A 56842-nucleotide genomic window follows, 5' to 3' on the forward strand; every position below is an offset into this window, starting at 1 on the left:
TGACAACCAACCATTCCATCCAGGAATGGTTTTAATTTGTTTGAATGTTCTTGCAGAAAAGGAGGAAGCAACCTCATAGATCTCGAAATACGAAGGAGTAGGGTAAATCGGTGAAAAGGGGTGTCCTGGCATGCTCACGGGTGTTACGGTCGTCGATTTTTCACGCCAGCTTCCTGGGCCTATTTGCACGATGAGGCTCGCTGATTTAGGGGCGGAGGTCATTGAGGTAGAGACTTATCCTGACTATGACCAGGGAAGATCTGTCGATACCACGAATAGAGAGGCCAAAGGACAGGAAGGATTTTACCTGCGCTCGCATCGGAATCATAAAAGCATATCCTTGAATTTACGGACGGACGAAGGGAAAGCCCTCGCATTTGCTTTGGCCAAACAGGCTGATGTCGTCGTAGAGAGCTTTCGCCCTGGAGTCTTACGACATCTGGGGCTTGATTATGACAGCTTATGGGCTGTCCATCCTGCGCTTATTTATTGCTCGGTTACCGGTTATGGACAGAGTGGTGAGCTTTCTCAGCTAGGAGGACAGGACCTGAATGTTCAAGCAGTCAGCGGCTTTCTTTCCACGATAAGAGACGTAGCTGGCGTTCCTGTCATCACAGATGCGCCGATAACCGATTTCGCTCTCGGGCTATATGCGAGTGAACAAATATGTGCGGCACTCGTACAGCGATTACGGACTGGGCGAGGGGCCTACCTCGACGTCGCATCCGCTGATCTTTTTTCATCCTGGATGGGCCTGTTCGCGATCTTTTCTAAATATAAAGAAATGGTTTGGGATCAATCCAATAGGCAGGGAAGGTTAGCCTATCACGTATTCGAAACCTCGGACGGACACTACGTAGCTCTTGCTGCCCTCGAAGAGAAATTTTGGCTCAATTTCTGCCGGGCAGTCGGTCGAGAAGACTGGGAGCTGCACCATTTGGCGACAATCATTCAACAGCCTGAGATTTATGAGGAAATGAAAGCGTTGTTCTTATCACGAACCCAAGCGGAGTGGAGCGAGCTTGGAATCGAGGTCGACTGCTGCCTGACAGCAGTGGAAGAGCTGGATAGATGGGCGGACAGCTCGTATGTAACGAGTCGTGAAATTGCGTATACCCTGCCTCTCGTGGAGAAAAAGGAATTGCGTCTGGCGAGGCAAAAGCAGACTCATACGGAGGGAGATCGCAAATCACCTCCATGGTTTACTGATCATACACATGAGCTGTTAAAACGGAAGCTAAACCTGTCAGAAGACGGTTTACAGCGTCTGGTGAAGCTGGGCGTAATTCCTGGTGCATCTGCGAAAACGGGAAGATTATCCGTTGAGCAGGAATGAATTTTGTGATAGAGTATGTATATCAAGATCCTGCGATGTACGATAGGCCGTAAATGTTTCTAACCTTATACGTGTTTTTCGGGAGACGGAAATTCGCTGTAGATGTCAGGCCCACCTCCAAATGGATGCATGGGAAGGCTGAAGCACGAAAGGGTCACCCACCTGTGTGAGCGCAGGTTATAGAAACATGAGGTCAACGGCAGAGCGGGGACTTGGCTGTATTCAATAGATTCATGCCTTTTTGAACGTATAGGAATTTATAAGTGCTACGCTTATGAATTCCGGAGCGTATGGAAACCTTCCGCTAAAAGCGGTTGCTCTTCCTTGAGGAGGCATCGATAAAGGTTTTCTTATAGCATCGGACAAAACCACCTGGAGCCATTCCAGGTGGTTTTGTTGTGGGGCTGGTGAGTAATTAGTTTTGATTTCCAGAACCGTGACCCTGGCCCTGATTTTGTTTGCCATCCCGTCCGCCGGGGCTGTCCTGCTGATCACCCTGGCCTACGATCGTCAATGATTGCTCCAACGTTTGAGAATCCTTGGCGTCCTGAATGATTTGATACATTTGCAAGAAATTCGCTTTTTGTCCTTCCGGAATTCCTTTGATGCGGACCGTCATTTCTTGCGGGCCGTTTTGCTGGCCACCCTGCCCGCCTTGTCCGCCTTGGGCACTGTTACTAGTACCCTCATTGGAGCTAGGCTGCTCATCTAAAAAGCTGAGAAACATGGAGTCGCTGTCCGCAGAATCTTGTCCGCCTTGACTCTGGCTTTGATTCTGACTTTGCCCACCATTGCTTCCTTGTCCTCCCTGGTTACCGCCCTGATCTTGGTCGAACAACACGCTGAATTCATTTAAATCGGTCTGGATGATGCCGATGACGTTCATCCTGATCCCCCTTCCAAAATAGAAAATTGATCATTAACCCGGATGCTTGGAGTGATGCACCCCACGATGCTGCAGGTAGCTGTGGTAAAAGTATTCAACCACTGTAATGACGAACGCCGTCAACAACAAGCCAGATAATACATAGGACTGGGCAAAAGCAGAGCAGCTAGCCCAAAAGAATGCAAACACGAACAAGAAATCAGCTGTGCTAGCAAATGTATTGTTCGTTCTCGGCAGGATAAAGGCATCAACCAATGCGTAAGCGAGCAAGCTGCCGATGATGCTTGTCAGCAAGGCAAACGCAAAAGACGTTCCAGACCACAAAAGCCCCGGAACCGCTATGATTCCATTCACTAAGAGCTTGAGTAAGATGTGCAAGGAACGGACACCCCCTTTCATGCTCTTAGTATGAACTTAGGTAGTTTCGCTATGCGTGGATGGCGTATTCAATTTCAGCTGGCGAATGAGACCTTCCTCAGGGGTGACAAACAGTGTGCGCTGCTGCTCATATATGACATAACCGGGCTTTGCACCACTTGGTTTTTTTACATGCTTGATCAGCGTGTAGTCGACAGGAATCTGACTGCCTTGTTTGGCACGGCTGAAGTAAGCAGCAAGCGTAGCTGCTTCGAGCAATGTTTCTTCGGTAAATTCTCGGGCGCGGATGACGACGTGTGACCCGGGAATGTCTTTTGTATGGAGCCATGTGTCGTGAGCGGAAGCGAGCTTGTTGGTTAGATACTCGTTCTGCTTATTATTTTTTCCGACGAGAATTTCGGTACCATCATTTGAAAAATAAACCTCCAGCTCTGGTCTGGTCTCTTTTTTCTTGCGCGGGCCGCGTTTTTTACGGTCACGTACATAGCCCTGCTCGATGAGCTCCTCGCGAATTTCTTCGGCTTCTTTTAGGCTGGCGTGGGCGAGCTGAACCAGTAGGCCATCCAAATACAAAATTTCCATTTTCGCCTGCTCAATTTGTTCTCCAACGACTTGCAGACTGTTTTTAGCTTTGTTGTAACGCTTGTAGTACGACTGAAGATTTTCCGACGGTGTTTTTAATGGATCTAGCGGAATGGTTACGGTACCGCCTGTCTCGTCATACCAGTTGACTGTCACAAGCTCTTTGTCACCGCGCTTCATCTGATGCATATTTGCTGTAATCAGCTCACCATACAGGCGAAATAATTCGGCATCATGCGCGTATTGCAGCGTCTGTTTCAGTTTTTCAATCTTTTTCTCATTTTTGTTGCGTTCCCCAGTGACAAAACGGATCAGGTCATATGCTCGCTGCTTGACCGTATCGCGGAGTGCTTTTCCTTCATAGTAGGCCTGGAGAAGTGCTTGCGTGGTTGGGAAAGGCGTGGTGGACTCTGCTTGAAGATGGGTCAGCTCCACGACATGAAAATAAGCCTTGTCCTTCGTTTCAACGATGTTCGGTACATAAACTTGCTGTTTGAATGCATCCATGACCTCTGAAAAGGCTGCCCACAGCGTCTCGCGATTGGCCAGACCGGCTCGATGAAGAATTTCTTTGGCGAGGAGAGGGCTGATTCCTGTATAGGCATCGACTATCTGCTTGTCCAGTCGGCCACTATTCCAGTCAATTGAGGAAATGAAATCCTGCTGACTCGCAGCAAGTGGATCACTTTTGTCCTGGCTGGGAGGAGATACATAGGGACGCCCTGGTGTTACTTGTCGATACTGGCTAATGGCAAGCGTGACATGCATGGCACTATCCAGAATGATTCCAGTCGCCGGGTCAATTAATATAATGTTGCTGTGCTTGCCCATGATTTCGATAATAATACGTCTGACTGCTGTATCACCGAGCTCATCCCGCGTACGTACATCGATATGGATAATTCTCTCCATATCCACTTGTGAAATCGATTCAATCATTCCACCTTCACAATGCTTGCGCAACAGCATGCAAAACATAGGTGCCTCCAATGGATTGGAGAACTCCTCTGTTGTGATGTGGAGACGAGGGTAGGTAGGATTTGCGGAGAGCAGCAATTTCACTGTTTCTCCTTGTGTTCGTACTTGCATCACAATATCACTGTGGTGGGGTTGATGGATTTTGGAAATTCGTCCACCCACCAGCTTATGTAACTCCCGGGCTACAGCACGGGTTACTACGCCATCAAAAGCCACAATAGGTCACCTCAATCTAAAGAAGAATACATCGAAAAGCGAAATAATATCAGAATCGTTGCCAGTCACAGTGTAGCATAAAGCATAAGCAAGGAGGAATCTTGTTGTCCGGATACGGCTTCGGTTGACACTGCCAAGACTTGTCTCCTATAATTAATTAACGATTTTACGCCTGTGGAAGTGAAAAATTGTGATTCGAAGCATGACAGGTTATGGAAGAATAGATGAAGTAAAAGGCTCCACACGATTGACAGTCGAGATTCGGGCTGTTAATCATCGGTTTTCCGAGATCCTTGTTCGCCTCCCAAAAGCCTGGAGTATGCTGGAGGACCCTGTACGAAAGCTGGTCGCTCAGTTTGTCCGACGCGGTCGTCTCGAAGTAACCGTTTCTGTGGAATCGATTCAAGCCTCTTCAGCCGCTTCCATCAATTGGGATGTGGCAGAGCAGTTTGTTTCGCTGACACGTGAAATCGACCAGCGATTTTCGCTGGAGACAGTCCTGACAGCAAAAGACGTGTTACTCTTCCCAGGAGTGTTACATACCAAGGAATTAGAAGAAGCAAATGGCGATGAAATAATCGATTGGTTGCTTTCCCAAGTCCAAGCAGCAGCACAAGATTTGCTCTCCATGAAAATGGCAGAGGGGAAACAGCTTTATGCCGACCTGACAAAACGCCTTGCACAAGTGTGTGTGTGGAACCAGGAAATTCAGGCACTAGCTCCACTCGGTGTAGAGGAGTACCACAGCCGTCTGCATCAACGCTTGAACGACTGGGCCAATCAAGCTCCGTTCGAATTGGACATGGGGCGCTTAGCCCAGGAGGTTGCCTTTTTCGCAGACAAAAGTGATATCAGCGAAGAAATTACCCGCTTAAAAAGCCATTGTCATCAATTCATGGAGCAGCTTGAAAAGGACGAAGCGGTCGGACGGAAACTGGACTTTTTGCTGCAGGAAATGAATCGGGAGGCAAATACAATCGCATCCAAGGCGAATCATTTGCGCATCCAGCATCTAGCAGTTGAGATCAAGAGTGAGCTGGAGAAGATGAAAGAGCAAGTACAGAACGTTGAGTAGGATGAAAGGATGGGCTGGGCCGTCATGGCAATCAAGCTAATCAATATCGGATTTGGCAATATTGTAAACGCCAACCGCATTATTTCTATTGTAAGTCCGGAGTCAGCTCCTATCAAACGGATTATTCAGGAAGCGCGTGACCGTAACATGCTAGTTGACGCAACCTACGGGAGACGGACACGGGCCGTTATTATTACAGATAGCGATCACGTCATTTTGTCGGCTGTACAACCAGAGACGGTAGCACAGCGCCTGACTACAAAGGATGACGAATCGGACGAATAAAGTAGGAGTGTAAATAATGAGCATGGTTGATCGTGGTCTTCTTTTAGTTCTTTCCGGACCTGCCGGAGTGGGAAAGGGGACAGTATGCAAGGCGCTTCGAGAAAAAATGCCTGATCTTGTGTATTCTGTTTCAGCAACCACGCGTTCGCCACGTCCAGGAGAAGTAGAGGGAGTCAACTACTTTTTTAAATCAAAAGAACAGTTTAAACAAATGATCGAAGAGGACGCTCTGTTAGAGTGGGCTGAATATGTAGGCAATTTTTACGGAACTCCTCGCCAATTTGTGGATGAAATGCTGGATGAGGGTAAAGATGTTATACTAGAGATCGAAGTTCAGGGCGCATTGCAGGTAAAGGAAAGCTTTCCGCAGGGCACATTCCTGTTTCTTGCCCCGCCTGACCTCCACGAGCTGGAAAACAGAATTATTGGCCGCGGAACGGAGACGGAAGAGATTATCGCCAAGCGCATGGAAGTGGCGCGTGCAGAGATCGAGCTGATGGATCATTACGATTACGTTGTAGTGAATGACGTCATAGAGTCAGCTTGTGACCGCATTCAGGCGATTATCACCGCGGAGCATTTGAAAAAAGAACGTCAGGTTCACAAGTATCGTAAATGGCTGAAGGAGGTTGAATAAATTATGTTGTACCCATCTATCGATGAGTTGACAGAAAAAGCGGAAAGCAAATACATCCTGGTGACAATCGCATCCAAGAGAGCAAGACAATTGCGTGAGAACAGTGAAGTCCAGGTAGTGAGACCAAAATCCAAAAAATTTGTAGGGCTTTCTCTTGAAGAGTTTATCTCCGATGAACTCGTGCACGAATTTCTAGACGGACGCAAATAAGGATTTCCACCCAAAAACAACCTCCAAGCAGGTTGTTTTTTTCCGATATGGAGAGAGGGGAGTTTTAGGGATGCACTCGCTTGCTGGAAAACGAATCGTACTGGGGGTTTCGGGGGGGATTGCTGCGTACAAGGCAGCGGCGCTCACTAGCAAACTGACTCAGGCTGGTGCTCTTGTGCATGTTATTTTGACGCAAAGTGCCATGCAATTTGTACAACCATTGACGTTTCAGGCATTATCACATCTGCCTGTATATACAGATACATTTACCGAGCCGGACCCGCATGTGATCAGTCATATCGAGCTTGCGGACAAGGCTGATCTCGTGTTGGTCGCTCCGGCAACAGCAAATATCATTGGGAAAATGGCGAACGGAATTGCGGATGACATGCTGACGACGACGATCCTGGCGACAAAGGCACCGGTCATGGTTGCTCCTGCCATGAATGTAAACATGTATGGGCACCCAGCTGTAGCTGCCAACATGGACAAGCTTATAGACTATGGCTATCAGTTCGTCGAGCCCGGTGTAGGACTCCTGGCATGTGGGTGGATTGGCAAAGGGCGTTTGGCGGAGCCAGAGGAAATCGTCGAAGCAGTTGTTGCCTTTTTCGAGAAAAAGCAAGTACCTGAGCAAACGCAGGATTTGGCAGGGAAGCATGTCTTGGTAACAGCCGGTCCGACACGTGAAAAAATCGATCCGATCCGCTACATTACAAACCATGCTTCCGGCAAGATGGGCTATGCCATCGCAGAAGCGGCACGGGATAGAGGAGCGAAGGTGACGCTCGTAAGTGGTCCAACCTCGTTGGAGCGTCCTGCTGGAGTTGAGTTCGTCGCTGTGGAATCCGTGCAGGAAATGTTTGATGCTGTCATGCAGCATTTGCCCGAGAGTGATATTGTGATTAAATCTGCGGCTGTATCGGATTATCGTCCGAAAACAGTCCAAGAGCATAAAATGAAAAAAGGCGACGGACCACTCGTTTTAGAGCTGGACAAAGCGCCAGATATTTTAAAGACGGTCGGGGAGCGCAAGACCAAACAATTTGTGGTCGGTTTTGCTGCCGAAACGCAGGATGTTTTAAAGCACGCGCAGTCCAAAATTGAGCGAAAGAACCTCGATATGATCGTAGCCAACAACGTGCTGACTGAGGGTGCAGGTATGGGCAGCGATACGAATGTGGTTACGATTATGACTCGCGCAGGGGAGCAGTTGGCACTGGATAAACTAAGCAAGCGAGCTGTGGCCGAGAAAATTTTGGATACCGTTTTAGTGAAGCTTTCGCAGCGTGCGCTATCGGAGCTGTCATGATCGCCCAAATCATTGTGGACGTGCCAGTTAATCGGACGAATCGGCCCTTTGACTATCGCGTTCCGGACTGGCTGACCCCGATCATTCATGTAGGGAGCCGAGTCATTGTTCCATTCGGTCCACGCAAGCTTCAGGGCTATGTTATCAGCATCTTGGAGCAAACGGTTGATCAGGTAGAAAACTCGCGCCTAAAAGACGTGGAGCAGGTGCTCGATGATACGCCGCCACTCACTGCTGAACTGCTGAAAATGAGTGAATGGATGTCTAAGCAGTATTTATGTCCTTGGGTCACAGCCGTACAAGCCATGATTCCAGCCGTACTCAAAGGCAAATCGGAGAAGTGGCTCACGGCAACCGAGGCACTAAATGAAGAGACATGTGGAAAGTCAGGACTGCTGTGGGAGCTTCATCGTAAACGGCATCTGCCGCTTGCAGAGGTAGAAAAACAGTTTCCGGATGAGTATATGCTCGTGCCCGGCTGGATTGGCAGCGGTCTTTTGGCAACGGAATACCAGGTGACCGACCGGATTACTCGCAAGCAGCAGTCCTTCGTGAAAAGCTTGCTGGAGAAACCGCAGCTTGAGGAAGCGATTGCTTCTTTGCCTGCACGTGCTGAACAAATGCGCCGGGTCCTTCAGCTTTTTGCCGAACATGAGGGGCATTCCTTTTCTGTTCAGATGATGCGAGATGAGCATGGGATCAGCCGTTCCCCGTTGAAAAGTCTTGAAGCCAAAGGCTGGATCGCCATCGAGCAGGTCGAGGTGTATCGTGATCCGTATGCCAATAGGAGATTCTCTGAAAAAGCGAAGCCAGAGTTCACTTCGTTGCAGCAAGAAGTACTGACACCCATTTTGCAATCTGTTCAATCCCATACGTACGCCTCTTATTTGCTCCATGGAGTGACTGGCAGTGGCAAGACGGAGGTCTATCTAGAGGCGATCGAGCAAACCTTGGCAAAAGGACGCGAGGCAATCTTTCTCGTACCGGAAATCTCGCTGACGCCTCAGATGGTGGAGCGATTCAAGGGTCGTTTTGGTGCAGACGTAGCTGTTTTGCACAGTGCCTTGTCTTCTGGTGAACGCTTTGACGAATGGCGTAAAATCATTCGCAAGCAAGTAAAGGTCGTAGTCGGTGCACGTTCAGCTATTTTTGCCCCGTTTCAAAATGTGGGTCTGATCGTCATTGATGAAGAGCACGAAAGCTCGTATAAACAAGAAGAGACCCCCCGTTATCACGCGCGGGAAGTGGCGATATGGCGAGCAAAGGAAAATGACGCAGTCCTGTTGATGGGAAGTGCGACCCCTGCTTTGGAGACATACGCGCTGGCGACGCGAGGAAGATACACGCTGCTGCAAATGCCTGACCGCGTAGGGAATCGGCCGATGCCAGAGGTGCATGTCGTCGATATGCGCGAGGAGCTGCAAGCGCAGAATCGCTCGATGTTTAGCCGCAAGCTGCACGAAATGATTGAAGATCGTTTGCGAAAAGAAGAGCAGATGGTAATCTTTCTCAATCGGCGCGGCTTTTCTACGTTCGTGATGTGCCGCTCCTGCGGGTACACGATGCGTTGCATACATTGCGATATCTCGCTCACCTACCATAAAACGAATCATACGGCACGTTGTCATTATTGCGGATATACGATTGCTCAGCCTGCCCATTGTCCTGAGTGTCAAAGTGAGCATATTCGCTTTTTTGGTACAGGAACGCAAAAGGTGGAGATGGAGCTGGCGAAGTTGTTTCCAGGAATTCGCGTCATTCGGATGGATGTCGACACAACCTCTCGCAAAGGGTCGCATGAAGAGCTGTTGAATAAGTTCCGTTCGGGTCAAGGTGACGTGCTGCTCGGTACGCAAATGATTGCAAAAGGACTTGATTTTCCACGCGTGACGCTGGCTGGAATTATTGCTGCCGATACGTCCTTGCATCTGCCGGATTTTCGGGCTGCGGAAAAAACATTCCAGCTGCTGACGCAAGTAGGCGGACGTGCGGGACGTCATGAACTGGCAGGAGATGTAGTCATCCAGACCTATACTCCGGAGCACTATAGCATCATGCATGCGACCAAGCATGACTATCCTTCCTTCTATCACGATGAAATGCTACAGCGCCGGCGCACTGGGTATCCACCTTATTTCCGCTTGGTGTTAATCACCTTTAGCCATGAGGATGTCCCGGTTGTCATTCGCGGTGCGCATACAATGGCTGATTATTTGCGACAGCGTTTGGCCCAAACGACGATCCTGCTCGGACCTGTAGCATCGCCCATTGCTCGCGTGAAGGATAGATTTCGCTTTCAGATCATGCTAAAATATCGGGATGAGCCGCATTTGGCTGAATTGCTTTCTCAGGCAACAGCAGCATTTGAAGAATGGAACAAACAGCAGAAAGTACTGATGACCATAGATGTTGATCCGTATGTACTGCTTTAGGGAGGATATGAATCACATGGCTATTCGCACAATTGTTAAACATCCTGACGCCATCCTGCGAGAAAAAGCGATGGTTGTAACGAAGTTCAACTCTAACCTGCACAAGCTGCTCGATGATATGGCAGATACGATGTACGACGCAGATGGAGTGGGACTCGCTGCACCACAGGTCGGTATTTCCAAGCGTGTAATCGTGATGGATTGTGGCGAGGGACTTATCGAAATCGTAAATCCGGAAATCGTGGAGCATAAAGGCGAACAATTCGATTATCCGGAAGGGTGCCTTAGCATCCCTGGCCTGCGTGGGGATGTACGCCGCCACAAGTGGATTAAACTGCGTGGGCAGGATCGCTTTGGTAATGAAATTGAATTGGAAGCAGATGATTTGCTGTCCCGTTGCTCCCAGCACGAGATTGATCACTTGAACGGCGTATTGTTCATCGATGTCGCTGACAAAGTGTATCAAATCAGCCCGGACGAGGAAGGGGAATAAATCATTTGAAAGATGCTCGCATATTGTTTATGGGAACCCCTGATTTTGCGGTAGCAAGCCTGGAAGCCCTGCTGGAAGCTGGATACAATGTGATCGGAGTCGTAACCCAACCAGATCGTCCCGTAGGACGCAAGCAAGTGTTGACGCCGCCCCCCGTCAAGGAGGCGGCTTTGCGTCATGGACTTCCTGTATTGCAGCCAGAAAAAATTAAAGTGGAAGAGGCGCTGGAAGAAGTGTTGGCACTCTCTCCTGATTTAATCGTGACAGCAGCCTATGGACAAATCCTGCCTAAGCGCTTGCTGGACGCACCACAACACGGCTGCATCAACGTCCATGCTTCCTTGCTTCCGAAATACCGTGGAGGCGCTCCTATCCATAAATCGATCGTAGAAGGCGAAAAGGAATCTGGAGTCACCATTATGTACATGGTGGAAGCTCTTGATGCAGGGGACATGCTATCCAAGGTCGTCGTTCCGATAGAGGAACGGGATACAGTTGGTCTTTTGCATGACAAGCTGGCTGCTGCAGGCTCTGCCCTCTTGATGGAGACGATTCCGCAGCTTTTCGCAGGTTCGATCGAGGCACAGCCACAAAACCATGAGGAAGCTACATTTGCTCCCAATATCAAGCGCACAGACGAGCGCATTGACTGGACGCGTACAGCGGAGCAAATTTATAACCAGGTCCGCGGCTTGAATCCTTGGCCGGTTGCTTTTACGTCTTACCAAGGCAAGGTCTGGAAACTATGGTGGGTGGAAAAGCTAGCAGGAAAGGCAGCAGGAAACGAGCCAGGAACCATCGTTGCGCGTGAAGAGGATGGCTTGATCGTAGCCTGCGGCGACGGTGCGGTAAAAATTACGGAATTGCAACCAGAAGGAAAAAAACGTATGAGTGCTCTCGACTTTTTGCGTGGAGCGGGCGCAAACATTGAAATCGGCACAAAGGTAGGAGAATAGTCCGTGGCAAAAAAGGGAGCACGAGATATCGCCCTGGATGTACTGAACAGGGTTGAAGAGCATAAATCTTACAGCAATCTTGAGCTGCGCAATGTCTTGGATCGCACAGAGCTGAATACTTCTGATGTTGGGCTCGTAACAGAGCTGGTGTACGGCACGATCCAACGCAAATTAATGCTGGATTACGTGCTGTCCCATTTTGTCGGAGGGAAAAAGATACAGGCTTGGGTGCGCAATCTTTTGCGTCTGAGTCTGTATCAGATTCGCTTTTTGGATCGGATTCCCGAGCGTGCAGCGGTACACGAGGCTGTAGAGATTGCGAAAAAACGTGGACATCAAGGGATCGCTTCAATGGTAAATGGTGTGTTGCGCAACGTTTTGCGTCAACCTGAGGTATGGGATCGGCTCCCTGAGGGCGATGCTGCTCTGCGTATCTCCGTTGCATTTTCCCATCCAGAATGGCTGGTTCGCCAGTGGATCAAGGAATACGGGGAAGGGACGACAAAAGCAATCTGTGAAGCGAACAACCGCACACCGCACAGCTCGATTCGGGTAAATACACTGAAGGTCAAAAAGGACGAGCTTTTGACGCAGCTAGCAGAGCAAGGCGGAGCGGTAAACGAGTCGACTTTGAGTCCTGATGGTTTGCTGATCGAAGGCGGTCATGTAGCCGGTACGCGCTGGTTTAAAGACGGATTTATTACCATTCAGGATGAAAGCTCCATGCTGGTAGCGCCAGCGCTTGCGCCAAAGCCAGGCATGCGGGTTCTGGATGCTTGTGCAGCTCCAGGCGGGAAAACGACTCATATAGCGGAGTTGATGGGGAATCAGGGGCAAATTATCGCCAGTGATATTCACCCTCACAAACGCGATTTGATTGCGAGTGCAGCGAAAAGACTCGGAATTACCATCATTGAGCCCATCGTCAGTGATGCGCTTGATTTGCCTGAAAAAGGTCTGGGTACATTTGACCGGATTCTGCTGGATGCACCATGTTCTGGCTTTGGGGTCATCCGGCGCAAGCCGGATCTCAAATGGAACAAGACACCTGAGGATGTTCGCACAATTGCGCAGCTGCAATATGAGCTATTAAAGAGTCTGTCCACAATGCTGGCTCCAGGCGGCATAATGGTTTACAGCACGTGTACGATTGAGCCAAAAGAAAACCAGGACATCATTCGTCGGTTTATTGCTGAGCATCCGGAATTTATGCTGGATGATACGCTTCGGGATGATCTACCGCAAGCCGTTCGTGATAAGGTGGATGAAACGGGAGCGTATATACAAATTTTGCCCCATGACTTCGACAGTGATGGCTTCTTTATTGCGCGATTGAAACGGAAAAAATAAGCAAAGAAGGGGTGGCGCATTAGGTTGGATGAGTGCCACTCCTTTCCTTTGTTTGCGGTCCTGTGGATTTGTTTACACTAGGAAAAGCGACGCATTTGTTGATTGGATGTCGAAACCGTTTGAAGCGAGACGCCAGTAGAGGTACAATGATAGAATGACAATTTAAGCAATGATTTTGAGGATGTGAATAATAGCAATGCCGATTACAACATTTACGAGCGCAAAGCCGCTCATTTACAGTTTGACGCAAGATGAAATGAAAGCATGGCTCACTGAAATCGGAGACAAGGCATTTCGCGCCCAGCAAATTTTTGACTGGCTCTATGTAAAGCGCGTGACTTCTTTTGATGAAATGAGCAATCTGTCCAAGGATTTGCGTCAAAAGCTGACCGATACATTTCGGATGGACCCGTTAAAAGAAATTACTCATCAGGAATCTCAAGACGGAACGATCAAGTTTTTGTTCCAGCTGGTCGACGGACATGCCATTGAAACAGTAATTATGCGCCATAACTATGGAAACAGCATCTGTGTGACTACACAGGTTGGCTGCCGGATTGGCTGTACGTTTTGTGCATCAACACTCGGCGGGCTCAAACGTAACCTGGATGCAGGTGAAATCGTATCACAAGTATTGATGGCTCAGCGCAGACTGGACGCAGATGGTGAGCGCGTAAGCCACGTCGTCGTTATGGGGATTGGGGAGCCGTTTGAGAACTTTGAGAGCTTGATGGCTTTCCTGGCAGTCATCAACGACAACCGTGGATTGAACATTGGTGCACGCCACATCACGGTCTCCACCAGTGGTATTGTGCCAAAAATTTATGAGTTTGCTGAAAGAGGCGGACAAGTGAATCTGGCTATTTCTCTCCATGCTCCAAACACAGAGCTGCGTAGTAGCCTGATGCCAATCAACCGCGGCTTTCCGCTTGCTAAGCTGATGGAAGCCTGCCATCATTATATAAACAAAACAGGTCGTCGAATCAGCTTTGAATATGGCCTTTTTGGAGGGAAAAACGATCAGCCAGAGCATGCCGAAGAGCTGGCTAGCCTGATCGGCGACATGCTGTGCCACGTCAATCTGATCCCGGTAAACTATGTGCCGGAGCGTGATTATGTACGTACACCGCGTGACGAGATATTTCAGTTCAAACGTATTTTGGAGGATAAGGGAATCAATGTGACCATCAGACGCGAGCAAGGCAGTGATATTGCAGCTGCCTGTGGACAATTGAGGGCACAACACGCTAAAGAAACCGTGGGGTGATGCCATGGATATCGCGATGAAATCCCATGTCGGTCGCATCCGTCAGGTAAACGAAGATTACTTTGCCTGTGTAGAGGACCTGAACGGACGTGTACTGGCAGTAGTAGCAGATGGTATGGGCGGTCATCAGGCTGGCGATATTGCCAGCAGGCTCGCTGTTGAAAGAATAGTAAAAGAACTGCGCCACTTGGAGAAGGATATAGACGGAGAGGACGCGCGTGAGCAATTGATGAACGCCGTCCTGCTCGCCAATAAAGAGGTTTATGAGTATGCAGAGGAGCATCCGGAATGTAATGGCATGGGTACGACAGTTGTTGCTGCCTTGCTTGGTCCTACCTCAGTCATAACCGCACATATTGGCGACAGCCGTCTGTATCACTTTAGCCAGGATGGGCTTGTCATGAAAACAGAAGATCACTCCCTTGTGAACGAGCTGCTAAAAAATGGACAGATTACGCCGGAAGAAGCATCTGTTCATCCTCATCGCAATGTGATCATGCGATCGCTTGGAACGGAACCGGATGTTTTGATTGATCTGGGACAGTTTTCATGGTCAGATGGCGATGTTGTTCTTATTTGCTCAGATGGATTGAGCAATAAGGTTAGCAACAGTTCCTTGGAAGAGTGGTTGAATAGAATGGTATCGTTGCAAGCAAAGGTGGACGGCCTCGTAGATGAGGCATTGACAGCTGGTGGAGAAGATAACATTACACTGGTAGCCGTCCGAAATACGCCTGATACCAGTCAGAAAGAGGGGTGAGAGAGATGGAAGGTCAACGACTGGGAGGACGGTACCAATTGGAATCCCGCGTCGGTGGGGGCGGTATGGCTATTGTATATAAGGCCAGAGATTTGATTTTGAATCGTCCGGTAGCCGTCAAGGTACTGCGCTCGCAGTTTTGCACGGATGAAGACTTTGTGAATCGGTTTCGACGCGAAGCACAGGCTGTAGCAAGCTTGTCTCACCCCAATGTGGTGGGGGTTTACGATGTAGGCCAAGAAGGCGATACCCATTACATGGTGATGGAGTACATAGAAGGCTACACGTTAAAAGAAGTCATCATTCAGCGGGGAGCTTTGCCTGTTGAAGAAGCGGTTAGAATTGCCGAACAGATCTGTGATGCTCTCGACCATGCGCATCAGAATCAAATTATTCACAGAGACATCAAGCCGCACAACATCATGATTGGAAAAAACGGACGGGTAAAAGTAACGGACTTTGGGATTGCCCGAGCGGTTACCTCCGCCACGATTACACATACAAATGCGATGCTGGGGTCGGTGCACTATTTTTCTCCAGAGCAAGCTAGAGGTGGCATTACAGGAGAAAAGTCGGATCTGTACTCACTGGGGATTGTGCTTTATGAAATGGTTACAGGTGAGCTTCCTTTTTCCGGGGATTCGCCAATTTCTGTAGCTCTCAAGCATTTGCAGGAGCCACTGCCCGAGCCGCGTACCGTAAACCCGGCAATCCCGCAAAGCGTGGAAAACGTCATTTTCAAGGCGCTCGTCAAAGATCCGTTTCTCCGCTACTCTTCAGCAAGAGAAATGCTTGAAGATTTGGAGACCTGCCTATTTCCAGAACGCTTGCATGAAGACAAGCTGATCTTTCCTGAGGATGATGAAATGACAAGAGTCGTTCCTATCATTACACCGGAAATGATGGAGGGCAACACCAACGGTCGGACAGGTAGCGGACAGCGCAAGCGCCAAGAGCCGCAAGATGACTTAGAAGAAGAGAAGCCAGCCAAAAAGTGGTGGCTAAAAACGATTCTCTGGTTAGCAGGAATTGGGCTTTTCTTCGTGCTCGCGTTCTTCGGCTTCAATCTGCTGTTGAATGTGGTGCCGTCTGTTCCTGAGGTATCGGTTCCTTCAGTGGAAGGAATTGAAGTATCTCTGGCCACGAAAAAAATCGAGGAGGCCAAGCTCGTCCCGCAAGTCATCGAGGCGGCCCATGACACCATCGAAAAGGGCATGGTCATCAGGCAGGATCCGGGGCCCACGATGAAGCTGAAGGAAAAGGCCGTCGTGACGATCTATGTGAGCAAGGGGCAGGAACAAATCGATATGCCAAATCTCGTTTCATTGCCGCGCTCGACAGCAGAAGACACTTTGAAACAAGCAGGCTTCAAGCTGGAAAATGTCACCATTGTGGAAGACACGGACGATCAGGCTGAGGTGGGGCAGGTTATCAAGCAGTCGCCTGAAGCAAATGCCAAGGTATATCCGACGAAGGATAAGGTAACCGTAACGGTCAGCAAAGGAAAAGGCTTCATCAAAATGCCAAACGTCATAGGAAAATCCGCGGAAGCTGCGCAAGTTGAGTTGTACAAGGAAGGCCTTTCGGTAGAAATTAAAGAAGTGCCGTCCTATACAACGGATAAGGCGGGAGTCGTGCTTTCAACTTATCCACACGACCCAGGCATGCAGGTGCAAAGAGGGGTTACAGTTCCTTTAACGGTGAGCAACGGACAATATCCTGCAGACGCCAAATTCCCGAATATACCTGTTTACGTCGAGGTAGTTCCGGGCGAAGAAATTGAAATCAAGATCGAAGTTACAGATGCACGCGGAAACAATAAGGTGGAATACCAGGAAAAAATTACAGAGAGCAAGGAATACGGGGTTCCACTGGTTCTCTCGCCACAACAGGACGGAAAGGTCGTTGCGACGATCAAACGTCCAACTGACACCCAGTTTACTGAGTATCAAACCATTCCGGTAGCATATAGTAGCTTGCCATAAGCATAGTGGAGGGACATGAATGCCAGAAGGACGGATTGTGAAAGCACTGAGTGGCTTCTACTATGTAGCTGACGAAGGGCGCATCTACAGTTGCCGTGCACGAGGGCTTTTCAAGAAAAAAGACGCCAAAGTAAATCCGCTTGTCGGTGATTGGGTCGTCTATGATCCGATTAATGAAGGAGAAGGATATGTGATGGAGGTGGGCGAGAGGACCAGTGAGCTGGTTCGTCCGCCCATTTCCAATGTGGATCAGGCGGTACTCGTTTTTTCGATGTACAAGCCGAAGTTTAGTCCACTGCTCCTGGACAAGTTTCTCGTGCACACAGAACGTGCAGGGATCGACTCTGTGATCGTTTTATCCAAAGCGGATCATGTAGCAGAGGATGAGGTCGCTGAGATTGTCAAAAAGTACGAAGCGATCGGTTATACCGTCATACCGACATCAACGGTCCAAGAGCGGGGGCTGCAGGAAGTGCGTGACATTTTGCATGACAAAATCTCAGTATTCGCTGGACAGTCCGGTGTGGGGAAATCATCGCTCATCAACATGCTTTTCCCGGGCGTCAGCCTGCAAACGGGTGATGTCAGTCAAAAGCTGGGGCGAGGAAAGCATACAACGCGCCATGTTGAGTTAATTCCGGTCGATGGTGGAGGATATGTTGCTGATACGCCTGGATTCAGTTCACTGGAGTTTATGGATTTTACCGAGCTGGATTTGGCTGAGTGCTTCCGTGATTTTGCCGCCCTGAGTTCTGAATGCAAGTTTCGTGGTTGCTTGCATGTGAGTGAGCCGTCTTGTGCGGTACAGGATGCACTGGCTTCAGGTGAGCTCAGCATGGAGCGCTATGAAAACTACAAACAATTTCGCGAAGAGCTAAAAGAATATCAACGGAGGAACAAGCCATGGTAAAAATCGCACCTTCTATCCTGTCAGCAGATTTTGCCCGTTTGGGCGATGAGATTCGAGATGTAGAAAAAGGAGGCGCGGATTGGATCCACGTCGACGTCATGGATGGGCATTTTGTTCCGAATATCACAATCGGGCCGTTGATAGTAGATGCGATCCGTCCGGTAACCAAGCTTCCACTAGACGTGCATCTCATGATTGAGGACCCGGATCGGTATATCCCGCAGTTCGCTAAGAGTGGAGCGGATTGGATTACGGTTCATCAGGAAGCATGTCGCCATTTGCATCGTTCCCTGTACTTGATCAAGGAGCAAGGGGTGAAGGCAGGCGTTGTTCTCAATCCTGCTACTCCACTGGCAACGATTGAACATGTACTGACTGATCTGGACATGGTCTTATTGATGACTGTCAATCCAGGCTTCGGTGGACAAAAGTTTATTCACAATGTCGTGCCGAAGATTAAAGAGCTGCGCCACATGCTGGACGAGCGTGGCTTAGGACATGTGGAGATTGAAATTGACGGCGGAGTTAATGCCGAAACAGCGCGTCTGTGCACGGAAGCGGGAGCGACTGTTCTTGTAGCGGGAAATGCTGTATTCAATCAAGCAGATCGGGCGCAAGCAATCGCGGCTGTTCGAGGATAACGATTCAATCAAGCAAAAGCCATTTGGTGCTTCTGAGCACCGATGGCTTTTTTTTGCAGGTCCAGTGAGCAGGAACAAAAAAAGAAACCGAGAACAAAAGCGTTCCCGGTCTACCATCATTTTGGTAAAAGTAACTGCCTTACGGTCGATCAGAAGTAACGTAAGTACCTGCAATCAAATCGTGGATCGCTCGCTTGTCTTGACGAACACCAACCATAACCGCGCTAGCAATCGCTGCAAGTCCAAAAGTAATAGCGTAAATGAGTCCCCCTACTAGCACGCGGAGCAGCATAGCCCCAATTCCTACAGGCTCTCCGTCTACCTTTACGATACGAATGCCAAGGATTTTCTTCCCTATGGTATATCCATACCAGAAGATCGGCAGCAACAGAGTATACAGGGTCGAGATTGTATTGGTAGACCAGTGTCCTTGATTTTCCCCTGTGATCAAGTACGCAATGATTGATAAAGGTATACCAATAATGAGGCCATCCAAGATAGCGGCTCCAAAACGACGCCAGAAGCCAACGGGATTGCTAAGCAACGGTTTTGTTACTTCCAAACTTTCCATCATCTCATCTCCTTCTTTTTTCGATAGGAATATGTATATGTCTGCCCAATCGAAAGTAGAGCAAAAACAAGATTCCATTATAGCGATAACGGAACCAAGTTTTGCCATATCCATTATAGGCATGGAAATAATCGGATTACAAGCTGGGAAATAAAATTGAAAGCAGGACTTTATAGGCAACGGATGCTATTTAGGAAAATGTGCTCAGTTATTTTGTGAGTCTAATTACCTGTCTTCCCGAATCTTTTGAGGACGAAATTTCCAACGTCAATAGTGAAAATTCTGCGAAACTCGTTTCAACATTTTTAGTCATGAAAGCCAGTCTGATAAAAAGGTTTTATGCGAACAAAAATAGTTCTTATTACCTGTGTTTCGTTCTTGCCATGAATGAGTTTTTGTGTCCGTGGAGGCGGTCTTGCATTGGGGATATCGGATCGGAGCAATAGGAATCAAAAAACAGGACATACTAATGGTCAAGAATACACAGCCGTCAATCAAATTAATTTGTGTATAAAATTCTGTATATTGGATATTTAAAATAAGGGTAAAAAACAGTTGAAAATGTCTAGTTATTGTTTAAAATAATCATTGTTATGCATAAATATAAGTTGTTGTGTAAATTATCTCGATCTAACATGACGGCTTGGCAGCAACTCAATCTTAATGGGGGTACAACATGAAAAAACATACTTTCTTTTCAATGGCACTTTCTTCTCTTTTGGCAATGGCAGTAATGACAGGCTGCGGAACGGGCAACCAATCCGGAGCTGGGCAACAGCCAAGCCAGCCTCAACCAGGACAGGAGCAAACGACTCCAGCTACCGGAGGAGCTAAAACGTTGACGATGGCAACCTCTGCCGATTTCAAGCCATATGAATTTCACGATTTGACGAGCGGGAAGGATGAAATTGTCGGCTTTGACGTTGATATTGCCAAATACATTGGAAAAGAGCTTGGCTACGAAGTGCAAGTTAATGACATGAACTTTGACGGACTCGTCCCTGCTTTGCAAACCAAACGTGCGGATTTCGTGATGGCGGGTATGAACCCGACACCTGATCGCGAGAAGAACGTTGATTTCTCCGTCGTTTACCATGAGGCGAGAAATACGATCGTTTCCAAAAAAGATTCCGGCGTCACCAAGCTTGATCAGTTGGCTGGCAAAAAGGTAGCGGTTCAGCTTGGTTCTACACAAGAAACAACTGCCAAAGATGCGGCTAAAACTGTACAAGGGCTACAGGTTGTTTCGCTGAATAAAATCGGTGAAATTGTAGAGGAAGTAAAGACTGGCCGTGTCGATGCGGCAATTATTGAAGACCATGTAGCAAAAGGCTTTGTAGAAAACAACGAGGGCTTGCAGCTGGCTACGATTGAAACCGCAGAATCTACTGGTACGGCGATCGCTTTCCCGAAAGGCTCGGAGCATGTAGAGGAGTTTAACAAAGTAATTAAAAAGATGCAGGAAAATGGAGAAATGGACAAGCTGATTCAAAAATGGTTCGGACAATAATTTCTCCTCCGTACAGCATGAAGTAATAACAACTTTTGCAAGGAGTGGGGAAGGGCATGGATTTGGATTTAGCGCAAATTGTGCCCTATATCCCTTTTATTTTTGAAGGGATAAAGGTCACGTTACTGGTTACATTGCTTTCCGTTGTATTAGGCTTTATCTGGGGTTCCATTCTTGCACTTATTAAAATATCTAAGTTCGGGCCGCTGAATTGGCTAGCTGTCGCTTATACTTCCGTATTTCGCGGCACTCCACTCATTTTGCAGCTCACCTTTGTTTATTTTGCGACCCCTCAGCTGACAGGCTACAACATCTCACAGCTGGAAGCAGCCGTCCTGACGTTTACGTTGAACTCAGCAGCGTACATCTCCGAGACGATTCGCGGCGGGATTTTGGCCGTCGACAAAGGGCAGTGGGAAGCAGCAAAAGCTCTGGGGATTCCTTACAGACGGATGATGCTGGATATCATCTTGCCGCAAGGGATCAAAAATATATTGCCTGCGCTTGTGAATGAAACAATTGCTCTCTTGAAAGAATCAGCTCTCGTTTCCACCATCGGCTTGGCTGATATTTTGCAAAATGCGAACGTCGTCAAAGGGGCGATCTATCGTTACTTTGAGCCATACCTCATCGCGAGTGTCCTGTATTATGTCATGGTCATGTTCTTGACCTGGATAGCGCGTGTCGTGGAACGGAGGATGAGACGCAGTGATTAAGATAGACAACATTACGAAATCATTCGGACAGCTAGATGTATTAAAAGGCATTTCTACCGAGATTGGAAAAGGTGAAGTGGTTGCGATTATCGGACCATCCGGCTCTGGGAAATCGACGCTTCTTCGCTGCATGAATCTGTTGGAGGTTCCGACGACGGGGAGCATTGCGATCAACGGCGAAGAAATTACAGATTCAAAAGCAGATGTCATGAGAATTCGCCAGCAAATCGGGATGGTATTTCAGCATTTTCATCTGTTTCCACACATGACTGTCTTGAATAATTTGACCTACGCGCCGATCAAGGTAAAAGGAATGTCCAAGTCAGAAGCTGAAAAAAAGGCGAAGGAATTATTGGCACGAGTAGGGCTGTCCGACAAGGCAGGCGTCTATCCTTCGCGATTGTCCGGTGGTCAGAAGCAGCGTGTGGCAATCGCTCGATCGTTGGTCATGGAGCCGGAAATCATGTTATTCGATGAGCCTACCTCTGCGCTCGATCCAGAGATGGTGAAGGAAGTGCTGGAAGTTATGAAGGGCTTGGCGCATACGGGGATGACGATGGCGATTGTGACGCATGAAATGAGGTTTGCCGAAGAAGTATCGGATCGAATCTTGTTTTTAGATGATGGACGCTTGCAGGAAGATACACCACCCAAAGTGTTTTTTCAAAATCCGAAAAGCGAGCGAGCCAAGCAGTTTCTGGAAAAGGTTCGCTAAGTGTGCAAAAAGAGTCGCGGAGTGTTATTGCCGCGGCTTTTCTCTTTGACTTCGCCATATACTTGGGCTAGAATCACCTTTGATAGATGATTGCTCTATTTCCATTATTCATTATGTTTTATAAGGAGTGAGTTTTTTGGATCGACAACGATTATTGACTTTGTTGGAGATGGCGATGATGGCCGCTCTTGCTGTTGTATTTAGCCAGATCAAGGTTTTTGAAATGCCGCAGGGAGGCTCTGTTTCGCTCGTGATGGTCCCGATCGCTTTGATTGCCGTGCGGCGCGGAGTAGTAGCAGGTATCGTAACTGGGACAATCGTAGGCCTCTTGCAGCTGATGCTAGGCAGCACGATCGTAGCCCCGATCCAGCTGCTTTTGGATTATCCGCTTGCTTTTGCAGCGCTGGGACTGTCTGGCCTCATACGACTTTCTGGCTACGAGGGAAAGAAGCAGCGAATCATGGTTTTATGGAGTAGCTTGTTCATTGGAGTAATCGGCAGATTCATGTGCCATTTTATTTCCGGGATTGTCTGGTTTGGTCATTATACCCCAGAAGGAACTCCTGTAGCCTGGTACTCATTCGTTTACAATATTACGTACCTTTTGCCAGAGATGATCATTTCGGGCGTAGTCCTGACCGTAGTTTTGGGAAGTGCCTCTTCCTTACTGTTTCCGGCGCGCGATCGATTAGCGTAATTGGACTTGCATAATCTTCAATGGTTTCACATATTTTATTCAGGCAGCGAGTAAGTTGCCTGATTTTTTATTGCGAACTGCGTCTACATTTTCGCCGGGCAGGATACATGTTTATCCGACAGCAGAATATGATGTAATATGCACGTTTGGGAGAACACCTGAAGGAGGTGCAGTATAAAATGGGATTGCGCTCCTATCGCCTGCGACAGGGGGGCGCCTTGCGACGTGTTCTCGGGGCTCTGTTGGCTGTCGGGGGAATCACCATTTTGTTGTACATGGCACCTCCGTGGGTTTGGTATAGCCTGTTAGCATTGGCACTCATAGGAGCGGGCTTGTTGTTTTTAAAGTGAAAAACGTCGAGACGGTTTTCATTAAAGTGGATGTGACTGCTTGCGGTCAACAAAACGGTCATGACCGTTTTGTATCGTGGGAAGTAATTTCGGTGAGGAGGGGTAGCATGCGGTTTTACACCATCAAGTTGCCGAAGTTCCTGGGTGGCATGATTCGCGGCATCATCGAGGCCTTCAATAAGAAAAAATGATGGCGCGACCTCGGCCTCCTGAAGGAGTGGGTGAACTAAAGCAGGAAATGCAAAAAAGCACCTCGAGGGTGCTTTTTTTCGCATCGTAGCAAGAACTACACGCGAGTTACGAGACCGGATTTCAGTGCTCGAGTACTTACATAAACGCGCTTCGGTTTTCCATTTACAAGAATGCGCACTTTTTGTACGTTAACACCCCAGGTGCGGCGAGTTGCGCGCATGGAGTGGGAGCGAGCGTTTCCAGCTTTAGCAGATTTACCTGTTACAAAGCAACGACGTGCCATTATGATCCACCTCCCTTGTTACATCTAAACGGGATTTCCTTGTGGGAAATACAAATACTCGACTATAGTAGCACACCATTGCTGTCAATTGCAATACTTGACAAGCGGATAAGCCTTGTTTTCTTCTACACTGATCTGCTTCGACAAAACGCTTCATTTCTCATATTTGTTAGTGTAGAATTGAGGGAAGCATGGTTACGCTTTCCAGAGCGGTCAAGCTGTTTCATAGAATATCGGCAAATTTGTCGTAACTATGTCGAAAGTGCAGCCGTATATGTATGTGTGGAAACAAAGGAGGAGACCTTGCATGACAGTTGAAATGAGTACACCTCTCGGAAAAATTGATGTAACAGAAGACGTAATCGCTCGGATTGCAGGAGGCGCGGCCATGGAAGTCTTTGGCCTGGTAGGTATGGCTTCCCGCAAAGCGTTGAAGGATGGGATTGCCGAGCTGCTCGGACGCGATAACCTGAGTAAAGGTGTCGTTGTACACAATACAAACGGTGAAGTAGTTTTGGATATGCATATCATCGTCAGCTATGGCGTGAAAATTTCCGAGGTTGCAGGCAACGTACAGCGCCGTGTGCGCTACACCCTGGAGCAAACCGTAGGGGTAGATGTAACTGCCGTTAATATTTTCGTGCAGGGAGTACGCACAGACATAGATACATAAGGAGGAACATCAGTTGGTACATACGCGTCTAGATGGCGAGCTGTTTAGCCGAATGGTTTACCTTGGGGCTAGCCTTTTGTCTGAAAATGTGAAGGTAGTAGATGGATTAAATGTGTTTCCGGTGCCGGACGGTGATACGGGAACGAATATGAATCTGACTCTGTCATCAGGTGTGGAGGAGCTGACTCGCAAGGAATCTCCACGTATTACAGAGGCATCTGCTACGCTGGCAAAAGGTTTGCTGATGGGAGCGCGTGGTAACTCCGGTGTAATCTTGTCTCAGTTGTTCCGTGGCTTCAGCAAATCAGTAAATGGAAAAGACGTCATTACGACTCGTCAGTTTGCTGACGCATTAAAGGCCGGAGTAGATTCTGCTTATCAGGCTGTGATGAAACCGGTAGAAGGCACAATTTTGACTGTGGCTCGTGAAGCGGCTGAAATGGCGATTCGTGCCGCACGCACGTCAGATGACATCGTCGTTGTCATGGAGAAAACATACGAGCAGGCGCAGGCGACCCTCTTGCGCACACCAGAAATGCTGCCTGTTTTAAAAGAGGTAGGTGTAGTAGATTCAGGTGGACAAGGTCTGCTGTTTATTTATGAAGGATTCTTGCGTGCCTTGCGTGGAGAATTGCCGGGCGAGCTGCAAAAAGAGCCGAAGCCGGCAATGGCTGAGGAAGAGCTGGACAAGCTGATTTCTGAGCAGCACCATGCGCAAATTCACATGAAAACCGAAGATATTACATATGGCTATTGTACAGAGTTCATGGTTCACATTGTTCACAGCACAGAGCCAAACAAAAAGCCGTTTTCTGAAGCCTTATTCCGGGGGCATTTGGATACCATGGGTGATTCCTTGCTGGTTGTCTCTGACGACGAGATCGTCAAGGTACATATTCATGCCGAGCATCCAGGTAGCGTTCTTCAATACGCTCAACAATTTGGAAGCCTGCATCGACTCAAGATCGAAAATATGCGGGAGCAGCATGCGAATATCCTAAAAGCTGAAGAGAGCAAAATAAATCCTTCTGTTGAAGTAGCCGTGCAGTCAAAAGGCGATGCGCTTCCGTATGGATTGATTGCCGTAGCAGCTGGTGAGGGTATCGCCAAGATTTTGCGCAGTATGGGTGTGCATGTGGTAGTCGAGGGCGGACAAACGATGAACCCAAGCACAGAGGACTTCGTAAAAGCAATTGAGAGTGTGCATGCAGAGAAAATCATCATCCTGCCTAACAATAGCAATATCATCATGGCTGCACAGCAGGCTGCTGATTTGACATCGATTCCTGTTGCCGTAATTCCAAGCAAGAGCATCCCGCAGGGACTGGCAGCGTTGATTTCCTTCCATGCAGATGCCGAGCTTGAGGCGAATGCGAAGTCGATGGAAAAAGCAATTACTCAGGTGAAAACAGGAATGGTTACTCACGCGGTTCGCGATACGCGCATGGGTGATGTAGAAATTGCAGAAGGCGATTATATCGGCATCGCTGAAAAAGAAATTGTAACAGCTGGTCATGATCTGATGGAATCCGCTACAACACTTCTCAAGCAGCTCGTCGACGATGAAACAGAGATCGTGACTATCTTCCTCGGAGAAGGAGCGACAGAAGAGCAGGCAGAAGCACTGCAGACAACTGTGACTGATGCCTATCCGGAAGTCGAAGTGGAAATCCAGGAAGGCGGTCAACCGCTGTACCCATTTATTTTTTCTGTCGAGTAATTGTGAGAGGAGCCTTGTGAATGCCAATTGTAATTCTTACCGACAGTGCGTCTGATATTGATGCAACTGAGAGGCAATCATTAGGAATTGTCGCCGTTCCGCTGAAGGTTATGTTCGGATCAGAAACCTATCAGGACGGGGTGACCATCTCTTCAACCGCCTTTTTTGAAAAGCTGAAGCAGTCGTCGATGCTGCCGACTACCTCGCAGCCGTCTCCGCTTGAATTTGCAGAAAGCTACAAAGCCATACATGAGCAATATGGAGATGGCGTGCACATTATCGCGATTCTCCTGTCGGGTTCACTCTCCGGCACGTACCAGTCTGCGATGATTGCGAAGTCGATGCTCGAAGAAAACATCGATATCACGGTGATCGATTCCCGTAAAGCGTCTTATGTGCACGGCATGATTTGTGTAGATGCGGCAAAAGCGGCACAGGCTGGTAAAAATAAAGAACAAATTTTAGACATGATCGATCGCTATCTCGATGAGGTACAGGTCTACTTCATCGTAGATACGCTGGAGTTTCTGCAAAAGGGTGGCCGAATTGGACGTGCATCTGCGGTCATCGGCTCGTTACTTAACATCAAACCGATTTTGACGCTCGATCCGGCTGGTTATGTCAGCGCTTTTGACAAGGTACGCGGAACTAAAAAGGCGTTGAACAAGGTTTTTGAGACCTTGCAGGAATACGCTCAAGGTCAGCCTGTCAAAATTGCCGTGCTGCATAGCTGTGTTCCTGATCAGGCCGCAGAAATTCAGGAACGCTTGAAGCAGGAGTTTCAAGTGACAGACGCCCATTTGGAAGAGATCGGACCGGTCATTGGTACGCATACTGGGCCTGGGCTATTAGGAATTGTGATGGTAAAAGATTTGTAAGGAACGAAATGACAAAAGCTTCCCTGACTAACAGGGAAGTTTTTTTCTGTAACGTTTTTCCATCTATTTATGTCTTACTTTTAGAAGAAAGGAATGGTGGTCATGAAGACACGTACAAAATGGATCACGGGAGCAGCGATTGGGACAATGCTGCTGGCAGGCTCGGCACTTGCCGAAAGCAAATGGAACCTATTCATCAATGATCAGCCATTTGCTGCCACCTATTTGGGCATCAAGCAGGATAACGGCAATGTGCTTGTGCCAGTAGACAAGCTGGCGGAAGCATTTCATGGCAAGGCGACAGTTGATCTTGCCAAGTATGAGGTGAGGGTGACGTTGCCTGAATCCACCATGCAATCCCATCAGGTGACACGCCTGGAGGATGCTTTGCTGGCAACTACCCCAAAAGAGGCGCTGGATACTTGGGTAAAAGGAATTCAGACGCGCAATGGCGCTCTGCAATATGCGGTGTTCTCCCCTGAGCTGCGGAAAAAAACGCAGGCGGAGTTTTCGGAGAATTACTGGGTCACGGGTGGCTCCAGTCCGCATATGGCAGAGCTGGAAAAGCTGGAGGTCAAGCAAGTAAACGACACCACGACCCAATATACCTTTGATTACAACCTGGTTGCTTCCAACTGGCATGGTATGGGCAAGGCGGTTGTTACTGTCCAAAAAATGAAGACGGATCGTAATGAGGGATGGTTTATTACGCGCGTGCAGATGATAGACCCTGGTGACACTGGAATTACGATCGGTGTAGAACAGCTGTAAATATTTTTGCTCCCTCTTTTATGAGAGGGAGCTTTTTTCATCCCGTATAAGGACAACCGCGGGAAATACTTTACCTAAGGCCCTGCCTTCTCTTACAGCAAAAAAAATCACCCACGCTGAGGCGTTCATTTCAGCAGGGGAAGGGTCTAGGCAGCGTTTTTATTTCAAAAAGTCAGGGGAAAAACAGCTAGCATACTTTCCTATGTAGCGTATTATCTGCCTGTAGGATACAATGAGAGTGAATCTTGTTGAACCCCTTGTGATTCAGGAGGAGAACCGGTTGAAATATAAAAGCGTTTTTGATATTATCGGCCCAATCATGGTTGGTCCATCCAGTTCCCATACCGCAGGTGCCGCCCGGATTGGCCGGGTAGCGCGAAAGCTCTTTGGAAGGCAGCCGAAGCGCGCCGAGATTACGTTCTATGGCTCGTTTGCCAAGACGTACCAAGGGCATGGCTCGGATGTGGCCACTGTTGCCGGGATACTGGACTTTGATACGTTTGACTTGCGACTGAAAAACTCGCTGCTCCTTGCTGAGAAAGCGGGACTGGAAGTTGTTTTGACGACGTCAGATGTGCTAACCGAGCATCCTAATACAGCACGGATCAAGCTGTCCGATGACCAGCATCAGATAGAGATCGTCGGTGTCTCCATCGGTGGAGGAAAAATTGAAGTGTTGGAAGTAAATGGTTTCGACTTGCAGCTAGGCTTTGATACGCCTACCTTGCTTGTCTTGCATGAGGATCGCTTTGGGATGATTGCCGCAGTGGCACAGGTGCTGACACACTATCGCATAAACGTAGGACTCATGGAAGTGTCGAGGCATGACCGTGGTTCACAAGCGTTGATGGCGATTGAGACGGATTCGACAATCTCGCCTGAGGTGCTGGAGGAAATTCGGCAGATCCCTCATATTTTTGATGTATCCCTGCTTTCGTTGAATTAAGTCTCGTGCCCACGTAGGCAGTGATGAAGAGGAGTGACTCTAACTAGATGTTTCGCAATGTGGCTGAACTGGTCGAATTGGCAGAATCACAGGGTAAAAAAATCTCCCAAGTGATGATTGAAGCGGAGATGGAGGTTTCCCAGCGTACGCGGGATGCCATCATGCAGGATATGTATGCCAATCTGGATGTAATGGAAAAAGCAGTGCGTCGCGGCTTGACAGAGGATATTCGTTCCCACAGCGGTCTTACTGGTGGCGATGCAAAAAAACTGCAGGAATATATGAAAACAAAGCCTTTTTTATCAGGGCCAACTCTACTCAATGCCGTTTCCATGTCTGTTGCGGTCAATGAAGTAAACGCAGCGATGGGAACGATCGTGGCTACGCCTACTGCAGGTGCTTGTGGGATCGTACCAGGTACGTTGTTTGCAGTGTCTGACAAGCTGCAGCCAAGTCGCGAGGAGATGGTCAATTACTTGTTCACAGCTGGTGCGATTGGTTATTGTATCGCCAATAATGCCTTTATTTCAGGGGCAGCAGGTGGTTGTCAAGCAGAGGTAGGCTCTGCGACAGCGATGGCAGCAGCAGCCATTGTAGAAATAGCTGGTGGTACGCCCGAGGAATCTGCGCAGGCTGTAGCGATTGCCTTGAAAAACATGCTCGGTCTGGTTTGTGACCCCGTAGCTGGACTGGTGGAAGTGCCATGTGTCAAACGCAATGCGATGGGAGCGGCGATTGCAACCGTAGCAGCGGATATGGCGATGGCAGGGATCAAGAGCGTCATTCCGACAGATGAAGTTATCGAAGCGATGTATCGGATCGGCTGTGCGATGCCGAATACGCTGAAAGAAACCGCACAGGGTGGATTGGCAGCAACCCAGACAGGTCGTATGATCGAAGCCAAAGTGTTCGGCGTACGGATGGAGAAGTAATGACCGAGGCGTATTTGGCGCCCGTCTCCCTTTTGCACGGGGTAGGGGAGGAGCGGGCGAAGGCTTTTGCTGGACTCGGAATTCATAGCATCGGTGACTTGCTGGAGTATTTCCCATCGCGCTATGAAGACTACCGCGTGCGTGATTTGACGGAAGTAAAAGATGGAGAGAGGGTCACGCTGGCGGGAACAGTGTACGGCGAACCCTCTGTTCGTTTTTACGGAAAAGGAAAATCGCGCATCTCTGTCAAGGTAGTCATGGACCGGGTAGTAGTAACCGCTGTCTGGTTTAACCAGACGTTTATTAAAAGCAGACTGTCACCGGGCAAGGAAATTCTCATCACAGGTAAATGGGACAAGCACAAGCTGCAAATCACGGTAAGTGAGATGACAGAAGCAGATTCAGAGCGTGCGACCAAGCGTGGTGAGCTAGCCCCGATTTATCCGTTGGGGGGAGACATGACTCATACCTTGTTGCGCAAGTCGATTCAACTGGCTTTGCGGCAGTACGGCAAGGACGTACCTGAGATCCTGCCTGCGGACATTGTAGAGCGCTATCGCCTGATGCCACGAGTGGACGCTTTTCATTCAATTCATTTTCCGGTAAATGCGGAGGATGGGCGACAGGCACGGCGGCGTATCATGTTTGAGGAGCTTTTTTTATTCCAGCTAAAAATGCAAACACTTCGTCGCATCAATCGGCAGCAAACGGAAGGAATGGCGCTTGCTATTCCGATGGACGAGGTGCGTCAGTTTGTAAGCTCTCTGCCATTTCCTCTTACGGACGCGCAGAAGCGAGTCGTCAAGGAAATTTTGGATGACATGCGTTCTCCTCATGCCATGAACCGGCTGCTGCAAGGTGATGTAGGTTCGGGTAAAACCGTAGTGGCGGCAATCGCATTGATTGCGGCTGTAAAGGCTGGTTTTCAGGGAGCGCTCATGGTGCCGACCGAAATTTTGGCGGAGCAGCATGTGCAGTCCCTGACCGCTCTGCTCTCAAGCTACGGGATTCAAGTAGCCCTGTTGTCTGGGTCTTTGACAGCCAAGCGCAGGCGGGAGGTCATTGCTTCCTTGCAAATGGGCTTAATTGACGTAGTGGTAGGGACGCATGCGCTGATCCAGGAGGACGTGTTTTTCTCGCGTCTTGGTCTGGTGATTACGGATGAGCAGCATCGCTTTGGTGTCGAGCAACGGCGCATCCTGCGCAGCAAAGGCTTGTCGCCTGATGTTTTGTTCATGACAGCGACGCCGATCCCTCGTACGCTTGCGATCACAGCTTTTGGCGATATGGATGTATCGACGATTGACCAGATGCCAGCCGGTCGTAAGCCAATCGAGACTACGTGGAAAAAGCATGAACAATTCCCTGCTGTTCTGGAGCAAATGCGTGACGAGCTGCGCAAAGGGCGACAAGCATATGTCATCTGTCCCTTGATCGAAGAATCGGAAAAGCTGGACGTACAAAATGCTATCGATGTACACGCGCAGCTCTCCCATGTATTTCCCGAGTTTGGTGTGGGACTTATGCATGGTCGATTGCCTGCCAAGGAAAAGGACGCCGTCATGCAAGCGTTTCTCTCGGCAGAACATGCGGTTCTCGTATCTACGACGGTCGTAGAGGTAGGCGTAAACGTTCCGAATGCGACGTATATGGTGATTTATGATGCAGAACGCTTTGGTCTGGCTCAGCTTCACCAGCTTCGTGGTCGTGTAGGGCGGGGCTCCGAGCAATCGTATTGTGTGCTGATTGCCGATCCGAAATCAGAGATTGGGAAAGAGCGGATGCGTGTCATGTGTGAGACAACGGACGGCTTCGAGCTTTCCCAGCGCGATTTGGAGCTGCGCGGGCCGGGGGATTTCTTCGGTACCAAGCAAAGCGGCCTGCCTGAATTCAAGGTGGCGGATCTTTTGAGCGACTACAAAGCGCTGGAGGTAGCCAGACAGGAGACAGCCCGATTGGTGGCGGACGATTCCTTTTGGCGAAATCCTGATTACCATTGGCTGCGGGATTACTTAAAGCGTGAGGGCGTCCTCGACGGGATCGTTTTTGACTAGCGAATAGCAGTATGCAAAGTTGAATGAAGAAGTCCTTTCTAGTGACTCAGGCTAGGAAGGTCTTTTTTGTTGTTTCCCTCCAACGGGTTGGGCCCACGCGGAAGAAGCTTTCTGGAGCCTTTTTACGTAGGGAGCTGTAACTTTGGATAATGATTTGGCGTCTATCAAATAGGTAATTACTGTCATTGGAAAAGGGGCGTTCATCCGTGTCTTTATTCCTCCGTCAAGGAATGATCGTGTTATTTTGTTTCTCTCTGTTTGCTACATCAGGAAGCGGCTCTGCCTCAACTACATCATCGGGACTACTACCAGCCACAGCCAAGCAAGTCTCGGGCTTGTCCAATCAGTCTTCTCCATCTGGCGGAGTCTCAGTCCCTGCAAAAACTGATTCCGATTGGAAGCCAGTAGAGATTGCCTACGACTATGCGGCGATGAACGAAGATGTTCTCATTCAATTAAATGAAGAGCCACGGCTCCACTCACCTCTACGGACCGTGGTCGGAGTGAAGCCACAGTCGTATACGTTCTTTTTCCGTGAAGCAATGGATCGGGGAAGTGTAGAGGCGGCTATTCGCAAGCACGCCAAGGAGGAGAGCACCAGGGGGGATCAGGGCTTTATCAATCCAGACCTTACCTTTCATTGGGTCCATGATCGTCAGCTGCAATTACTGGTTACGCTCCCCGAAAAGACAGGCGAAGAGAACGTGTGGCAGGAGTATGTTCTAAACGCTGGCGGCGCCAAGACAGCGAAGGGTTCGTTGATTGGTGATTCGTTTTCCTTCCAGGCACTTGTACTGCCTCCGCAGCAAATTTGGCGAGTGGCGGTAGACGGCAAGTCAAGTGAGAAGCTGACTGATTTTTCCGTCATGACCAACCTGGAGTTTTTAGATCCACATCAGCGCTACGCCATGCTCACGCGATTTACGAACTATTGTGAGTGTGATGCGCTTTACGAGAAGCTCTATTCCGTTTACGACATGGAGACGCATACGGCGACTTCCTATCCTACCGAGCTGTCTGAAATGTATCGCGGAGTGGGAGAGTTTATGGCTGACCGGCGCGGCTTCTTTTATGAAATCCCGAAAAAGGGGATGGATGTCCCGAAAAGTGAGTTTGCCTCCAGAATTTTGGTCGATGGGTATGTCCATGGGGTGAGCTTTAGCAAAGATCGAAAGCAGCTGCTGATGGCAGTGGGGAAAGCAGAACAAAAGAAAGACCTTGATTTGGTCGTGTTTGACTTGGCAGCGGGAACCGAGAAGCGCTATCCAGAGGTCATCAAAGGCTGGTTACCGACAAGTGAATGGGACGGAGCGGTTGTACCCGTCAGCTTTGATGATGATGGTCGTTTTGTCATGTTTGCCATGCGCAAAGAGGAGAAAAGCTTTGAGGAGGTTCGCCAGCGCTTTGAATGGAAAACGGGCAAGGTGACAAGCTGGAATCCACCTGTGCCCGCTGATGCTTGGTCGGGTTTTGTTCAAACGGATGATGGTGCTTTTCAGTACTACTGGAATGCGGGTTTGTTCCAAGGCTCCACCCAGCTTCTTCAGCAGACCGGTACGGGAGCATGGATCCCGGGAACGCATCGCTTTGTTTTTACTGAGGCAGCGCAACAAAGCGAGGGGATGGAGCTGTTCGTATTTGATGCGGACACCAAGCAAAGGACGTTGCTGCTCTCTGGCCTGTCATATGGCTTTACGCTTCTCGGACCCAGCAGTGATGGCAAATGGCTGTATGTATCAACCGATCAGCCGCGGATTCCGTAGCTTGCTTGGGGGGTATCCGTTGTGGCTTGTTCATATTCGCTCGATAACAAGGATAAAACGATCAAGGATTCGTACTTGTCGCCTGTTTTCAAGCAGTCCCGCAATGTTCCTTCGATGTGAAACCCTTCGGACAGATATAGGTTGCGGGCTCGAGCGGTGAGCCCTCTTCTCGGTAAAAGCCCAGCGCTTGATTTCGCGAAGAATGCTTCGACCGTAGCCCTCTCCTTTTGTGGCAACGGTAATGCGCAGCAGCTCGATAGCGTCATGAGAATTGGTCAGCCCCGCAATGATGGCATAGCCTGCGGGCTGACCTGTTTCTGTTTTTTCTACAATGAGGTGAAGAATGTCTGGATTGGTGAGAGCCTCCTGATGCCGCTCCTTGGTCCACGGGATGAGAAAAGCACTGTTTTCAGGGGCATGCTCCAGCTCATAGACGAATGGAATGTCATCTGGTGTAGTCAGGCGCAAGCGGATTGTCATCTGAGTTTCCTCCCTTTTTGGATCAGCATTTGCACACCATCAGCATGTTCCCATCGAGATCACGGATGTTAAACCAATGACCGTTTTGAATGGTTCCGACGAGCTCGACATTGCTTTCCTTTAGAAATTGATAGGCAGTCTCGATATCCTCTGTGTTGAAATGAAACAATGGGGCATCATCTGGTGTATGCTGTGGAAAGATTTTACTATCCAGGATGAGGGTCGGACCATTTTGCATGGGGATGCAGTACAAATGACCAAATAAAATTTCTTGGTCAGCAGGAATACCCAGGAGGCGGCAATACCAGTCGCGTGCTTGCTCGATATCGCGGACAGGAACGAAGATCGCCCCAATTTGAGGGAGCACAGGAGAAGCTTTCATAAGGAATACCTCTTTTCGTTAGGAATAGTTGAAAACCCTACAGAACCGTGCACGAAATGTCGGATGCCAGTTTATATCTTCTGTTAGTCTATGGATGAAGGGAGGTCACATCATGAATTTGCTTGAACAGATGAATGGAGCCTTGAACTATGTGGAGCACAATTTGACCGATGAGATTGACTATAAGGAAGTGGCCAGAATCGCTTGCTGCTCGGAGTACCATTTTAAACGAATGTTTTCCTTTCTTGCAGGAATTCCCTTCTCTGAGTACATTCGGCGCAGACGAATGACACTGGCCGCCTTTGATCTCAAGGACAGCAAGATGAGAGTCATAGATGTGGCGACTAAATACGGCTATCATTCAGCTGATTCGTTTGCAAGAGCTTTTCAGCAAATGCATGGGATAACGCCGACAGAAGCCAGAAATGACGGGCACTCGCTGAAAGCCTATCCACGAATGACCTTTCAGCTAACGATTAAAGGGGGAAATGAAATGAACTACCGTCTGGAAGAAAAAGATGCTTTTCGCATTGTCGGTATCAAGAAGCGGGTACCATTGATTTATCACGGCGTGAATCCCGAGATTGCGTCGATGTGGGCGAGCCTGGATCAGGAAACCATCCTAAGATGGAAAAGTCTCTCAAACGTCGAGCCTTCGGGGCTGATCAGTGCATCCACAAACTTTTCCGAAGGCAGGCTGGACAATGGTGAGCTTGACCATTATATCGGGGTTGCAACGACCAGGGACTGCCCGGATATTCCCGCACAGCTAGTAGTTCCGGCTTCGAGCTGGGCCGTATTTGAAGTCGTTGGACCTTTTCCTGAAACACTGCAGGATGTCTGGGGACGTATTTACTCTGAATGGTTCCCTGCCTCCCATTACGAGCAAGCCGAAGGGCCAGAAATATTGTGGAATGAATCGAAAGAAATCACCTCTCCTAGGTTCAAAAGTGAGATATGGATACCAGTCGTGAAAAGAAAGGACTCGCATCACCTTTAATGTTTCGCCTGTCGTTTGCGAACACCTGCATCTATACGCAGCAGTAGTGGAAAACATTACCTGATATTTTTCTGATGATGCAGGTATAAACACGAACGTTTGTTTGCTATAATAAGAACAAAAGCAAAAAGAGAACAAAAGTTCTTATTCAGGGGATGGTTTTATATGCCCAATGCGAACAAACGGATTGTTTTTTTGATTGATATGCAGAGCTTTTATGCGAGTGTTGAAAAAGTAGCCGATCCTGCATTGCGAAACCAGCCGATTGTAGTGGCAGGTGACCCAGAAAGACGTAGCGGCGTGATTCTGGCCGCCTGTCCGATTGCGAAATCATTCGGAGTGGTAACAGCAGAAGCTTTGTGGCAGGCTCAGCAAAAGTGCCGCCACCTGGTGGTCGTACGTCCGCGAATGGAGATGTACATCCGCATCTCCCTGCAGATTACGAAAATTTTTGAGGCGTATACAGACAAGGTGGAGCCGTACTCGATCGACGAGCAGTTTCTTGATGTGACGGGCAGTGTTCATTTGTTTGGCGACCCGCTCCAAATGGCTGCCCATATTCGTCAGCGTGTTTTGCTGGAGACAGGGATCAACTGTCGAGTAGGCATTTCAGAAAACAAAGTATTGGCAAAAATGGCCTGTGACAACTTCGCTAAAAAGCAAGAGTCGGGGATCTTTTGGCTAAAGCGGGAGGAGCTCATGGATACGCTCTGGAAGCTGCCGATTGAGAAGCTGTTTGGAGTAGGCTCACGAATGAAGCGCCATTTTCATCGAATGGGGATCTATCAGATCAAGCAACTTGCCGCTCTAAAACCAGCTGTACTGACTCGTCACTGGGGAGTAAACGGAGAAGTGCTGTGGCGCACCGCTCACGGAATAGATGATTCGCCTGTTTCCATGAATGTGTACGAGACACAAAAGGGCATCGGTCACCACATGACGCTGCCGCGGGATTATCATACTGCTGCCGAGATCAAGGTAGTGCTGCTGGAGCTGTGCGAGGAAGTATGCCGCAGGGCGCGCAGCAAGGAACGGATGGGCGCGGTGCTTTCCGTCGGTTGTCGAGGAGCGGATTTGGCAGCCGGGACTGGTTTTGGCCGGCAGATGAAGCTGACCGAGTACACCAATGATGTCATGACGCTGTACGAGGCTGCTTGTCGTTTGTTTGATCGGCATTGGCAGGAGACTCCTGTCCGCAGCATTGGCGTCAACTTGGGAGAGCTGGTTCCTGATAATGTGGTGCAGCTGAATTTGTTTACAGACAATCAAAAGCGTCGTTCGCTGGCTCATGCCATGGACGATATTCGTGAGCGCTATGGACCGGATGCTATTTTACGTGCTACTTCCTTGCTTCATGCGGGTCAGGCGAAAGAACGTGCCCGCAAGATCGGGGGGCATTATAAGTGATGGAGCCGATTGTACCGGAAGAAGAGGGGGAGCAGGAGCTGGTACGTCTGTACATTTTGTTCGGCCTTTTGTTTCGCGTCGCCATGGTGGATTTGGGGCAGGCTCGTATCGTACCGCTGAAGCTTTCTTATCAGGAGGTATTTGATTGGCTTTTTCAGGACCTTTCTCGCTGGGCAGAGAGGCAGCATCACCAGCTGCGTCGGCGGCTGCGGCAATCTGGCTGTGCAGTCGTCAGCACGCAGCGCCAAGGGCATATGTACGTGGTTCAATATCGGCAGCGCGGTTATTTGAGAGAAGCGATGTATTCGATTGAGGTGTTGCGAGCGGAGTGCCAGCAGCTCGTTGGTCTATGGATGAAGCATTATCAACAAGGTGACCGGACCAGTTTATGAGCTGATTTTCGGCTATGTGAGAGCGTAAGTGAAGCTAAGGAAGGAACAAGGAGACTTTCTCTCTAGAGAGGGTCTCTTTTTTTCTGTGTAAGGAGTTTACGGAAATGGACTGGTTTATTCAAATGGATGGGCAATTAAAAACAGGATTGGATCATTATTTTTGTGAGTATCTCCTTTATAATCAGCTTGCCATCGGAAAACGAGCGCTGGCACACAACCTAAAAGAAAAACAAAACAGATAGTAGGTGGGGAGAGTTGACTAATCAAGAAAATACGCCATTGTTTAGTGGATTGAGGAAGCATGCGCAAAAAAATCCAATCCAATTCCATATCCCCGGTCATAAAAAAGGAAAAGGAATGGACCCCGAATTCCGAGGGTTTGTTGGAAAAAATGCCCTGTCGATCGATTTAATCAATATTGAACCTCTCGATGATTTGCATCAGCCAAAAGGAATCATCAAGCAGGCGCAAGACTTGGCGGCAAAAGCTTTTGGTGCCGATCACACCCTGTTTTCTATTCAAGGTACCAGTGGTGCGATTATGACCATGATTATGTCTGTGTGCAACCCGGGGGACAAAATTATCCTCCCACGCAATGTCCACAAATCCATCATGAGTGGAGTCGTGCTATCCGGAGCAACCCCTATTTTTTTGCATCCGGCAATCGATCCGGTACTCGGGATTTCGCACGGAATTACGCCAAAAGCGGTAGAGCAAGCACTAGAAAATCATCCGGATGCCAAAGCTGTCCTGGTGATCAATCCGACCTATTTTGGCATTGCAGGTGACCTGAAAAAGATTGTGACGATCGCTCACGCACTTGGTGTACCTGTTCTTGTAGATGAGGCGCATGGCTCCCATGTACACTTTCATCCCAAAATGCCGCTATCGGCCATGCAGGCAGGCGCTGATATGGCGGCAAGCAGCATGCACAAGCTGGGTGGGTCTATGACTCAAAGCTCCGTACTCAATGTGCGCGGGGACCTCGTTTCCATCAAGCGTGTTCAAGTTGTTGCCAATATGCTGACGACTACCTCGACTTCCTATTTGCTGCTGGCTTCTTTGGATGTTGCCAGAAGGCGATTAGTCACAGTAGGCAAGGAGCTGTTGGACAGGGCGATCCGGCTTGCTGAAAAAACGCGAGCACAAATCAATAAAATCGATCATCTCTACTGCGTCGGTCGTGAAATCATTGGACGGAATGGCGCGTTTTCGCTAGATCCTACCAAGCTCGTCATTTCGGTAAGAGAGCTTGGCGTTACAGGATACGAAGTCGAAAAATGGCTCCGTGAACGCTACAACATAGAAGTGGAATTGTCTGACCTGTACAACATTTTGTGCATCATTACCCCGAGTGATACCAAAGATGATTTGCAAATTTTGATTTATGCACTGGAAGAGCTGTCGGAGCAATACAAAGAGCAAAAAGGCTTGCGGAAGAATGTGACGATGCAGCTGCCAGAGATTCCTGTACTTGCAGGTACACCGCGGGATGCTTTTTACGCAGCAACAGAGGCTGTGCCGATCGAACAAGCGGTAGGCCGCATTATTGCCGAATTTGTGATGGTATATCCGCCAGGCATTCCGATATTCATTCCAGGTGAAATTATTTCGGAAGAGAACGTACTCTATGCGATCCGAAATAAAGAAGCGGGATTGCCGGTCCAGGGTCCAGAAGATGCCGAATTGAAAACACTTCGTGTGATTAAAGAGGATTCGCTATAACGCCTATAACATCGCGCTAGTCAAAAACAATGCAGAGCAATTAATCACTCCCAACAGAAAAAGAATGGGAACACCGCTAAATGATACGTTGGCGGTGTTTTTTTATTTCAGCTACTTCGACGGTCACTTTTTGTGGCTGAATCTTGACGTTTTTGCTTCTGTTTCTTGAACTTGGCTGGCTTTTTGACTTTGGCATTGGCTGGTGACACTCCTCCTGTCCGCCTATACAGTAGGACTTGTTTGCAACAGTACCCTGGCAAAGGGGATAGGAGATGAGAACATGAGAACGTCTAAAGCAGTACGGTGTATGGCAGCTTTGTACATGTTATTGCTGATGTTCATAACGACCGGGTGCGCAGAAAAATATGTGGTGCTCGATCCGAGGGGACCTATTGGTGAACAACAAAAAGATCTGATGATTGTCTCGACGCTATTATGCTTGGTCGTGATCATTCCCGTATTGATTCTGACTGCTGTCATTGTGTGGCGGTATCGTGACAGGAAGGGAAGAAAGGCAAAGTACACGCCAAACTGGGAGCACAGCACCACCTTGGAGGCGATCTGGTGGGGAATCCCGATCATCATCATTATTACGATCGGAATCATTACCGTGAAGTACACTTACTCGCTGGAGCCATCCAAGCCGTTGGAATCAGCAGCCAAGCCGATTACGATCCAGGTGACCAATCTCGATTGGAAGTGGCTGTTTCAATATCCAGAGCAAGGAATTGCCACTGTGAATTATGTCCAGTTTCCCGAGGATGTTCCGATCCGCTTTGAGATTACCTCTGACGCACCGATGAATTCCTTCTGGATTCCACAGCTTGGCGGTCAAATGTATGCCATGTCAGGAATGGCGATGGTCCTTCATTTGCAGGCAGATGAACAAGGGGAGTACATGGGATCAGGGGCTAATTTCACGGGGAAAGAATTCGCCAAAATGTATTTTACGGCAAAAGCGACGTCCCAGGATTCCTTTGATCAATGGGTTAACGAAGTAAAAGGCTCTTCCCCCGAATTAACACTGGATGGCTATAAAAAACTGGCTGAGCAAGGGACGTCGGATGTGCAAACCTTCTCGGCGTTTCCAGAAGGCTTGTTTGAAATGACAGTGACCAAGTATGCCGCCTCGCACAATCATGGCTTATCGACGCGAGAGATGCAGGAAGTCAGGGTCGATAAATAAGCGATATGGCTTGGAAACAGAGAGGAGAGAGTAAGCGATGTGGGATCAAATAAAAGAATTCGCCGCGGAATTTTTTGTGACAGGCGATCCTTTGATTTACGGTGCGGATGTCAGCATTGTTCTTACCATGATAGCAATCGTATTCGTACTATCGTACTACAAAAAATGGGGGTGGCTGTGGAGCGAATGGATCACGAGTGTCGATCATAAAAAAATCGGTATTATGTACATTATCGCATCGATTCTCATGCTGTTTCGGGGTGGAGTAGATGCGCTCTTGATGCGGGCACAGCTCGTCATGCCCGACATGCAGTTCTTGCCGGCTGATCACTACAATCAAATCTTTACGACACACGGCGTGATCATGATCTTGTTTATGGCAATGCCGCTCATGTTCGGTTTGTTTAATGTCATCGTGCCGCTACAGCTCGGTGCACGAGATGTGGCATTTCCGTTTTTGAACTCCCTCAGCTTCTGGCTCTTTTTTGCAGGGGCTATGCTGTTCAATCTGTCCTTCGTCATTGGAGGGTCTCCGGATGCAGGCTGGCTGGCTTATCCGCCCTACTCGGAGAAAGCTTTTAATCCTGGGGTTGGACAGGACTTCTACGTTTGGGGGATTCAGATTTCCGGAATTGGCAGCTTGATGACCGGGATTAATTTCATTGTGACGATTTTGAAAATGCGGGCACCGGGTATGTCTTTGATGAAAATGCCTATGTTTTCGTGGTCTGTTTTATCCAGCTGTATCGCCATTATTTTTGCGTTTCCGATTCTGACAGTGACACTTGCCTTGCTGTTTATGGATCGATACGCAGGTACGCATTTCTTCACGCTGGATGGCGGCGGCAATCCGATGATGTACATTAATTTGATCTGGATGTGGGGCCATCCGGAGGTCTATATTATCGTGCTCCCTGCTTTCGGTATTTTTTCCGAAGTGGTTGCTACCTTCTCCAAGAAAAAGCTGTTTGGCTATAAATCAATGGTTTTTGCGATGATCATTATCAGCGTGCTCTCTTTCCTCGTGTGGGCGCATCACTTCTTTACGATGGGCTCAGGTGCAGACGTCAATGCTTTCTTCGCCTTGACCACGATGCTGATCGCTATTCCGACAGGCGTGAAGGTATTCAACTGGCTGTTTACCATGTTCCGAGGAAAAATCACGTTTGAGACACCGATGCTGTGGACGATCGGGATTATTCCAAACTTTGTCATAGGCGGTATGACCGGTGTTCTATTGTCGGTCGCTCCAGCTGACTTTCAGTATCACAACAGCTATTTTCTCATCGCGCATTTTCATCAGGTCATCATTGCCGGTGTCGTGTTTGGCTTCTTTGCCGGCTTGTACTACTGGTGGCCAAAGGTGTTTGGCTTCAAGCTAAATGAGCGAATCGGCAGATGGGCGTTCTGGTTGTGGAATATCGGCTTCTACTTATGCTTCATGCCGCAATATGCGCTGGGCCTCATGGGTATGACCAGACGGGTATACACGTACGGCTGGGACAAAGGCTGGTTCGAAATGAATCTGGTGTCTACGATTGGTGCCGTCATTATGGGAATCGCCTTCCTCGTCCAGATTTGGGATATTGCCCACAGCATCAAGCATTTGCGACGAGATACAACAGGAGACCCGTGGAATGCGCGGACATTGGAGTGGTCGATTCCTTCTCCTGCGCCGATGTACAACTTTGCAACACTGCCGTATGTGACCTCTCAGGATGATTGGTGGGAGAGAAAGCTGCGCAAGGAAGCAGGACAGGAAGCAAAAACATCTGCGGTTCTGGAACCGATTCACATGCCGAAAAATTCCGGAATTCCATTCATCATGTCTATATTCTGGTTCTTGGCTGGATTCGGATTTATTTTTGACTGGCTGTGGTTGATCATCCCGGGTTTGCTTGGCGTGGCGGTCAGCATGATTGTTCATTCGTGCAACTATGACACCGACTACTACATTTCCGTGGAAGAGGTAGAACGCACAGAAGCTGCGATAAGGAAGGTGAACAACTAATGGCAAACATCCATGTTTCTGGTCAAAGCCACAACCAGAGTGGGCATGCCGAGCACCATGGTCATCCGGATCAGGAGGAAATGCGTACATTTGCCTTTTGGATCTATCTGATGACAGACGTGATCTTATTTGCCACCTTGTTTGCGACATATGTCGTGCTGCAAAACAATACAAACGGGGGACCGACAGCAAAAGAATTGTTCCAGATGAACGGGATTTACGCGAGCACATTTATTTTGCTGACGAGCAGCTTTACGAGTGGACTGGCCCTTCTTGCCATGCACAAAGGAAAAAAAGCTGCGCTAATCGGCTGGCTGGCGATCACAGCGCTGCTTGGAGCAACATTCATTACGCTTGAGGTAAGTGAATTTACCCATATGGTTCATGAAGGGGCAACGATCGGCACGAGTGCATTTCTATCTGCCTTTTATACGCTGGTAGGAACGCATGGCTTGCACGTTTCATTTGGATTGGTCTGGATGATCGTCCTCATGTTTCAAATCGCGAAGCATGGGATTACACCTGTGACGAAGCGCAAAGTGAACATCATCAGCTTGTTCTGGCATTTTCTCGATATTGTTTGGATTTTCGTCTTTACCATCGTGTATTTGATGGGGGTGAAATAAATGGGAAAGCAACACGTATCTGACATGACCAAGCACCATGGAGAGTCTCATGGATCGCTGAAATCGTATGCGACCGGATTTGTATTCTCTCTATTACTCACGATTATTCCGATCATGGTGCTGGAGAATAATTGGCTGGAAGGCAGGGGGATTACAATTGTTTTCCTGGTGACAGCCGTGCTGCAGTTTATTATTCAGCTGGTCTTTTTCATGCATCTTCGTGAAGAGGAAAAGCCGCGCTACAACCTGATGTCACTCATCCTGGGGATTTTTATTGTGCTGCTGATTGTGATTGGTTCGATCTGGATCATGATGTACAACATGGTAGCACTATGAATGAGCATTCACTGCAAAGAACGGGGGGATTGCCTTGCTGCGAGACTGGATTCAACTGACGAAGCCCCGTATTTTGCAACTAAATCTGTTTGCTGCATTTGGCGGGTATTGGGTAGCGGCAAAATGGGTGCCAGACTGGCCACTGCTCTTGTGGATCTTGCTCGGAACGGCGCTGACCATGGCTTCGTCTTGCGTGTTGAACAACCTGTGGGACTGGAAGCTTGATCAAAAAATGCAGCGTACAAAAAATCGCCCCCTCGCCACAGGACGGCTGAAAAGGAGAGGCGTACTCTTGTATGCCTTGCTCCTCGGCGTAGCAGGCGAGTCGGTGCTGTTTTGGAAAGTGAACCTGCTGTGCGGATGGCTGGGGCTGCTCGGGATGTTTGTGTACGTGGTGATATACACAATGTGGCTGAAAAGAACGTCGACCTGGAGTACGTCAATTGGTGGAATTTCCGGGGCGATGCCTCCTGTGATCGGTTATTGCGCGGTTACGGGTGAGCTGGATGCTGGAGCGTGGCTTCTGTTCGCACTACTGTTTTTGTGGCAGCCAGCTCACTTCTGGTCGCTCGCAATCCGGCGCGTGGATGAATATCGGGCCGCTGGTTATCCGCTCCTGCCTGTGCGGCGTGGCATTTCTCGAACGAAGCGGCAAATGATCCCGTACGTTTTGCTCCTGCTTCCGACTGTCGGGCTGATGTACAAGCTTGCATACACAGGAATTTATTTCGCAGCGGTCGCTTTGCTTGCAGGTATCATCTGGTCGTTGCATACATGGAGCGGTTTGATAACAAAGAACAATGAAAAATGGGCCAAAACGAATTTTCTTCTTTCCGTCAATTACTTGATGATTGTGTTTCTCGTGATGATTTTGGATACCGCTGGGCGTCCATTTTGAGGAGTGAAGACCGAGTAGAAAGGCTGTGTGTTTTCATGAAGGGAAATTCGATGGTTTATCTGTTTCTTATTCTTTGTTTTGCTGTCGTTTCGGCATGTAGTGACCCAGGCAGCATGGAGGCAGCCCCAAATGCCTTGGCACAAGCAGATGAACAGGCAGCTTCTTTATACAAAAAGCATTGTTTATCGTGTCATGCTGCTGATTTAAGTGGTTTAGTGGGTCCTAGCTTAGAGCAGGTAGGGACGAGGATGACCGAGGAGCAGATCGTTGACATCATGAATGATGGAGCGCCAGGGATGCCGTCTTTTACGAAAATGATGAGCAAGGATGAGATGGAAGCAGTAGCAGGGTGGCTATCTAAAAACGAATAGGAGGGTGGCTTCACCATGAAACGATTTCTTTTATTGTCCATCCTCTGTCTGATGACAGTGGTGGTGGGCGCATGCGGAAAAGATAAGCAAAATCCTTATAACATTCAGGTGCAGCCGTTTACGTACGTCGATCAAGAGGGGCAAACGCTCTCGCTGGAGGATCTGAAAAACAAAGTATGGGTTGCCGACTTTATTTTCACGTATTGCACGACGGTTTGCCCCACGATGACGATGAATATGGCCAACCTGCAAAAGAAGCTGAAGGCGGCCGGTGTGGAAGCAGAGCTGGTTTCTTTTTCGGTAGATCCCGAGAGAGACGATCCTGCGGCTTTGAAAAGCTATTTAAGCAAGTTCGATGCCGATTTTTCCAATTGGCACGCACTCACAGGATATACGTTTGAGGAAATCAAGACGTTTGTTCTCAAATCGTTCAAGTCCACCATCAATAAAGATACTGCTACAGATCAGGTCATCCACGGAACGGCATTTTATCTGGTCGATCAATCGGGTACCGTAGTCGCCAAATACGATGGGATGACGGATAGCACGTACGATGAAATCATAAACGACATCAAAATCCTGGCGAAGCCATAAACATACCAATCCGTTTTTGCGCGAGGGAAGCCTCTCCGAAGTCATTCAGGGAGCAGATGTTTTTATCGGCTTGTCTCGTCCGGGTGTCCTGAAGGGAATCCAACCCCGGAGATCACCCCGGAGGAAGCGGGGCCGTATGTACGAGTGATGGCTACTGGCCGCTCCGATTATCCGAATCAAATCAATAATGTGTTATGCTTTCCGGGATTGTTCCGTGGTGTCTTGGATTGTCGGGCACATTTAAGTAAAAAAGCAAACAAACGTGCATGAGCAGCTAAACTCTCAAGCACGTTTGTTTTTTTACGAAAGGACCGTTCGCAGTGCTTCTGCAAATTTTGCAATGCCAGGAGCGATCTCTTCTTCTTTTGTTCGCGCAAAGGTGAAGCGAACATAGCCAGAGTCCGAGCCATACACACTACCAGGTGCAAAAACAATACCTCTGCGAATCGCTTCTTCAAATAATTTATTGTCATTGACCTGAGGGATGACCTTGCACCACAAGTGCAATCCGCCTTGGGGGATGGTAAAAGTGACTTGATCCGGCAGCTCTTTTTGCAGGGCATCGATCAAAATATCGCGCTTGTATTGCAAACGCATCCGCAGCTGTTCCAAATGCGGCTGAAAATAGTCGGACCCAAGGAAATGGGCGGCGATCCGCTGCGGAACAACGCTCAGTCCAAAATCCATCTGCTGCCTCGCATCTGCCAATCGCTCGACGACAGAATGAGGGGCGACCATCCAGCCGACGCGCAGCCCGGATGCTGCTATTTTAGAAAACGAGCCGATGTAGAGCACCGACCCGAGCTGATCATAGGATTTGAGCGGCATCGGCGGAATTCCGTCATAGGCTGTCAGGCTAAAAGGGTCATCCTCGACGATAGGAAGGCCAAGCTCCGTGGCGATGCCTAGCAATTGCATGCGGCGCTCCTGATCAAGGAGTGTGCCTGTCGGGTTTTGAAAATTGGGGTTAACAAAGATCATCTTGATCCGATTTTTTTTATATAAGAAGCGAATATCCTCGGGCTGAATTCCTTTATGGTCTACAGGAAGACGGAATAACCGAAGGCCCGCTGATTGGAACATGGGCAGCGAATAGATATAAGAAGGATCTTCAATAGCAACAGCATCTCCGGGAGCAAGCAAGCATTGTGTAATCAAATACAGCGATTGCTGGGACCCGGATGTGATCAGGATAGATGAATCCGTCGTCTGGATGTTCCGATAGCGAGACAAATAGGAGACCAGCTCCTCCCGCAATGGCATATAGCCTTGGGGATTGTCATAGCCGAGATATTCGTTAAACTTCTTTTCAGTCATGAGCGTACTGATTTCCTCATTAGGGGAAAGCTCTGAATTCAATTCGCCACTTGCAAAGTCGATGAGTGTACTATCATTTTGCAGCACTTCTCTGATGCGGCGCAAGTAGGGCACATTCGGCAGGAAATGTCCGCCCTCTACATACCTGTGCCAGTTGGGCGTATGCTTCGGTGTTGCTCCCCATTTATACTTGCTCACCCTCGTACCGCTTCCTGTCCGACTTTCAATGATGCCCAGCGCGCGTAGCTCCTCGTAGGCCTGAATAATGGTACTCCGGTTTACGCCAAGCTGCTCAGCCAGTTTTCTTTCGGAGGGCAATTGACTTCCAGGGGGGAACTCCCCGTATGAAATCCTGCGTTCCATCTCATCGGCGATTTGATGATAAAGCGTTTGGTCGCTAGAGCGGTCTGGTTTCCACATGATGATCACAACCTTGAATAGTTGATAAAAGGAAGAGAAGAACAATCCCATCATATCATTCGCAATCCCTTGTCTTTTAAAAAAAGCATTTCAATCTGTTGAACATGGATGGGTAGTTTTTCGCAAAAGTGGATGGGTACTCGCACAAAAAGAATGCTGCCAGGAAGTGTGAGGTTGATAAAATCAAGCGCACAGGGTAAAATAGGAACATGCGTTCTTAAAAGGGGCGATTTGAACAATGGGAAGCAAAAAAGACGATATTTTTGGAGCGATGAGATTTGTGCTGCCGGAGCATAGGGCTCTGTATGTCGAGCATCTTGAAGAGGGGAAGCTGATGCCGCTGCCGATCCTGGAGGAAGATGAAATGCAGGAGATTAACAATATGATGCACGAGTCGATCCATTCCAATCAAGCAGTGAAGGTCAGCTGGTGGAGAAGCACAAAAGGGACAATGGGTATAATCGATGAGGCAAGCGGGTGGGTTCAAAAAATAGATACGAACAACCGGCGGATCAAGCTAATGAACCAAGAAGAGGTCCACTGGATTAATATGAATCAATTACTCGGTATGAGATGGATGTAAAAGCAGAGGGAATGACAGGAAGAACAGCTGTACACAGAAAATAAAGGGCTAGACTGCCTGTCATTTATTATGCTATTAATCCTCGGTTAAGTGAGATGTGCTATTAGTAAATCGCATAATTTTCCAGTCCTGAGTATGTTCTAGGAGATGAATTCCAGTATTGTCAGAATGGAACCAAACGTTATTCTCATTTGGCAATTGGAGGAAACTTTCTATTAATTTGGTTATCATTCCGCCGTGGGAAATAATGGATATTCTATGGAACTCTGTACTGTTTTCTCTGATAAAAGTAAGGATTCGTTCAGCACGTAACCGAAAGTCTATTTTACTCTCAGTTTCCTGCATTTCTCTAAGGTCATCTAAGTAATCTACTGGACACCCAATCGTATCGGATAAAATCTCAGCTGCTTTACTAGCTCTCTTCAACGTACTACTCCAAATAAAATCGGGTGGAAACTCTTTTAATACACGATTAGACATTTTCGTAACTTGTAGGAGACCTTTATTTGTCAATGGCAAATCTGTAGGGCCAGTGTAATCCTTCTCTACAAAGTCATCTTCAGATTCCCCATGACGAATCAATAAGATTTGCATGAATTTCACCTCGATTTTGGTTTTTATATAAATTTTTCACAATTCCATATGACTCCTTTACCACAATCATTCAGAAAATCGACAAAAATGGGTCCCTTTTTAAATGGCAAGTGGCAAAAAACAGCGTGCCATGTTGAAACGGTGTGCGTGAGGAAGCGGCGAGACTCCTGAAACGAAAACCGGTCGAAAATCACCGTTTTTCGCGTTTTATTGGCTGCCACGGATTTTGCCAGAACAGGATGTTTCCCTGTATTGTTAGGATATCTTTTGAAGCAGATAATTGATGGATAGGAAAAAGGAGATATTACATGTTAGCACAAGAAATGGGTGTCATGTTCACCAAGCACGCCGATCAAATTACTTCCAAGCGTTGGGGTGAATTTATTCAACAATTGGAGGAAAAAGGCCTGTACGTTCTTATCGAGACAGACACGATCGGAAGGGTAATGAGTCCATTAGGCGGATTGATGCCGATGCCGTGTAAGAGTGAGACGCTCCATATTCTGACGACGGATGAGCTACAGCAGCGTGGCTTGCCGCTCGGTCACCACATTGTTACGAAAAGCAAAGACAAGGCAGCAACTAACTAACTAACTAACGTGAACAAATGAACGTAACCTTTCCACCGGAGATGGACGATTTCCGGTTAGGAAAGGTTTTTTGTTGTACACAAAAAGGCACTGGATGTCATTTTACAGTTACTCTATTCGTTTTGCAGGGCTCTCGATTGGATGTGAATCAGTTATTTGTTTTCATAAGGTACTAAGACGTAGTTCATAAAAATACTGCACAATTGGATGCTTTAACTTCATTTTCTCGGCCATGTTTAAGATTCGCTTTTTTCCAACCCGTCTATCCACCAAAGCTAGAATATTCAATAATAGATCATTGCTCTCCATGCTTTCCTCGATAGAAATGGATAAAAATTTAGTAGCAACATCGCTAAAATTCGATTTACTTAATGATATCTGTGCTGACAAAAGCTCCTTTGCATACTCTGATATTTTTCTACTTCTTGCAATTACTTTTAGACGATCCTCTGGAACTATTCCCTTGGTATCTTTTCTGACAGCGTCAATTTCTTCATTGCTGATAGGAATTTGGATATCTGAATCATTTTTAATTTCCAGCTCCGTCTGATACCATTTGATTAAGGTAGTTTTATCACTCATATTGAGTACATTCTTTTTATCTACCGCAATATAACAAAGTCCTGCTTTATCTGGTAAATAGCGATAGCCGGTTGCACGGTATTCAACCCTGCCATATAACGCAGGACAAAGAAAACTCTCAAGATTTTGCTTCAATTTGCTCCAGGACATTCAATCCTCCTATGTTCTATATGATAAATGCCTATTGAGGTAGTCAGTCTATTACCCATAATACAATAACTAACACATAGATCATACTGTATACAAGGAACCTAGCAGTTCTCAAATTTCTTCTGAATAGTTACCAACACCGGAATAACCTTCTGGTTGTCATGAGAGACATTGGCTGTAACGATGACGCCTGTATCAGCGCTAGGGCTAGCCAACTACTTCCGGCTGGAAAATGGGAGTGGCTCTTACCGCGAGCATCTAGCTCATGGCAAGAGCCTTTTCATAGTGATGTTGTATGGCTTAAAAGATCATTATCGTTTCGAACAACAAGACTAGGGGTACACAAGTGACGACACCGCCAAGAAACTTTTTGAGGGTGAAATGTTTGAACCCGTATTGAAAATATAACAACACATTAAACAGGATCATGGTAATCAAGAGCTGTATCCAGTTGCTCATGCTTTCTACCCCATTTAGAAAATAGGTTTCATTCTCTTCCATTTTGCCTCCGGGAAGATCAAAACGATGAATATAGGGACCGCGATTTTTTGTGACGACAAGTAATTGCTGTTGGACAACACAGATTCCGTAAACGCCGATATGGCGTGACCAGTTATGATTCATTGCAGATGAGAATAAATTCTTCGACCACTTCACCGCGTGAATCAGAGAACCCACTATCCTCACCGGAAATTTGAAAGCCACATTTTTGCAACACGCGAATAGAGGCAACATTGTCTTTGGCAGCCCGAGCATACAACGGACGTGTCTTTATCTGCCCTAAAAACGCATGCAGTGCCGAGGTAGCTACTCCTTTGCCCCAGTATTCCTTTCCGATCCAATAGCTAACAGATGGAAGACCGAATTGTTCGAAGCTTGAAATATGACCAGCAACTTCCTCATGAAAAAGAATCGTCTGCTTCTGGATCGCCGTGTCTGCTAGTATCCGCGTCCAATGTGCAGTAAACGCTGTTTTATCTGTTGGGTCCTTAGCGGTAAAAGCTGCCATGAAATTAGCGGAAGCGTCAAGCTGCTGCTCAAAGAAAACAGGAATATCAGCTTCAGTGACGACTCGTAAACGGACATTGCTTGTTTGACTGTCTTGCATACGGTTCACCCCATCATTGATTTATATAGATTTACACGGTTCAGCCACTCCTCAAGCTGGGCGAGGACTACATTCCTTTGCTCGATCTCCAGCATATGCCCGGCTCGATCCAAAATAGAGAATGTGCTATGCGGGAAATGCTCCAGAAGCTCCCTATGATCGTGATAGCCGCAAACTGCGTCTTGGCGTCCTAGTAAAAATAAGGATGGCTGTGGATAAGTACTGCCCTCGGCAAAAGGCTCTACGGAGAAAAAATAGCCGTTGGTGCGCCAGTCTGATGTGAGAAAGTCACGGTTTGCTAAAAGACGCCCCGGTTGGACTTCAGACAGGAAAGCATCCAGATTCTGCTTTGTTTGCAGAATCATCAAGGCTTCAAATGCTGCTCGGATATCAGCATCGAAAGAAGAGAGGAGCTGTTCATCAGACTGAAGGACAGCCCGCGTAGGAAGTGTGCGCTCCTTTTTATGAAGGGCAGGTGCGAGAAGACTCACGCCGTCGATCAGCTGCGCTCTTTTTGCGAGAATGCCTTGTGCGAGATAGCCACCGAAAGACTTGCCAATAAGTGAAAAATGCTGATCGTGAAGCAGTGTATCGATGCAATGCAGGAGTAATTCAAGTAAATCATCAGATGTCTTTACCCAATCCGGTGTGCTGCTATGACCGTGTGCCGGAAGATCCATATAGATGCGTTGCCACCCAGAGCGCTTCTCAAAAAGGGGCTCCACCCACGCCTTCATGGAGCGATGGTCAGTTCCTAGGCCGTGAAGAATGACGAGAGGATATCCATTGCCACATATTTCATAGTGAATGTGATTGTTGCCAAGACCCATCTTTCATCACCAATTTTCATTATTTTCCATCTAAATAGTAGGGCAGAAACAAAAAAACAACAAGGTCTATTGCAAAAACTAATTGAATTAGTTAATGTGTAACTAACAAGCAAGGTAAAAGCTGGCAGTCGCATATAAGCTAGCTTGCTGACAAAATGAAGGAGGGGAGCTCTATGCCACGAATGGGCTTGGATTTCAGAACCGTAGTAGTAGCAGCGGCAGCACTCGCAGATGAAAAGGGAATTGACGGCATCTCACTTGGTGAATTGGCACAGCGGCTGAATGTACGCACCCCTTCGCTTTATAACCATGTGGACAGCCTGGAGGCATTGAAGCAGAGCCTCGCTATTTATGGCTTGAATCAGCTGTACGAGCAGCTGCAAAAAAGAGCAGATGGACTTGTGGGTGACGATGCGGTATATGCCATGGGCGATGCCTACGTCACATTCGCACGAAATCATCCGGGCTTGTATGATGCGACCTTCCGAGCCCCGATTCCAAGTGATCAGCAGCTTCATTTTGCGCAGCATCAAGTCGTTGAGCTGGTTGGGGAGCGACTCTATGCATACGACCTCCAAGGCGACAAAGCACTGCATATGATTCGTGGATTTCGCAGTATTTTGCACGGGTTTGCGTCGATCGAAAGCAGTGGCGGATTCGGTCTGCCGTTAGACCTTGATGTTTCCTTCAAAATGCTGGTGGATACCTTTTTAGCTGGTGTACACGCACAAATCAGGGAGCAAGCAAATGAAAAAGAGTGAAGAAATTCATTGATGCGAGGTGGTAATACTTTTTTATCACCAAAAACTAATCTGATTAGTTTTCTTGTTAGAAAAACGCATGATACAGGAGGGTCCTTATATGTCGAAATTATCCATTAGCAAAATTGGCATGATTGCATCCATCACAACCGGTTTTCTGCTCGCTTTTGCACACCTGCTTGAAGAAGCTGCGCAAAATGATACATGGATCATCGTAGCCAAAAACATGATTCTCATCGCGCATCTGGCAATGGTTTTCTCGTTTGTCGCTATTTATGAGTCAGATTCCTCCAAGAACGGCTGGAGAGCAGCGGGTATGCTCTTGGCGATAGTTGGGACGATGCTCGTTTCTGCGATTGTATTCGTTGAAGCCGCAAGTGTATCGATGTCTGAAGCCACTACGGTTCTCCAGGTGGTTGGTGTGAGCTGGGTCACAGCAGCAGGTCCACTACTGTTTGTACTTGGGATGTTTTGGTCGGAACACAGCTGGTCTTGAATGGAGAAAGAGCTCGAGGTGGAGGGCTGCTGTTCATTATAGGTACAGCTGTATTTGCCTCCGCCGATTTTGTTGGCCCTGCTGGTTCCGTGGCGATCATCACTGGCTCGGGATTGACGGGAGCCGGATTTGTCTTAGTGGGTGTGAATATGAAAAAAGCCCTCCGATGAAAGAGGGCTTTTGCTTGGCAGCCAAGTATTGTCATCATTTTACGACGATTTGGACGCGAGTGCCGTCAGGGTACTTTTCTAGCTGATTGGCTACCCACGAGCCAGCCCCACGATTATCAGAAGGGGAGATATAGGCAATATCGGCACCTTTTCCTCCTTCTTTGCACATCGCCATCGGCCATTCATCTCGGTCCAGTCCAGGCTTGGTAGGGATGCCGCGAAGTGAATCGTCCCGATGCTTGCTTGCGTTTTTGCGATCAATCGTACAGACAGCGGATTGTCCTTTTTCAATAGCCGTTTGAATGTGCTTGGCTGTTTCCGGATAACGATCACTTGGAAATTCAAGCACCAAATCTGCATCTGTATTAACCACAGGGGTAGCGGAATCCTGCTGCTCAAACAGCCAAGACCCGAAGCCGATCAAAAGCGCCAGAATGAACACAATCAGTTTCTTTTGCACGATTTTTCTCCTTTGTCTATTCGCTGGTACGTCTATGTATTTTCCTAAGAAACGGTATGGAGATTACCGACGCATTGGTTCATTATACCAATAGTTAGCAGCTTTACTGAACCCCAAACTGCCTTAATTCATACAAAAGTCACCCACAGCCTGAAGCGGTGGATGACGTGCCGATGCGGATTATGTTTCATTCTCTTTTTTGGCGGGAACCGTCCGAAACAGGCGATTCATGCATAGCCAGGCAATAATCGGTCCTGTACCGATGGAAAGGATCAGCCAGTTAATAGTGGCAGGAGACAGGCTAATCGACGTCACCACCAAAAAGATGATGATTCCTATCAAGCGTCCAGCATCCAGTGCAAACTCACGCAGAACGACGTATTCAACCCGATTTCGCGCACTTTCCTCATTTGTTCCAATCAAATCAAAAATTGTGGAGAGCATCGGGACAGAGAAGAGAGGGTAGGCAATCCCGACCGAAATCCCGAAAATGAGCAAGGTAGAGTAGGTGACCTGCCAAAAAAACAAGATGACGGCCCCTGACATGATGACAGCCCCGATAAGCATACCCCATTTGCGATAGCGAACAGTCAGCCATTTGGCAGTGAAATAATAGCTGACGATGCCGACACCTGAAGTAATGAGCCAATAGTTGCCGAGTGTCATTTCACTTTTCGTCGCTATGTAGACCATCAGACCGATGATAAAGCCAAACAGCCCCTCTCTAAGGCCTTGCCCTGCCAAAGCGCCTGCAGCAAATCGCCAGTCCGGATCGCCCCGCAAGCACCGGAGGGCAAACGTCCACGAATAATTGCCCTCAGACTGACGCTTTTTTAGGAAAAAGCTGATGATCACCCCAACGACGAAGAGAGCCAAGGAAAGCCCAAAAATCAGCCTATAGCCGCTATTACCAGGCAATCGGGTTATGAGCAGTCCTGAAATCCATGGCGCCAGCATGCCGCCACCCGATGCTAAAAGTCCAGCCCAGCCGTTGAAACGATCGCGATTGTCAGCGCTGGTAATTTCAAAATAGACGACGTTAAAAGCCAGCCAGAATAAACCAACAGCCATCCCCTGAACCAATCCGAGCAAGGGCGCATACGCTACCGCCTTGGGACCAATCCAGAGCACGAGCAAATAAAACAGTGCCGATACAGCCATACCCGCTCGGAGAATATTCATCTTATTCCCTTGCTTGGCATACCAGCCTGCTAACCAAAATGTCAGTGCCCCGACGAGATGTGTGGTAAAAGTGAACCAGGCAATGGGTGCAAACTGGCTTTTCACCTTCCAGAGATAGACGTTGACGAAAGTACCGGATAATGCGCCAGCAGTAATAAACAGGACGTTTACCAAGAGCAGCAGCTTCGATTGATTATCAAGCTGTCCTGGATTATGTGGTTCGCGTGCTGTGCTATGTGGACGGGACCAATCCAGCCCAGTCTGTTGTGGAGTGTGGCGAAAGGATGGGAGGCGGCCCTTTGTTTTCTGGTGCATACGTTTCCCCCCAGTTCATTAAGTAGGATACCTGCTTGCACATAACGTGCCCCATCCTACTTTCTTTCAACGAGAAAATGAAAATTACCATCCATTTCTTTTGATCATGGATAGGGATTTTGAGCAAAAAAACACCGGCTCTGTTGAATGAGCAGGTGTGTGGTAAGGGCATTTCAGAGCATCTGATCAGACAGACAGATGCCCCTTCTGTTTATTGCGCCGCCATTTGCTCAGATCAATCTCTGCAATCAGAACACTGAGCAAAACAAGTCCGGCACCTATATAACCTCGTACGGTGAGAGTCTCTCCTGTGACCAAAAAAGCAAAAAGTGCAGCGAATACAGGCTCCAATGAGAAGATCACGCCTGTATGAGCGGGAGTGGTATATTTTTGTGCAACCGTCTGAACGACAAAACCGATTGCGCTGCACAAAATACTCAGGGAAAGAACAGCCAGCCATGACTGCGGCGTATGTGGCAGTGTTGGCGTTTCAAATAAAATCGAAAAGAATATACCAAACAGGGCAGTAAAACCAAGCTGATAAATACCGAGCTGAATCGTATCGGACTGGCTGGCCCATCGTCCTGTCACAATAATATGTGTAGCGTAAAAGAGTGCAGCTGCTATGCACAATAAATCGCCCTGGCTAATCTGCAGCTTGGAGCTTAATGTCAATAAGCCGATGCCAACCATAGCGAGGCCTGCGCCAATGAATACGCGTTTTTGTGGCTTGTTGCGCAAAACGATCGAGAGAATAGGTACGAAAATGACTGTGAGACTTACCAGGAAGCCAGCCTGTGAAGCCGTCGTCGTTTTGACACCACTGGTGACGGTAGCAAATACACCAAACAGGATAGCTCCTAAAATAAACGCGTGCAGGATGGTTTTGCGATTCGTACTAAGCAAGCGCCGATGGAAAAAGGCAGCTGCAAGCAAGAAGGCAATGCCAAAGCGCACGCCGATCAGGTTGTACGTCTCCAAATCCTTCAAACCCATTTGCATAAATAAATAAGAAGATCCCCAAAAAAGGGTACACATCAAAAGAGCCAGATCGGCCTTTGACTGCGGTTTCATGTCGAGCCTCCTTGCCCTGTTGGTCAGGGCGATGTCTATGATGAACAGGGTTGTGCATTACTCAGTATACGGGTATCTTTTTAATAAGAAAAATGAATGTTTATCATGTTTTTCATGAACGAATTCGATGGATTGGAGGCGAGAGATTTGAGTCTCAGCAAGTTCGAAGTATTCATTTCGGTGATTGAATCAGGGAGCTTGACTCGTGCAGGAGAACAACTCGGGCTGACTCAATCAGCCGTTAGCCATGCCATAGCAAGCCTGGAGAGGGAGTACGGGTTTTCGATTTTGAGCAGAGGGCGGTCCGGTATTAGCTTGACAAGCAACGGAGAGCGACTGCTTCCGTACATGCGAGAGATGCTGCGAGCCCATGAAAGGATGAAGCAGGAGGTAGCCTCGATCAATGGAATGGAGGTCGGAACGGTGAGAATCGGAACGTTTACGAGTGTCTCTACCCAATGGCTGCCGGGGATTCTGAAGCGATTCCAGGACAACTACCCCGCGATTGAGATCAAGCTGCTGGAAGGGTATTACGACGGAATCGAAAACTGGATTCAGACAGGAGAAGTGGACTTTGGTTTTGTCTCGTTGCCGACAACAGAGGAGCTGGAGACGATTCCTCTGAAAAAGGATCAGTTGTATTTGCTCGTGACGGACGACCATCCGCTGTATGATGAGGAACGGGTCCATGTTAGTCAGCTGGCAGAGGAAATCTTTGTCATGCCGAAAGCAGGGTGCGACAATGACATCCAGCGGCTGCTTGCAAAATATCACCTGCAGCCGCGGGTCAAATATGAGATAGGGGACGATCATGCGATTATTTCAATGGTGCAAAATGGGCTGGGAATCAGTATTCTGCCGGAAATGATACTGTTTCGGCTGCCTGCAAACATTCGCATGATTCCTTTGGATGGGGAGCATTATCGCTCACTCGGCGTTGCCGCCACATCGTTTGCCAAGCAGTCGCCGGCAGCTAAACGGTTTTTGCAGCATGTAACTGAATGGGTAGCCGAGCAAAAATAGACTACGAAGATAAATCGTGCGTTTGCTGCTTGGATGCGCTCTTTTTACCAGCAAAGGGCATGTATAGCAGTGTAAACAGAGCAAATGCGACGCCTTCCAGCGAGAGTATGTACCAAGGATATGGACCCAGAAAATCAATCAGACTGGCGTTCTCCGGCTTATGGGAAACAAACAAATAGTTTCCCTCTGTCCAGCTGTTCACCAGCAGGGCAATAACGAGCAGCACATTAAGAAACCCCATAGTTTTCCAAACAGAGCGAAAGACAGGTCGATACCCCTCAACCCAGGTCATGTACAGGCAGGCGAGAATGATTCCTGC

General features: G+C 48.2%; 62 protein-coding genes, 1 other RNA gene and 1 pseudogene (1 of these 64 cut by a window edge). 48 read left to right on the top strand and 16 right to left on the bottom strand.

Going from position 1 to position 56842, the window contains the following annotated elements:
- Positions 1-130 precede the first annotated feature (130 nt).
- Together SB752_RS11200 and ssrS are read left to right on the top strand one after the other, a co-directional pair.
- Positions 131-1336, top strand: a complete 1206-nt coding sequence (locus tag SB752_RS11200) for a CaiB/BaiF CoA transferase family protein (RefSeq protein WP_410715728.1) — start codon at positions 131-133, stop codon at positions 1334-1336.
- Between the two features lie 24 nt (positions 1337-1360).
- A non-coding RNA gene (gene ssrS / locus SB752_RS11205) (6S RNA) lies at positions 1361-1551 on the top strand.
- A gap of 200 nt (positions 1552-1751) precedes the next feature.
- On the opposite strand, the gene SB752_RS11210 is transcribed toward ssrS, so the two are convergent.
- The 3 genes from SB752_RS11210 to SB752_RS11220 are packed head-to-tail and all read right to left on the bottom strand — an operon-like array spanning position 1752 to position 4376.
- Entirely contained in the window at positions 1752-2222 is a 471-nt protein-coding gene (locus SB752_RS11210) for a hypothetical protein (protein ID WP_410715729.1), read from the bottom strand.
- A 33-nt stretch (positions 2223-2255) separates the two neighbouring features.
- Positions 2256-2600, bottom strand: coding sequence for a DUF2512 family protein (locus SB752_RS11215; protein WP_103107582.1), 345 nt, complete (start codon positions 2598-2600; stop codon positions 2256-2258).
- Between the two features lie 36 nt (positions 2601-2636).
- Positions 2637-4376 (bottom strand): Rqc2 family fibronectin-binding protein, encoded by a 1740-nt coding sequence (locus SB752_RS11220; RefSeq protein WP_410715730.1) that lies wholly within the window; start codon positions 4374-4376, stop codon positions 2637-2639.
- 190 nt (positions 4377-4566) lie between these two features.
- Here SB752_RS11220 and SB752_RS11225 point away from each other — a divergent pair, with 190 nt between their 5' ends.
- The 14 genes from SB752_RS11225 to rpe all read left to right on the top strand — a co-directional run bounded on the left by SB752_RS11225 (position 4567) and on the right by rpe (position 18689).
- Positions 4567-5451 carry a YicC/YloC family endoribonuclease gene (locus SB752_RS11225; protein WP_410715731.1) on the top strand — a complete coding sequence of 295 codons (885 nt, stop codon included), beginning with the start codon at positions 4567-4569 and terminating at the stop codon, positions 5449-5451.
- A 24-nt stretch (positions 5452-5475) separates the two neighbouring features.
- The gene (gene remA / locus SB752_RS11230) at positions 5476-5736 is read left to right on the top strand and encodes an extracellular matrix/biofilm regulator RemA (RefSeq protein WP_015891999.1); all 261 of its coding nucleotides are present in this window, start codon (positions 5476-5478) and stop codon (positions 5734-5736) included.
- A 16-nt stretch (positions 5737-5752) separates the two neighbouring features.
- Positions 5753-6373, top strand: a complete 621-nt coding sequence (gene gmk / locus SB752_RS11235; RefSeq protein ID WP_410715732.1) for a guanylate kinase — start codon at positions 5753-5755, stop codon at positions 6371-6373.
- 3 nt (positions 6374-6376) lie between these two features.
- Positions 6377-6583 (top strand): DNA-directed RNA polymerase subunit omega, encoded by a 207-nt coding sequence (gene rpoZ / locus SB752_RS11240; protein ID WP_410715733.1) that lies wholly within the window; start codon positions 6377-6379, stop codon positions 6581-6583.
- 70 nt (positions 6584-6653) lie between these two features.
- Entirely contained in the window at positions 6654-7895 is a 1242-nt protein-coding gene (gene coaBC, locus SB752_RS11245; protein ID WP_410715734.1) for a bifunctional phosphopantothenoylcysteine decarboxylase/phosphopantothenate--cysteine ligase CoaBC, read from the top strand.
- The gene (gene priA, locus SB752_RS11250; RefSeq protein ID WP_410715735.1) at positions 7892-10327 is read left to right on the top strand and encodes a primosomal protein N'; all 2436 of its coding nucleotides are present in this window, start codon (positions 7892-7894) and stop codon (positions 10325-10327) included. The genes coaBC and priA overlap by 4 nt, the downstream gene beginning before the upstream one ends.
- Before the next feature lie 16 nt (positions 10328-10343).
- On the top strand, positions 10344-10820 hold the full coding sequence (gene def, locus SB752_RS11255) for a peptide deformylase (protein ID WP_103107575.1): 477 nt from the start codon (positions 10344-10346) through the stop codon (positions 10818-10820).
- Between the two features lie 5 nt (positions 10821-10825).
- Positions 10826-11776, top strand: a complete 951-nt coding sequence (gene fmt, locus SB752_RS11260; RefSeq protein ID WP_410715736.1) for a methionyl-tRNA formyltransferase — start codon at positions 10826-10828, stop codon at positions 11774-11776.
- A gap of 3 nt (positions 11777-11779) precedes the next feature.
- Positions 11780-13126 carry a 16S rRNA (cytosine(967)-C(5))-methyltransferase RsmB gene (gene rsmB / locus SB752_RS11265; RefSeq protein WP_410715737.1) on the top strand — a complete coding sequence of 449 codons (1347 nt, stop codon included), beginning with the start codon at positions 11780-11782 and terminating at the stop codon, positions 13124-13126.
- A gap of 196 nt (positions 13127-13322) precedes the next feature.
- A complete protein-coding gene (gene rlmN / locus SB752_RS11270) occupies positions 13323-14393 on the top strand; it encodes a dual-specificity RNA methyltransferase RlmN (RefSeq protein ID WP_410715738.1) in 1071 nt (356 codons plus the stop codon).
- A gap of 4 nt (positions 14394-14397) precedes the next feature.
- A complete protein-coding gene (locus SB752_RS11275) occupies positions 14398-15153 on the top strand; it encodes a Stp1/IreP family PP2C-type Ser/Thr phosphatase (RefSeq protein ID WP_410715739.1) in 756 nt (251 codons plus the stop codon).
- 5 nt (positions 15154-15158) lie between these two features.
- On the top strand, positions 15159-17138 hold the full coding sequence (pknB, locus tag SB752_RS11280) for a Stk1 family PASTA domain-containing Ser/Thr kinase (RefSeq protein WP_410715740.1): 1980 nt from the start codon (positions 15159-15161) through the stop codon (positions 17136-17138).
- Positions 17139-17157: 19 nt separating this feature from the next.
- A complete protein-coding gene (gene rsgA / locus SB752_RS11285; RefSeq protein WP_410715741.1) occupies positions 17158-18048 on the top strand; it encodes a ribosome small subunit-dependent GTPase A in 891 nt (296 codons plus the stop codon).
- Entirely contained in the window at positions 18042-18689 is a 648-nt protein-coding gene (rpe, locus tag SB752_RS11290) for a ribulose-phosphate 3-epimerase (RefSeq protein WP_410715742.1), read from the top strand. The genes rsgA and rpe overlap by 7 nt, the downstream gene beginning before the upstream one ends.
- Positions 18690-18828: 139 nt before the next feature.
- Here the strand turns inward: rpe and SB752_RS11295 are convergent, their stop codons facing one another.
- The gene (locus SB752_RS11295) at positions 18829-19260 is read right to left on the bottom strand and encodes an RDD family protein (RefSeq protein WP_410715797.1); all 432 of its coding nucleotides are present in this window, start codon (positions 19258-19260) and stop codon (positions 18829-18831) included.
- A 676-nt stretch (positions 19261-19936) separates the two neighbouring features.
- On the opposite strand from SB752_RS11295, the gene SB752_RS11300 reads away from it, so the two are divergent.
- The 6 genes from SB752_RS11300 to spoVM all read left to right on the top strand — a co-directional run bounded on the left by SB752_RS11300 (position 19937) and on the right by spoVM (position 23439).
- Positions 19937-20770: a transporter substrate-binding domain-containing protein gene (locus SB752_RS11300; protein ID WP_410715743.1), complete on the top strand. Its 834-nt coding sequence runs from the start codon at positions 19937-19939 to the stop codon at positions 20768-20770.
- A 56-nt stretch (positions 20771-20826) separates the two neighbouring features.
- A complete protein-coding gene (locus tag SB752_RS11305; protein ID WP_410715744.1) occupies positions 20827-21486 on the top strand; it encodes an amino acid ABC transporter permease in 660 nt (219 codons plus the stop codon).
- Positions 21479-22201: an amino acid ABC transporter ATP-binding protein gene (locus tag SB752_RS11310; protein WP_410715745.1), complete on the top strand. Its 723-nt coding sequence runs from the start codon at positions 21479-21481 to the stop codon at positions 22199-22201. The genes SB752_RS11305 and SB752_RS11310 overlap by 8 nt, the downstream gene beginning before the upstream one ends.
- 136 nt (positions 22202-22337) lie before the next feature.
- On the top strand, positions 22338-22898 hold the full coding sequence (thiT, locus tag SB752_RS11315; protein WP_410715746.1) for an energy-coupled thiamine transporter ThiT: 561 nt from the start codon (positions 22338-22340) through the stop codon (positions 22896-22898).
- A gap of 179 nt (positions 22899-23077) precedes the next feature.
- On the top strand, positions 23078-23248 hold the full coding sequence (locus SB752_RS11320; protein WP_410715747.1) for a hypothetical protein: 171 nt from the start codon (positions 23078-23080) through the stop codon (positions 23246-23248).
- A 107-nt stretch (positions 23249-23355) separates the two neighbouring features.
- Positions 23356-23439 carry a stage V sporulation protein SpoVM gene (spoVM, locus tag SB752_RS11325; RefSeq protein ID WP_005831022.1) on the top strand — a complete coding sequence of 28 codons (84 nt, stop codon included), beginning with the start codon at positions 23356-23358 and terminating at the stop codon, positions 23437-23439.
- Between the two features lie 95 nt (positions 23440-23534).
- Here spoVM and rpmB read toward each other — a convergent pair whose 3' ends face one another.
- Positions 23535-23723: a 50S ribosomal protein L28 gene (rpmB, locus tag SB752_RS11330; protein WP_005831020.1), complete on the bottom strand. Its 189-nt coding sequence runs from the start codon at positions 23721-23723 to the stop codon at positions 23535-23537.
- 307 nt (positions 23724-24030) lie between these two features.
- Here rpmB and SB752_RS11335 point away from each other — a divergent pair, with 307 nt between their 5' ends.
- The 8 genes from SB752_RS11335 to SB752_RS11370 all read left to right on the top strand — a co-directional run bounded on the left by SB752_RS11335 (position 24031) and on the right by SB752_RS11370 (position 33460).
- On the top strand, positions 24031-24396 hold the full coding sequence (locus SB752_RS11335) for an Asp23/Gls24 family envelope stress response protein (protein WP_103107562.1): 366 nt from the start codon (positions 24031-24033) through the stop codon (positions 24394-24396).
- 13 nt (positions 24397-24409) lie between these two features.
- Entirely contained in the window at positions 24410-26116 is a 1707-nt protein-coding gene (locus tag SB752_RS11340; protein ID WP_410715748.1) for a DAK2 domain-containing protein, read from the top strand.
- A 20-nt stretch (positions 26117-26136) separates the two neighbouring features.
- Positions 26137-26994 (top strand): DegV family protein, encoded by an 858-nt coding sequence (locus SB752_RS11345; protein WP_410715749.1) that lies wholly within the window; start codon positions 26137-26139, stop codon positions 26992-26994.
- Positions 26995-27096: 102 nt separating this feature from the next.
- Complete coding sequence (locus SB752_RS11350) at positions 27097-27765, top strand: hypothetical protein (protein ID WP_410715750.1); 669 nt, start codon at positions 27097-27099, stop codon at positions 27763-27765.
- A gap of 280 nt (positions 27766-28045) precedes the next feature.
- Positions 28046-28711 (top strand): L-serine ammonia-lyase, iron-sulfur-dependent subunit beta, encoded by a 666-nt coding sequence (gene sdaAB, locus SB752_RS11355; RefSeq protein ID WP_410715751.1) that lies wholly within the window; start codon positions 28046-28048, stop codon positions 28709-28711.
- 47 nt (positions 28712-28758) lie between these two features.
- Positions 28759-29643, top strand: a complete 885-nt coding sequence (gene sdaAA / locus SB752_RS11360) for an L-serine ammonia-lyase, iron-sulfur-dependent, subunit alpha (RefSeq protein ID WP_410715752.1) — start codon at positions 28759-28761, stop codon at positions 29641-29643.
- Positions 29643-31697 (top strand): ATP-dependent DNA helicase RecG, encoded by a 2055-nt coding sequence (gene recG / locus SB752_RS11365; protein ID WP_410715753.1) that lies wholly within the window; start codon positions 29643-29645, stop codon positions 31695-31697. The genes sdaAA and recG overlap by 1 nt, the downstream gene beginning before the upstream one ends.
- Before the next feature lie 206 nt (positions 31698-31903).
- Entirely contained in the window at positions 31904-33460 is a 1557-nt protein-coding gene (locus SB752_RS11370) for a hypothetical protein (RefSeq protein ID WP_410715754.1), read from the top strand.
- 30 nt (positions 33461-33490) lie between these two features.
- On the opposite strand, the gene SB752_RS11375 is transcribed toward SB752_RS11370, so the two are convergent.
- Both SB752_RS11375 and SB752_RS11380 read right to left on the bottom strand, forming a co-directional pair.
- The gene (locus tag SB752_RS11375) at positions 33491-33940 is read right to left on the bottom strand and encodes a GNAT family N-acetyltransferase (protein ID WP_410715755.1); all 450 of its coding nucleotides are present in this window, start codon (positions 33938-33940) and stop codon (positions 33491-33493) included.
- Positions 33941-33962: 22 nt separating this feature from the next.
- A complete protein-coding gene (locus tag SB752_RS11380) occupies positions 33963-34322 on the bottom strand; it encodes a VOC family protein (RefSeq protein ID WP_410715756.1) in 360 nt (119 codons plus the stop codon).
- 112 nt (positions 34323-34434) lie between these two features.
- Between SB752_RS11380 and SB752_RS11385 the strand changes: the two genes are divergently transcribed.
- The 13 genes and pseudogenes from SB752_RS11385 to SB752_RS11445 form a co-directional block, all read left to right on the top strand.
- Positions 34435-35322 carry an AraC family transcriptional regulator gene (locus SB752_RS11385; protein WP_410715757.1) on the top strand — a complete coding sequence of 296 codons (888 nt, stop codon included), beginning with the start codon at positions 34435-34437 and terminating at the stop codon, positions 35320-35322.
- 165 nt (positions 35323-35487) lie between these two features.
- Positions 35488-36729 (top strand): DNA polymerase IV, encoded by a 1242-nt coding sequence (locus SB752_RS11390; RefSeq protein WP_410715758.1) that lies wholly within the window; start codon positions 35488-35490, stop codon positions 36727-36729.
- Positions 36729-37121: a YhjD family protein gene (locus tag SB752_RS11395; RefSeq protein ID WP_410715798.1), complete on the top strand. Its 393-nt coding sequence runs from the start codon at positions 36729-36731 to the stop codon at positions 37119-37121. Before SB752_RS11390 ends, SB752_RS11395 begins: the two co-directional genes overlap by 1 nt.
- A gap of 104 nt (positions 37122-37225) precedes the next feature.
- On the top strand, positions 37226-37363 hold the full coding sequence (locus SB752_RS11400; RefSeq protein WP_410715759.1) for a hypothetical protein: 138 nt from the start codon (positions 37226-37228) through the stop codon (positions 37361-37363).
- A gap of 13 nt (positions 37364-37376) precedes the next feature.
- On the top strand, positions 37377-38846 hold the full coding sequence (locus SB752_RS11405) for an aminotransferase class I/II-fold pyridoxal phosphate-dependent enzyme (RefSeq protein WP_410715760.1): 1470 nt from the start codon (positions 37377-37379) through the stop codon (positions 38844-38846).
- 280 nt (positions 38847-39126) lie between these two features.
- Positions 39127-40032, top strand: a complete 906-nt coding sequence (gene cyoA, locus SB752_RS11410) for a ubiquinol oxidase subunit II (RefSeq protein ID WP_410715761.1) — start codon at positions 39127-39129, stop codon at positions 40030-40032.
- 37 nt (positions 40033-40069) lie between these two features.
- Complete coding sequence (locus SB752_RS11415; RefSeq protein WP_410715762.1) at positions 40070-42043, top strand: cbb3-type cytochrome c oxidase subunit I; 1974 nt, start codon at positions 40070-40072, stop codon at positions 42041-42043.
- A complete protein-coding gene (gene cyoC / locus SB752_RS11420) occupies positions 42043-42669 on the top strand; it encodes a cytochrome o ubiquinol oxidase subunit III (RefSeq protein ID WP_410715763.1) in 627 nt (208 codons plus the stop codon). Before SB752_RS11415 ends, cyoC begins: the two co-directional genes overlap by 1 nt.
- Entirely contained in the window at positions 42670-43005 is a 336-nt protein-coding gene (cyoD, locus tag SB752_RS11425) for a cytochrome o ubiquinol oxidase subunit IV (RefSeq protein ID WP_410715764.1), read from the top strand.
- A gap of 34 nt (positions 43006-43039) precedes the next feature.
- Positions 43040-43903: a heme o synthase gene (cyoE, locus tag SB752_RS11430; protein ID WP_410715765.1), complete on the top strand. Its 864-nt coding sequence runs from the start codon at positions 43040-43042 to the stop codon at positions 43901-43903.
- Positions 43904-43953: 50 nt separating this feature from the next.
- Positions 43954-44274, top strand: a complete 321-nt coding sequence (locus tag SB752_RS11435; RefSeq protein WP_410715766.1) for a c-type cytochrome — start codon at positions 43954-43956, stop codon at positions 44272-44274.
- 15 nt (positions 44275-44289) lie between these two features.
- Positions 44290-44868: an SCO family protein gene (locus SB752_RS11440; RefSeq protein ID WP_410715767.1), complete on the top strand. Its 579-nt coding sequence runs from the start codon at positions 44290-44292 to the stop codon at positions 44866-44868.
- Positions 44855-45105, top strand: a pseudogene (locus SB752_RS11445) (NAD-dependent malic enzyme); the annotation flags it as partial. The gene SB752_RS11440 and the pseudogene SB752_RS11445, both read left to right, overlap by 14 nt.
- Before the next feature lie 63 nt (positions 45106-45168).
- Here SB752_RS11445 and pdxR read toward each other — a convergent pair.
- Complete coding sequence (pdxR, locus tag SB752_RS11450) at positions 45169-46605, bottom strand: MocR-like pyridoxine biosynthesis transcription factor PdxR (protein ID WP_410715768.1); 1437 nt, start codon at positions 46603-46605, stop codon at positions 45169-45171.
- A 238-nt stretch (positions 46606-46843) separates the two neighbouring features.
- On the opposite strand from pdxR, the gene SB752_RS11455 reads away from it, so the two are divergent.
- Positions 46844-47188, top strand: a complete 345-nt coding sequence (locus tag SB752_RS11455; RefSeq protein ID WP_410715769.1) for a YolD-like family protein — start codon at positions 46844-46846, stop codon at positions 47186-47188.
- Positions 47189-47263: 75 nt separating this feature from the next.
- On the opposite strand, the gene SB752_RS11460 is transcribed toward SB752_RS11455, so the two are convergent.
- A complete protein-coding gene (locus SB752_RS11460; RefSeq protein WP_410715770.1) occupies positions 47264-47782 on the bottom strand; it encodes a histidine phosphatase family protein in 519 nt (172 codons plus the stop codon).
- 308 nt (positions 47783-48090) lie between these two features.
- Here SB752_RS11460 and SB752_RS11465 point away from each other — a divergent pair, with 308 nt between their 5' ends.
- A complete protein-coding gene (locus SB752_RS11465; RefSeq protein WP_103110321.1) occupies positions 48091-48372 on the top strand; it encodes a hypothetical protein in 282 nt (93 codons plus the stop codon).
- A gap of 162 nt (positions 48373-48534) precedes the next feature.
- Here SB752_RS11465 and SB752_RS11470 read toward each other — a convergent pair whose 3' ends face one another.
- From SB752_RS11470 to SB752_RS11480, 3 genes are all read right to left on the bottom strand, one after another.
- The gene (locus tag SB752_RS11470; protein ID WP_410715771.1) at positions 48535-49104 is read right to left on the bottom strand and encodes an SF0329 family protein; all 570 of its coding nucleotides are present in this window, start codon (positions 49102-49104) and stop codon (positions 48535-48537) included.
- 613 nt (positions 49105-49717) lie between these two features.
- Positions 49718-50212, bottom strand: a complete 495-nt coding sequence (locus SB752_RS11475) for a GNAT family N-acetyltransferase (RefSeq protein WP_410715772.1) — start codon at positions 50210-50212, stop codon at positions 49718-49720.
- A gap of 5 nt (positions 50213-50217) precedes the next feature.
- Complete coding sequence (locus tag SB752_RS11480; protein ID WP_410715773.1) at positions 50218-51042, bottom strand: alpha/beta fold hydrolase; 825 nt, start codon at positions 51040-51042, stop codon at positions 50218-50220.
- A gap of 173 nt (positions 51043-51215) precedes the next feature.
- Here SB752_RS11480 and SB752_RS11485 point away from each other — a divergent pair, with 173 nt between their 5' ends.
- Complete coding sequence (locus SB752_RS11485) at positions 51216-51803, top strand: TetR-like C-terminal domain-containing protein (RefSeq protein ID WP_410715774.1); 588 nt, start codon at positions 51216-51218, stop codon at positions 51801-51803.
- A gap of 100 nt (positions 51804-51903) precedes the next feature.
- Positions 51904-52299 (top strand): hypothetical protein, encoded by a 396-nt coding sequence (locus tag SB752_RS11490; RefSeq protein WP_410715775.1) that lies wholly within the window; start codon positions 51904-51906, stop codon positions 52297-52299.
- A gap of 204 nt (positions 52300-52503) precedes the next feature.
- On the opposite strand, the gene SB752_RS11495 is transcribed toward SB752_RS11490, so the two are convergent.
- The 3 genes from SB752_RS11495 to SB752_RS11505 form a co-directional block, all read right to left on the bottom strand.
- Positions 52504-52929: a NucA/NucB deoxyribonuclease domain-containing protein gene (locus SB752_RS11495; RefSeq protein WP_410715776.1), complete on the bottom strand. Its 426-nt coding sequence runs from the start codon at positions 52927-52929 to the stop codon at positions 52504-52506.
- Positions 52930-53109: 180 nt separating this feature from the next.
- Positions 53110-54426, bottom strand: a complete 1317-nt coding sequence (locus tag SB752_RS11500; RefSeq protein WP_410715777.1) for an MFS transporter — start codon at positions 54424-54426, stop codon at positions 53110-53112.
- A gap of 186 nt (positions 54427-54612) precedes the next feature.
- On the bottom strand, positions 54613-55500 hold the full coding sequence (locus tag SB752_RS11505; protein ID WP_410715778.1) for a DMT family transporter: 888 nt from the start codon (positions 55498-55500) through the stop codon (positions 54613-54615).
- Positions 55501-55647: 147 nt separating this feature from the next.
- Between SB752_RS11505 and SB752_RS11510 the strand changes: the two genes are divergently transcribed.
- A complete protein-coding gene (locus tag SB752_RS11510; RefSeq protein ID WP_410715779.1) occupies positions 55648-56523 on the top strand; it encodes a LysR family transcriptional regulator in 876 nt (291 codons plus the stop codon).
- Between the two features lies 1 nt (position 56524).
- On the opposite strand, the gene SB752_RS11515 is transcribed toward SB752_RS11510, so the two are convergent.
- A protein-coding gene (locus SB752_RS11515) for a YwaF family protein (RefSeq protein WP_410715780.1) crosses the window boundary here: on the bottom strand, positions 56525-56842 show its 3' end. Its footprint extends 429 nt past the window's final position; 318 of the gene's 747 nt are visible here — the last part of the coding sequence; the start codon falls outside the window, past its right edge; its stop codon occupies positions 56525-56527.

Origin of the sequence: Brevibacillus sp. SIMBA_040, assembly GCF_046535075.1 — a bacterium.
GTDB lineage: Bacteria > Bacillota > Bacilli > Brevibacillales > Brevibacillaceae > Brevibacillus.

Coding starts and splice junctions, on each gene's coding strand:
- SB752_RS11455 (WP_410715769.1), top strand. CDS start 46,844: ATGGGAAGCAAAAAAGACGATATTTTTGGAGCGATGAGATTTGTGCTG.
- SB752_RS11400 (WP_410715759.1), top strand. CDS start 37,226: ATGGACTGGTTTATTCAAATGGATGGGCAATTAAAAACAGGATTGGAT.
- SB752_RS11395 (WP_410715798.1), top strand. CDS start 36,729: ATGGAGCCGATTGTACCGGAAGAAGAGGGGGAGCAGGAGCTGGTACGT.
- SB752_RS11380 (WP_410715756.1), bottom strand. CDS start 34,322: ATGAAAGCTTCTCCTGTGCTCCCTCAAATTGGGGCGATCTTCGTTCCT.
- SB752_RS11385 (WP_410715757.1), top strand. CDS start 34,435: ATGAATTTGCTTGAACAGATGAATGGAGCCTTGAACTATGTGGAGCAC.
- SB752_RS11305 (WP_410715744.1), top strand. CDS start 20,827: ATGGATTTGGATTTAGCGCAAATTGTGCCCTATATCCCTTTTATTTTT.
- SB752_RS11500 (WP_410715777.1), bottom strand. CDS start 54,426: ATGCACCAGAAAACAAAGGGCCGCCTCCCATCCTTTCGCCACACTCCA.
- SB752_RS11320 (WP_410715747.1), top strand. CDS start 23,078: ATGGGATTGCGCTCCTATCGCCTGCGACAGGGGGGCGCCTTGCGACGT.
- rpe (WP_410715742.1), top strand. CDS start 18,042: ATGGTAAAAATCGCACCTTCTATCCTGTCAGCAGATTTTGCCCGTTTG.
- SB752_RS11210 (WP_410715729.1), bottom strand. CDS start 2,222: ATGAACGTCATCGGCATCATCCAGACCGATTTAAATGAATTCAGCGTG.
- spoVM (WP_005831022.1), top strand. CDS start 23,356: ATGCGGTTTTACACCATCAAGTTGCCGAAGTTCCTGGGTGGCATGATT.
- SB752_RS11440 (WP_410715767.1), top strand. CDS start 44,290: ATGAAACGATTTCTTTTATTGTCCATCCTCTGTCTGATGACAGTGGTG.
- gmk (WP_410715732.1), top strand. CDS start 5,753: ATGAGCATGGTTGATCGTGGTCTTCTTTTAGTTCTTTCCGGACCTGCC.
- cyoC (WP_410715763.1), top strand. CDS start 42,043: ATGGCAAACATCCATGTTTCTGGTCAAAGCCACAACCAGAGTGGGCAT.
- SB752_RS11470 (WP_410715771.1), bottom strand. CDS start 49,104: ATGTCCTGGAGCAAATTGAAGCAAAATCTTGAGAGTTTTCTTTGTCCT.
- SB752_RS11350 (WP_410715750.1), top strand. CDS start 27,097: ATGAAGACACGTACAAAATGGATCACGGGAGCAGCGATTGGGACAATG.
- SB752_RS11390 (WP_410715758.1), top strand. CDS start 35,488: ATGCCCAATGCGAACAAACGGATTGTTTTTTTGATTGATATGCAGAGC.
- recG (WP_410715753.1), top strand. CDS start 29,643: ATGACCGAGGCGTATTTGGCGCCCGTCTCCCTTTTGCACGGGGTAGGG.
- rpoZ (WP_410715733.1), top strand. CDS start 6,377: ATGTTGTACCCATCTATCGATGAGTTGACAGAAAAAGCGGAAAGCAAA.
- SB752_RS11505 (WP_410715778.1), bottom strand. CDS start 55,500: ATGAAACCGCAGTCAAAGGCCGATCTGGCTCTTTTGATGTGTACCCTT.
- SB752_RS11375 (WP_410715755.1), bottom strand. CDS start 33,940: ATGACAATCCGCTTGCGCCTGACTACACCAGATGACATTCCATTCGTC.
- cyoD (WP_410715764.1), top strand. CDS start 42,670: ATGGGAAAGCAACACGTATCTGACATGACCAAGCACCATGGAGAGTCT.
- SB752_RS11485 (WP_410715774.1), top strand. CDS start 51,216: ATGCCACGAATGGGCTTGGATTTCAGAACCGTAGTAGTAGCAGCGGCA.
- SB752_RS11275 (WP_410715739.1), top strand. CDS start 14,398: ATGGATATCGCGATGAAATCCCATGTCGGTCGCATCCGTCAGGTAAAC.
- SB752_RS11200 (WP_410715728.1), top strand. CDS start 131: ATGCTCACGGGTGTTACGGTCGTCGATTTTTCACGCCAGCTTCCTGGG.
- SB752_RS11335 (WP_103107562.1), top strand. CDS start 24,031: ATGACAGTTGAAATGAGTACACCTCTCGGAAAAATTGATGTAACAGAA.
- SB752_RS11475 (WP_410715772.1), bottom strand. CDS start 50,212: ATGCAAGACAGTCAAACAAGCAATGTCCGTTTACGAGTCGTCACTGAA.
- remA (WP_015891999.1), top strand. CDS start 5,476: ATGGCAATCAAGCTAATCAATATCGGATTTGGCAATATTGTAAACGCC.
- SB752_RS11465 (WP_103110321.1), top strand. CDS start 48,091: ATGTTAGCACAAGAAATGGGTGTCATGTTCACCAAGCACGCCGATCAA.
- SB752_RS11490 (WP_410715775.1), top strand. CDS start 51,904: ATGTCGAAATTATCCATTAGCAAAATTGGCATGATTGCATCCATCACA.
- pdxR (WP_410715768.1), bottom strand. CDS start 46,605: ATGTGGAAACCAGACCGCTCTAGCGACCAAACGCTTTATCATCAAATC.
- SB752_RS11345 (WP_410715749.1), top strand. CDS start 26,137: ATGCCAATTGTAATTCTTACCGACAGTGCGTCTGATATTGATGCAACT.
- cyoA (WP_410715761.1), top strand. CDS start 39,127: ATGAGAACGTCTAAAGCAGTACGGTGTATGGCAGCTTTGTACATGTTA.
- rlmN (WP_410715738.1), top strand. CDS start 13,323: ATGCCGATTACAACATTTACGAGCGCAAAGCCGCTCATTTACAGTTTG.
- coaBC (WP_410715734.1), top strand. CDS start 6,654: ATGCACTCGCTTGCTGGAAAACGAATCGTACTGGGGGTTTCGGGGGGG.
- SB752_RS11300 (WP_410715743.1), top strand. CDS start 19,937: ATGAAAAAACATACTTTCTTTTCAATGGCACTTTCTTCTCTTTTGGCA.
- priA (WP_410715735.1), top strand. CDS start 7,892: ATGATCGCCCAAATCATTGTGGACGTGCCAGTTAATCGGACGAATCGG.
- def (WP_103107575.1), top strand. CDS start 10,344: ATGGCTATTCGCACAATTGTTAAACATCCTGACGCCATCCTGCGAGAA.
- rpmB (WP_005831020.1), bottom strand. CDS start 23,723: ATGGCACGTCGTTGCTTTGTAACAGGTAAATCTGCTAAAGCTGGAAAC.
- SB752_RS11480 (WP_410715773.1), bottom strand. CDS start 51,042: ATGGGTCTTGGCAACAATCACATTCACTATGAAATATGTGGCAATGGA.
- SB752_RS11415 (WP_410715762.1), top strand. CDS start 40,070: ATGTGGGATCAAATAAAAGAATTCGCCGCGGAATTTTTTGTGACAGGC.
- pknB (WP_410715740.1), top strand. CDS start 15,159: ATGGAAGGTCAACGACTGGGAGGACGGTACCAATTGGAATCCCGCGTC.
- SB752_RS11460 (WP_410715770.1), bottom strand. CDS start 47,782: ATGCAAATCTTATTGATTCGTCATGGGGAATCTGAAGATGACTTTGTA.
- SB752_RS11295 (WP_410715797.1), bottom strand. CDS start 19,260: ATGGAAAGTTTGGAAGTAACAAAACCGTTGCTTAGCAATCCCGTTGGC.
- sdaAA (WP_410715752.1), top strand. CDS start 28,759: ATGTTTCGCAATGTGGCTGAACTGGTCGAATTGGCAGAATCACAGGGT.
- rsgA (WP_410715741.1), top strand. CDS start 17,158: ATGCCAGAAGGACGGATTGTGAAAGCACTGAGTGGCTTCTACTATGTA.
- SB752_RS11435 (WP_410715766.1), top strand. CDS start 43,954: ATGGTTTATCTGTTTCTTATTCTTTGTTTTGCTGTCGTTTCGGCATGT.